Here is a 56,653-nt window from a genome sequence, read left to right as displayed (position 1 = left end):
GATTCCGGGATTTCCGCGATATTCGAAGTGTCTCATTCCTACTTCCCAAGTTCCCAGAGCGTCCACCGCTTAACGCCCTTTGCCTTTTTCGACGTGGGGTACATCACGAACAACGACCCTGCGAGTTTCGAAGTCGATAATGCTACACTGGCATCGACCGGTCTGGGTTTGGACGTTGAGTTCAAGCGGAACCTATTCCTGTCCGGATATGTCGGCGTCCCTTTGAGAGACGGCCCATTGACCGACTCTGGCGATCCTGGCGCGTATCTTGCCCTGACAACAAGTTGGTGAGGATGTTATGAAACTGAACCGAATTGCGTTGTTTGCGACAGCTTGTTTGATTGCAGAACTGGCCGCTACACAGGTTGTCGCCCGTGGAAATCACTACGGGTGGTGCCGTGGCGTCGGGAATCCGCACCAGTCGAGCCAAGGTTGCGGGCAGGCCGGTGGGCAAGGGGCAGGTCATCAAATTACCGGCCCTACTCAGCCAGTAGCAAATCAGTTGCCGCCCAAAGGAACGCAGCAAACGCCAAGCTCCGTTGCTGTTCCGGTCCTTGCACCGAGCGCAGTCCCGAACGCAATTCCCAATCAGGTTCCCATCGCGATACCCGTTCAGGTTCCGATAGCCACACCACCTCAGATTGCTGTTCCAAATCCAGTGCAACCGCAGGTGCCACAACCTATTGCAGGTCAGACCCCTGTGGTCACCCCTCCCCAAAATCCTGTGCCTACAACGGTCCAACCACAGGTGCCAACACCCATCACCGGGCAAACGCCGGTTGTCATTCCACCGCAAATTGCCGTTCCAACTCCCGTGCAACAGCAGGTGCCGCAACCTATCGCGGGCCAGACCCCTGTGGTCACTCCTCCCCAAGTTTCAACGCCAAATCTGGTTCCAACAGCAGTTCCCAATCAGGTTCCCGTTGCAGTTCCCGGCCGAGTTCCACAATTGACTCAAAAACCTACATCAACGCACGTCGCGGTCCCGGGACACCCAAAGCCGCAAGGCGTCGTGACAATCATGCGCCCAAAGCCGAGGCCTACAACCGGGACTGTCCAGCAACCCGGCACAACCCAAGTGACCCACCACCTAACCCACCAAAGCAATGCAAAGAAACACGATCACGTCGCAGCAACACCCGGACGACATGACCCGCATGACCTACCGAGGTTCCGCAATGCCGCGGCCAAGGAAAACTGGGAATGCGTTGCCAGCGGATATGGACAGCGCCGGTATGATGCCGGGCGCGGCGTATTGCTGAACAGCGGAGCGTTGCGGCACCTCGGAAACGTGGACGCCATGGCACGCGATGTACCAGCACGGCACCCAAAGCACTCGGGCTGTATTATTTCGGTTAAACGAAAACAGCGGTGAAACCCGAACCCGCTCGGTAAATTGTGTGGTGCGCTCACCAATCTCGCTCGTGGACTCTCAAGGGAGACAACAAAGTTGTTTTGCGAGGCTCGCAAAACGAACACATATATTTAATTTCACACCTGAACGGCCGAACAAGAATAGGCAGCTTTATGATGTTTATTAAGCACTTGCGGGGCGGTTGAATCAACTCACCGCTCAACCCGCTACTGACAAGGCCGATTGGCGTTTCTCCAATCACATTAGCGAACATGAAATCAGGTCAGGTCCGCGCGAAGCACTTCCCTTGCGGAGTGTGCCTCGCGCAGACAGTTTAGGTCGCGACGTGAGAAACGTCTTTGTCCGGTGAATAGATGTCGAGGATGTTCCAATGTCCGGTCGTTGGCGTCGGGTTGTTAATCATTGGCACATCCAGCACGGTTGGCTTGCCACTGGCGATTGCCGCTTCCAATGCAGGCAACAACTCGTCAGCAGCGCTGAGTCTGTGCCCTTCCGCGCCGTAGGCTCGCGCTATGTCGGCATAGCCCGGTCCGTTTGCGGGTGCGGCGGCTGATCCGGGGAACGTGGTTCCATAAGTCAGACCATAATGCGCCTTTTGCAGACCTGCTATGGTTCCGAAGGCATTGTTGTTCATGACCAGCCAGATAATGCCCAGATCGAGTTCGACGGCCGTTGCCAGCATCGACGGGTTTTGACCGAAGCCCCCATCGCCCACCAGACTGAGGACAATGCGATCAGGTGCTGCCAGTTTTGCGCCGATCGCACCCGGCGGGCCAAAACCCATCGTCGCGAACCCGCCCGGGGTCAGGATCGAGCCGGGGGTCAGAATATCGAATTGCTGTCCGACTCCGTTCTTGTTCCACCCAACGTCCGTGGTGATGATGGCATCCTCGGGCAGTGCCTTGCGGGTATCTGCCAGAATACGCTCGGGCATCATTGGAAAGGCCGATGAAGTCGCCATGTCCACGTTGCGCGCTTTGAAATCCGTTCGGAAGCCAGCGATCTTCTGTTCCAGCGCGGGGCGCTTGAAGACGTCCGGATACATCTCGCGGGCCACTCGGTTGAGGACGCGCAATGCGGCCTTGGCGTCCGCAACGACTCCGATCTCGGTGGGATAATTACGGCCGATTTCCTGCGGTTCGATGTCGATATGGATGACCTTCGATCCGGGAATGTTGAACGTGTAGCCGGGGTACCAGCTGGAACAATCGGCCTCTTTGAACCGGGTGCCCACGGCAAAGATGTAGTCCGCATTCAGGCAGGACTGGTTGACCAGTTCCGTACCCCAAAACCCGGTCATTCCAAGCACAAGCGGGTGGTCGTCTCGCAACGCGCCTTTACCCATCAGGGAATGCGCGACTGGAAGGCCCATATGTTCAACAAATTCTCGCAACTCCTCGCTGGCCTGTGCCAGAAGGATACCACCACCGACATAAGCGACTGGGTTTTCGGCTTTAGCCAACGCTTCGACAATCTCTCGCGCTGTCTCGTCGTCAATCGACGGTTTCTTGAGCGCGCGCGTGTTGTCGCGGATGCGGTCGAAACTATCCGAAGGGATCACCTCGGAGAAGATGTCCATCGGCACGTTGACCAGTACCGGCCCGGGCTGGCCGCTTTCAGCAAGATGAAACGCCTTTTCCAGAATTTCGGCCATCAGGTCTGCCCGATCTACCCGCCAGGCACGTTTGACGAAGGGGCGATAGATCTCCCACTGGGCAGCGTCCGCGTGCAGGTTCACCTCCTGATGCGGGTGTTTACCATAATAATGCGTAGGAATATCGCCCGCGATCACGACCATCGGGATACAGTCCAGCGCGGCATTTGCGACCCCGGTGGCGCAATTGGTCAGTCCCGGGGAGAGGTGGGACAGCACCACCGAGGCCTTGCCCGTCACACGGGCATATGCATCCGCCGCGTGGCTGGCGATTTGTTCGTGTCGTACTGTGACGAAATCGATGGGACTTTCCGCCAGCGCAGCCAGAACCGCAATGTTCGTGTGCCCGCACAGGCCGAAAACGTGCTTGACCTCACGGCGTTCGAGAAAGTCAACGATATGTTCGGCAACGGTTTTGCCGTCCAGTTTCGCTCCATCCATCACGCGACCTCCTGTCCGTAGAACTCACCGAACAGGTCCGGTTCCGAGGGGCGATCCTCAGGGATCGGACGACTGACCCAGGTGTAGTTCATCATGTGTTTCATGGTGACGTTTTCGTTGGTGATGTTGCCACCCCAGATGCCGCAGCCCAGGCTGCTGGTCATAGGCATGCCATTGGTCCAAGCACCCGCATTGGCCTTGGACTGAGGCTGCCGCACCATCATGCGGCTGACCGGAGCCAGACGCGCCAACCGGTCGATGTGGTCGTCATTGTGGCTGTAGATGCCGCAGGAATGGCCCTTGCCCCCGGTGTTGTAGATCTGGCCGACCGTTTCCAGCGCATCATCGAACGTTTCGAAGTGATAAAGCGCCATCAGCGTGGTCAGTTTTTCCTTGGAGAACTTGTGCTGCGGCCCGATTTGCCCCTGATTTTCAACCATAAGGAATTTGCGATCTTCGGAGATGCTAAAACCAGCGACCTTGGCCGTTTGCTGCGGCGGGCAGGCAATGGTCGGAAACGTGCGGTTACCCTTTTCATCCCACATGGCCGCTTCGAGCATGGCCTTCTCTTCATCCGAACAAAGGTAGCCGCCCTCGGCTTGAAGCGCCTTGACCATATCGTCGTAAACTGAGCGCTGGATGATGATGTTGCCATCGGCCGAACAACCCGAACCAAAGTCGGACGTCTTCGAAATCCGAGTGTTCTGCGCGGCGATGTCCAGATCGGCGGTTTCATCGATGACGATGGACGAATTGCCCGCGCCGACGCCATAGGCCGGGCGCCCGGAACTGTAAGCTGCTTTGACCATCGGCTTGCCACCCGTTGCCAGCGTCAGGTCGCAGATCTCCATCAGATGTTGCGTCAACGGGATCGACGGTTTGCGGATCGACTGGAACAGGTCCTCGGGGGCACCGGCAGCACGACAAGCTGCGCGCATAACCTCGACCATCTCAAAGGTGGTATGGGCGGTTCGCGGGTGCGGGCTGAAGATTACGGCATTCCGGGCGTTTGCGGCGGAAACACCGGTCACCGGTGGTGTCATTGCTGGGTTAGTCATTGGGATCAGGGAGGCGATCACACCGGCAGGTTTGGCATATTTCACCAGACCTTTTTCCTCATCCACCTCGACGATACCCGTCGAGGGTGTGCGCAAGACATCTCGCAGCACCATGTGAATCTTGAAACGCTTCGCAGGGCGTCCTTCGCGATCTCCGATACCGCTTTCGTCCACGCCTTGCTGGGCCAGGCGGGTGAATGTTTTCTCATTCCCTGCGTACCACGCAATGGCCTGAGACAGTCGGTCCAGCCTGTCCTGATCCCAATCCTCGATCTCGGTCATGGCAGCGCGGGCACGCGCCAGCATATCGGCCGCCATGTTACGGTCGTTTTCAGTGAGCTCTTTGCCCATGATGATCCTCTTGGTGTTTTGGAATTGCTGCATCGGGCATACGACGCTGAGATCGCGCCGCGCCGAATGTCCGCTTGGCGTGGCTGAGACAGCGACGCGCGTGTTCTTCATATCCCAACTCGGCAACGCGGCTTTGGTTGGGCAATTCGATGGAATAATCGACGGGCGGCATCCGTTCGATAATGCCGGTGAAATCGATCCATCCCTCACCGGGATATAGCCGCGCATCGCGGGCCAGTTGGATCATGCCCTCACGCGTATCGGCGATGCCGGGTAGACAATCAGAGATGTGCAGGAAGTGGAACAGGTCCGAGGGGACGTGCAAGAGCTCTCCCAGATCCACGCGGCTAAGGTGCAGGTAAAGCGTATCGACCAGAATACCGCCGTTGGGCTGATCGGAGGCACGCACGATATCTAGCGCCTCATCCAGAGTGCGCAAGCGAGAGAAGCTTGGGAATTCAAGGTCCACCGTCAAACCATAGGGTGCGGCCAACTCGCAGGTTTCGGAATAGACGTCGATCAGAAAATCACGATCATCGCGGGTGTTCGTCCACGCGCTCATGATCATGCGTTTGGCGCCCAGTTCTCCGCCGATCTCCAGCGAGCGCTCAAAACTACGCGGATCGACATCTTCGGTGATACGCGCAAGCTCGACATCGAGGACTTTCAAGCCGGTCGTAGAAAGAGCCGTTTTGGTGGCCTGCACCTGTGCCTTGTCGATCGGGGATTGAGTGAATTCACCGGGCACATGCATCGGAATGAAGCGGGGGCTGACGGCATCGTAACCGGCCCGCGCGGCGATATAGACCAACTCGGGCGGCGTAGCGCCAATCAGCGTCAGATGCGCCAAGGAATAGAGAGAGGGGCTTGCGCCAACCTCTTCGGGTTTCGCCATGAACGACAGCTCCACGTGTCTGCGAATCTCAAATTCATCACATGTTATAAAAAATATCTGATATTTTTTAAAATATCAACTTTAAATGCTGAGAAGGAAATGAAAACGCCCGGGCAACGACCCGGGCGTGTTTTGCACTCGTGTTGGCAAAGCCTTAAAGAGTGACCCAGCCCCCTCCGGACTGATGAGAGCGCACAGAGGCGTCAATGAATCGGACACCGTCTGCGCCTTGTTCGACACTGGGATAGGTCAGCCAATCGGCCGGAACAGTGACGCCATCCCGACGCGCGGCTACGGCCATGGCAAATTCCGTATAGAGGTTGGCCCAAGCTTCGATAATCCCCTCGGGGAAGCCGCGCGCGGTCCGGATCAGACGTTCTGCGCCGGGTCCGATACCATGCCCGTGACCTCGGCTGATGATACGATCCGGCTCACCGAACCGATTGAACTTCAGCCGTTCCGAATTCTCCAAATCCCACTCGAGACCTCCTTCGCTCCCGAATATCCGCAACCGCAACCCACCCCGATTTCCCGGGGCTAGGCGTGTCGCCATCAGGGTTCCCGGAACCTCGTTTTGGTAGCGGGTGAACATGAACACCGTGTCTTCCAAGGGCTTTGGCGCGCCGCAGACATGAAACTCGGCCCGTAGGTCGGTCAAAGGCAGGCCCGAGACAAGACTGGCGAGATGCGCGGCATGGGTGCCGATATCGCCGACACAACTGGTCGGGCCAGAAATCTTTGGGTCCAGCCGCCATTTGACATGCGGCGCATCGGCGACATCTTCGGGCGTCATCCAGTCTTGCAAGAACTCGACGTGGATTTGGTTAATTTTACCGATGCCGCTTTCCGCTACGATTTGTTTGGCCTGACGGATGACCGGAAAGCACGACATCGCATAGCCGACGGCAAAGATCTGTCCCGTGCGTGCGGCGATTTCCTCAAGCCCCTCGGCCTCGGCGACTTCGTTGGTCAGGGGCTTGTCGCACAGCACGTCAATGCCCGCCTCCAGAAACGCCTTCGCCGCGCCGAAATGAACGTGGTTCGGGGTCGTGATCATGACGGCATCTACGCCATCCGGCCGCGCCGCCTCGGTCCGCGCCATCTCCTCGAACGACGCATAGCATCTGTCTGACGGCAGGAACCACTCGGCCCCGCGCGCCATGCTACGAGCGGCATCTGAACTGAGAGCGCCTGCGGCGACCTCCCACCGGTCGGTCATCCGCGCTGCCGTTGCCTGCGTGACTGAAATACGTCCACCGCCAACAACGCCCAGACGCAAACGGCGAGACAAGCGGGGGAAAAGACCGTCAAAGTTCAGGTCTTCGGGTAAAAGTCTCTCAGCCATTCTGAACCTCCATTTCCGGGACCCGGACACCTTCCGGCAGCATTTCCACCGCCATGAAGATGCTGGGGGTAATCGTCTCGTATTGATGCCAGGGATAGTTGCCTTCAGCGTCATACATCGGCCTGTGCGTCGTGCCGGGGGCCATGAATTCTTCGAGGTAAAGGGTTTCAACATCCCGCTCACGGCATTGCTGCATCTTACCGAAGCCCACGATTTGCGTATGCACTTCGCGGAACCCCGGTACCGGGCAGAACGGATGATCCTTGTGCAATCCGACATTCAGCGGCACCGAGCCGGAATGGTACATGGTAAGTCCAACGTTACCCACGAAGACCTTTGGCGACATGTAGTGGCTGACACCGCGCAAACGCTCCTCTTGGCGGATATCAAAAGCAGATGGCCATGTCTCTTTCACCTGTGCGAACAACGCGTCGTCATCGGCATGGACGTCAAAACCGTGGACAATGACTGCGCGCTCCACACCTTTGAGAGAGCCATCTTGTACGATAACGGACGAAAGCGGCGCAACGGCCTGATCTTCGACCGAAAGGTCTCGCCCCCCAAGGTTAAGGACGATGGCGCGACCCTCGATAGAAATCCTGCGCTCGCCAGCGATGTGCTGGACGCGAAAGAATGGCTGAGCAAAGTCGAGTGTCTCAATCGGCATGAACCAATTCCTTTCTCTCATCATCAAGGAAATCGACCGGCAAAGGCTTCGGAGCCGCGCAACGGCTTTCTATCGTCTGATAGGCGCCAAATTTCGGTGCCCGTTCGATCGCGTCCATGACCTCGAAAACGTGGTAGGCAAGCGCTCCACTTGCACGGGGTTGGCGTCCTACTTGCGCCGCCAGAGCCAGATCCAAAAGACCGAGCCCGCGGCTATCTTCATTGAACCCGTGTTTGTTTTCCACAACCTGCCAGTCTTCGCGACCGGTTGGGCGCGGCTGATGAGACCAGCGCGAGGTCTCTCGCGTTTTCAGCCAGACATCGCCCTGAAAGATGTTGGCTCCATGAACCGGGTCAGGGTCAGGGATGCTGATGGTGCCGTTTTCACCATAGATCTCGAACCGCGGAGTTTCGCTGTCCCAGACGTCGAAGCTCATGGTCATCGACCCTATAGCTCCGGATGAGAATTGCAGCAGGCTTAGGGAATGCGTGTCGACTTCGACATCCATCCATTCGCCGTTGCGAGGGCCATTTTCGATCATCCTTTTGTCGAATGTGCGCCGAGCCATTCCCGCAACCCGGTCAATTTGCCCAAGGCAAAATATCATGGCGGTCAGATAATACGGCCCAAGGTCCAGCAAGGGCCCGCCCCCGGCCTGATAGTAGAAATCCGGGTTGGGATGATGGCGTTCCGTCCCGTGCGTTCCGACATGGGCAAAAACCCCTGTCGGTTTGCCAATGGCACCCTCGTCGATCAGGCGCCGAACGGTCTGCCAGCGACCGCCCAGAAATGTGTCGGGGGCGCAACCGACCAGTAATCCCTTTTCAGAGGCCATGTGCAGGATCGCCTTACCGTCCGTTCGGTTCATGACCAGCGGCTTTTCGGAATAGACGTGCTTGCCCGCCTCCAACGCACGCAAACTGATTTCCGCATGCGCCGCTGGAATTGTCAGATTCAGAACGCAGTCTATCGTCGGATCGTCAAACACCTCATCTGGCGTGCAAGCCCTGGCGACACCGTATTGATCCGCTTTGGCACGGCTTTCCAAAGGATCGAGGCTTGCGCAAGCCACGACCTCGACGTTTAAGAATTTGGATAGTGTCTTTAGATAGATATCGCTGATACGACCACAACCGATAAGGCCGACCCGGAAGGATTTCGATGTCTCACCTGTCATCATTCCTGTCTTCGTAGAGGGGTAAGTAATTTGGGGGCATCGGCCCCTTGTTCCGACCGCCTTGGCCCATCTGCTCCCAGGCGTGGGCGAGTATTCCGACCGAGCGGGACAGGCAGAACAACCCACGCGACAAAGGCGCAGGAAAGCCAAGCTCGCAGAAGATCACGGCAGTCGCGCCGTCGATATTCATGGCAATTGGCCGACCGCCGCGTTGACGACCGAGTTCGGCCTGAACCTCTTCTCCGATATCGGCAAACCGGCCAGAAACTGTGCCTTCGGCCGCCGCATCTCGAACAAGTTGCATCAATCGTGGTGCGCGTGGGTCGACGGGTTTGTGGAATCTGTGACCAAAGCCCGAGACGATCTTGCCGTAGGCCCCGCGCCAGCTGTCCAGACCGTCCTTCACTGCGTCATTCAACGATGCTCCGCAATCCATGCGAGCTGCGATATCATAGTACAGCTCTGCACACTGCTCTCCTGCCCCGCCGTGCACGTCGCCCAGCATGTTCACCGCAGTCGCCATCGCATTATTGAGACCTACCCCGCAGGTGGCAGCCATCCGCGCAGCCGCAATCGAGGGGGCTTGCGGGCCGTGATCCACGCCTGCGACCAAAGCCGCCTCGAACAGGCGCGCTTGCGCGTCGCTGGGCAGATCACCCCGCACCATCAGCCAGATCATCTGCGGGAATGATACGTTCCCGATCAGGTCCTCTATCGCGTTGCCACGAAATGCGATCTGTCCGGGTTTCATGTCGATGATCGAGGTGCGCCACCATTGGCGAACGGCGCGCTCATCGCTTGTCATCTGTGTGGTCATTACGTCTGCACCTCTTTCACCGCATGGGTTTTGCTTTGCGCGGCGAGGCGAATGGGTGCGTTACGCGCACCGTAACCGGCATAGCCCATGCGACGTTCAACTATTTCGAAGAAGAAGCCGTTGAAGATGGGGCGGCTGTAGATCTGAAAATACTCGGCACCCACCGCCCGGTCATAAAGTATGTTGCCCCGGCGCATTTGGTCGATCAGATCTTCATCCAACCCGAAAGTCGCTTGCAGATCGGCGTAGTAGTTTTCCGGAATGGACAGGCTGGGAAAGCCGGAATTGCGCAATTGCTCCGAGGTTTCAAAAATATCATCCGACTGGAAGGCAATGTGCTGAACACCAGCCCCAAAGCCATCTTCAAGGAATGATGCCGCCAGAGTTCGGCGCCCTACGGCCCCGTTCAGGTTCAGGCGCACTTCGCCTTCGGGACTTTCGATAGCCTGGCTTTGCACGACACCAGACGGGTCGGCGACGTTCACGATAGGGGATTTTGCCATCTCGAACGTCGAAATGTAGTAGAGCAGCCAGCTTTGCATCTCATCGTGACGCATCGTCTGCGCCAGATGGTCGATACGACGCAGACCGGCAGGTTGGGTGGCTTTGGTTTTCGCAACCGGCTCGAACTCAATGTCCCATACCCGATGCAGATCAGATTTCTCATCAATGAAATGGACAACATTGCCACCAACACCTCGGATGGCCGGGATGTCCAGTTCCCCGGTCCCCACCGGCTGTGAGAAATTCGGCGCGCCCAACGCGGTCGCCCGCTGAACCGTTTGATCCGCATCTTTGACACGCAACCCCATGTCGCAAACGGAGGGGCCGTGACCCAGGAACGCCGAATGTGCGAAGCCTTCCTTTTCGGTATTCACAACGATGTTTATCGCGCCCTGCCGCCACAGTTCGACGGACTTGGTGACGTGTTTTCTCTCCATTCGAAAACACATTGCTGACAACATATCTGCCAGTTGCGCGCCGCTTACCTCGTCGGCTGTAAATTCGACGAATTCAAAGCCTGACGCATAGACGCGTTCCGGCAGGTCCGGGATGCCGAATCCAGCTCCCGGCTCGGTCCGCGACACCTCATCCAAAAGGTTCACCAGCGACCTGTAGCTGTCTCGGGCCAGTGTGCGGCCGCCAGGTTGCGGCGCTGCTTCGTTGACGCGCGCGATGGACCAAGGCCCTTTGTATCCGGCGCGGGACAACACCCGCACAAAGCCTGCAAGGTTCAGCGATCCAAGACCGGGCAAAAGCCCGAAGTGCCGTTTGAGCCGACGTATATCCATCTCAAGTCGCGGTGCATCGGACAGTTGCACATGGAACAGCCGCTCTCCGGGAATGTCCCGAAGGCGGGCGGGTTTGGACCCGTCGGCAAGCGAGAAGAAGGAATTCAAAGCCAACCCCAGATGAGGGCTGCCGATGGCTTCGACCACGCCTAACGCCTGTTCATCCGAGTGAATAAGATCCGACCAAGGCAAACCCATATAGGCCAGACGCACCCCCATCTCTTTCGCGATCTGGGCCGCCTCGCCAAGATCTGCGATGACCTGATCTTCGGTCACAGCCGCATCGACCTCGAAGGCAGACCCAATGAGCAGCAATTCCGTTCCCAGCTCGCTCATCAGGTCGAGTTTGCGTTTCAGCCGATCAAAGGCACGCTCCCGTCCAGCGTCGGCCTGACCTTCAAGGTTATGGAAGGGTTGTAGCAGGCAAATCTTCAGGCCGAGGTCCGATGCAATCTCGCGAACTTGCGATGGCGGTCCGTCAAAAGCGGTCAAATCCGGTTCGTGTAATTCGACACCCCCGAACCCCGCGTCAGCGATGGCATGAAGTTTCTCCGCCAGGTCACCGGGGATCGACGTTGTCGAAACCGACAGGCACATTATCCCTGATATCCAAACATACGCGGCAACCACAGGACCAGATCCGGCATCAGCATCATGATCACCAAGGCGAAGATGAGAACCGCGAGGAAGGCCCAAATTTCCGAGATGATTTCGCGCAGCGGAATGTCCGTCACGGCGTTGATCACAAAGAGTAGAATACCATAGGGCGGTGTGATCAGACCGATCATCGAGTTCACGACGACCAGCACCCCGAAATGCACCAGATCAACCCCAAGCGCTTCGCAGGTTGGAATGAACAGCGGCACGATCACCAGAATGATCGTTGTTGCGTCTAGCACGCACCCCAGCGCGAGGATCAGCAGGTTAACCAGGATCAGGAACACAATCGGGCTGACATCCGAACCCTCCAACAGGGCCGAGATGGACTGCGGTATTTGCTCCTGAATGACGATGAAGTTCAGAATGAACGCGCCGCCAATGACCACCCCGACGGCGGCGGAGGAGCGCGCGCTGTCGACGAACACTTGATAAAGGCCACGGAAGGTCAGTGCGCGGTAGAACAGCGCGGCCAGTAGCAGGGCGTAAAATGCAGCCACGGCTGCAGCCTCGGTCGGCGTGGTGACACCACCATATATGCCGTACAGCAGGATTGCGGGCATCAGCAGTGCCGGGAACGCGTTGGCGGTTTTTGCCGGCAATTCACGCAGCGGAACAGGTTCTTCCAATGCAAAGTTCCGCTTTCCGGCCAGATAGTAGTTCATCGCCATGAGGACGACGCCCATGATCAGGCCCGGCAGAATCCCTGCCAGGAACAGCGACCCGATAGACGCCTTTGAGACCAGCGCATACAGAACCATTGGGATCGAGGGCGGAATGATCGGGCCGATGGTCGCCGACGCCGCGGTAATCGCAGCAGCATAACCTCGGCTGTAGCGGCCATCCTTGGTCATCATCTCAATGATGATCTTGCCGATCCCCGCAGCATCTGCGACGGCAGAGCCGGACATGCCGGAGAAAATCAACGACGCGACCACGTTGACGTGCCCGAGGCCGCCCTTGAACCGACCGACAGCAGCGACGCAGAAGTTCAGCAGGCGGTCCGTGATCGACCCCGCATTCATGATATTCGCGGCAACGATGAACAAAGGCACGGCAAGCAGGATCGTGCTTTTGTAAAAGCCTTGCAGGATCTTCTCGCCCGCGAGGGCGACGTCCAGTCCGGCCGTGCCCAGGTACACTAATGAGGCCAAAAGGATGGAATAGCCGATAGGTGTCCCGATGCCTGCCAGAAGAAAGAGAGCGAGCAGGCAGGAAAGAAGTTCAAAACTCATTTCTTAACTTCCTCGTCCTTTTCGACGTCGACACGGGGGTGGTCGTCAACCACGTTGTACCCAACGACCAGTTCCAGCTCTGTCTTTGGTGGGCCATTACGCAGGATGTCAAAGAACAGCCATCCATACCGCGCGGCCACGACCAGCATGAACACCGCATAAATTGAGAACACGGTGCGCAGCGGTATCTTTTCACCCGAGAACGGGTTGCGCACCGTCGAGGTTTTGCGAATTTTCATCCAGTCGATGTAGTCCCACGTCGGCAGGAAGCTGTAGAGCATCCCGACCACAATTGCTGCGGCCGCCAGCATCGCAAAGACCTGCCGCACGCGCATCGGTACCGAAAGATAGATGATGTCGAACTTCACGTGATCCCGTTCGCGCACGATGAAGGCACAACTAAAGAAGATCACCCAGACCCAGAGGATGCCAATCAGTTCAAGCGTCCAGCCAGCGGGGGTAAAGAAGTAGCGCAAGAGAATTTGCAATAGGAAGATCAGGAAGATTGCCGCCAGCATCCCGCCGGCAATCGCTTCGGTCAGTCGGGAGAACCCCTTGATAAAGGCTTTCATTATGGTTCTCCCTCCCTTGCCTTACTAGGCTCAGTTACCCAGAGCGTTGATTTGATCCAGAACGCCTTCGGGCCATGAGCCTGCGAACTCGCTATCCAGATACATAGACTGTACCTGATCGCGGAACGCCGCGAGATCGGGTTCGTAGATCTCCATGCCCTGCTCTTTCAGGAAGCTGACAAGATCCTCTTCTTTCTGAAGTTGCTTCTGACGGCCTGATTCAGCCGCTGCGTCCGCAGCTTCCTGAACCTTGGCTTGCTGTTCCGGTGTCAGCCCGTCCCAAACCTCTTTGCCGATGGCGATGTAGTTCAAGTCGACCAAGTGCGATGTCAGGACGATCTGATTGGTCACTTCATAAAACTTGGCATCGACCACGGTCGGCAGCGGGTTGTCCTGACCGTCAACGGCACCGGTCGACAGCGCTGTGTAGACCTCTGAGAACGCCATTGGTGTCGGGGCGGCACCCAGCGCTTTGCCAAGGAACTGCCACGCATCTGTGCCCGGCATCCGCAGGTTCACACCCTCCAGATCAGCCGGGGTGCTGACGGTCAGTTCATCCTTGGGTTGGCGCAGGTTCACCTGACGACGGCCCAGATACATGACCGACAGCAGTTTGACGCCCAGCTCTTCTTCGGCCTTTTGCTTGAAAGCATCCATCAAGGGATCGTTGAAGACGGCCACCTGATGCGCGGCGTCCTGATGGACATAGCCTGCGGTAAAGATCGAAAACTCGGGGAAGAACTGAGCCAGTTCCTGCGCCGAGGTGATCGACATTTCCAGGTTACCCCGGCTGATGGCGTCCAATTCGGTGCCTTGGGCGAAGATGGTTCCGTTATAGCTGGGTTCGTAGCTTGCGAAATCAGCGACCATGGGTGCGAAAACCTCGGCCATGGCGACCGAGCGCTGGTCGGTCTCGGAACCTGATGTTGCGAGGCGAAGTTGGACTTTGTCGTCCGCCAGCGCACCACTTGTTGCGCTAAACAGAACACCGGTTGCAACCAGGGCTGATACAGCAGCCCGGCGGGTAAGTTTGGTAATCACTTTGCTCCTCCCTGAGACATCATGATGCATTTTTCCGATTCTGAGCTTTGACCTATTTTGGACATTTTGCAAGATTTTTTACAAAATATCAGATATTTTTCATTACCTGCAATCTCTGTTGCTGCGTTTCCTGAAGATTTCTTATCCTGACAGTCTCGCCAGTCCTGCAGGAATTCTGAATAGCTTCAATAACTTGAAGCGTTCTGAAACCTTCCCATCCAGACACAATCGGCACTGCTTCGTGCCGGGCGACTTCAACAAAGTGCCTGAGTTGATTGACCAGAGGGTCAGACGCACCCTTCTTCAGCGCGGTTGATGAGATTGGCGTCCACCAATCCCTTTGCTCACTCTGGTAACTCCACAATCGAAGATCGGGAACGGACAACGAACCATGAGAGCCGCCTATCATGTAGCTACTCTCAGTGGTTGAAGGATAGATTGGATATTCCCGAGACGTCATCTCCCAGCTCCACGGAGCGACGATGCTATCGGACACACTTATGGTCCCTATCGCTCCGCTTTCGAACGTCAAAAGCGCCCCGGCAACATCTTCGTTGTCGTAACCCCGCTGCGATGAGGCCGACTGAGCCTGAACGGTCACAACTTCTCCGGCCAAATACCGCAGCAGATCCACATCGTGGACAAGATTGACAGAGATGGGCCCTGCACCGGGTTTCTTTCTCCAGGGCGCAGCATCAAAATACTCGTCTGGCTTATAGAACCAGCAATTCGCATGGACAGCGCGCACATCTCCAATCTTCCCATCGACAATGGCTTCCTTAGCCGACCGGATCAGAGGATTGTGTCTGCGATGATGTCCGACCATCAGTGGCACATTGGCCTGCTCCGCTGCTTGAACAAGCTCAAGTGCAGCGGTGGCTTCTACAGCGATCGGTTTTTCGACAAGAACAGGACACCCATGTCGAACACACGTGAGGCCTTGTTCAACATGAAGCGTGGTCGGGGTGGCAAGAACAGCTCCGTCCGGCGTCTGATGTGCAAACATATCCTCGAGGGTCTCGTAACATGCGACCGCATGCTCAGCGGCGTAAGCACGACCTTCATCGCTGGGGTCGACCACCGCGACGAGATCAACATGGCGCAACGCTCGGATAGCGTCCGCGTGGCGGCGTCCAACAAGACCAATGCCGACAATGGCAATGCGAAAGTTCTTAGACACTTTGCTTCCTTCCGGAGGGTCCGGACAATACCGAAACCGATGATTGAGATCGTGCTGCTTTGCCCAATTTGGCCACGACCGTATTGGGGTTTTTGCGATTCCGCAATAATGTATGATATTTTTATTTTTACCATACATCAGTTTGGATTGCTGATGTCTCTGAAAAATGTTAATTGAACGAGGAAACTGATAATATCGGGTGAAACGCATGGCGAAACAGCCGTCTACGATAGGTGCAAGCACCTATCAGCGCATCAAGCGGGACATCATCTTCGGGGAGCTGCAACCCGGCTCCAAACTGAAGCTGGACGCCTTGAAGGAACGCTACTCGGCAAGCCTTTCGACACTTCGTGAAACGCTGAACAGGCTCGCCAGCGACGGATTTGTCGAAGCTCCCGAGCAACGGGGTTTCCTGGTCACGCCGGTTTCACGAGAAGACCTGACCGAGATATCAGAGCTGCGTGTCCTGTTGGAATGCCACGCGTTGGAGTTGTCCATTGCGAACGGCGACACGGATTGGGAAGGCAACCTGGTTGCCGCACACCACAAACTGCACCTGATGGAACAGCAGCTTCTCAAGGGCGACGAGTCCGAGAAAGAAACCTGGAAACGATATGATTGGGAGTTTCATCAAGCGATGATCGCGGCCTGCAACTCCAAGAACCTTCTGTCTCTGCACTCGATCATCTACGACAAGTACCTGCGGTATCAGATGCTCGTACTAACCTATCGCGGCGAAGAGGCCGTCAAGGAGCACAAGGGCATGTTCGATGCTGCGCTAGCCAGAGACGCTGACACCGCCAAGAGGCTGTTGGAAGATCACATTCGAAATGGCCTCGAGCATACGTTGGAGGCTATGTGACATTCACAGCGACCGAGACCGCCAGAACACTCAACTTGGAACTGCACAGCCAGTTCCGACCTCTCTTGATTGAAATCGCCGCGTGGTTTTGAAAAACCCAGGTTATTCATAGTTTTCAATAACGGCACACAGTCAGTAGGGACGCGCATAACAATGCTTTCTTTCCGTTGATTTCATTCAGGAAATTCACGTGTGTTCGCCTATAATTTTGCGCGGTTTTTGCGCATAAGCTTGCACGATTTGCCCCTAACTCTGCACTGTTGAAGGAACTCGTTCAATTTCTGGTAATTGCCGTGCAAGCCAGTCAGTTAAAAGCGTTATCCCGCAATCAAAAGTGCACTTAAATCAGCATTGGCACCGAGATGGTCAGGCCCGCCCTTTCACCAAATTCCTATAAGCTGACGGCGACATTCCAGACCATTTTCGAAAGGCCCTCGAAAACGCAGTGGGGTCTGCGTAGCCAAGCCGCAGTGCGGTCTCACCAACGGACTTCCCTGCCGGACCCAGCAGTTTCTTTGCCTCTTCCAGTTTGACACCAGATATCACCTGAGAGGCTGATTGCCCGTAAGGGGCCAGCCGATTGTTCAATGTCTCCCGGTGGAAACCGCATAGACGTGCCAGTTCGTCTACTCCAAATCCCGGCTCGCCAAGATGAATCCGGATCAGGCCCTGAAGCCCGGCTAAGAAATCTTGAGGCGCATACTGGTCGGGGGTAGCGCCTGTCATATCTGACGGGTTTTCCAATGTTTCCGAGAGCAACTGATGGCTCAGCCAGGTTGAGGGAAACCGGATCGAAAAGCCCTGTGGACTGCACTTGATGGCTTGAACACCATGAAAATGCTTGGGCAGCACGTCAGGTTCGCTGACCCGTAAGATGATCTGGCTCGGGTCCCACCTAAAATCCAGAACCCGGTGCAGTAATGATATCCAGATGCTCGCCAGAAATGCGTCGGTCTGTCCGGGTGAGACCGAAATCGTGAATTTCCGCTTGGCACTGAAATAAGCGTGCTCTCCTTCCACAAGCAGCGATTGCGTGACCGCATTGGATTCTTTCGAGACGGCTTGAGTGTAGCGCGTAAAGAAGTCGCCCAGCGTCAACGCCTCGGCCAACATGTCACCAAGAGGCAGAAACCGAACAAGGTCAATTGATTGACCAACTTGCGCGCAGAAGTCCGGTGATGTTGCGTCAGCAGCGGCTTGATGGATTTTATAAATCGTCTCGTGTGGCAGGAAATTCTGGCGATCCATCACGTGGGATTCGCTCACGCCCAGAGGGTCTAGAACGAAAGCCGGTTCAACACCGGCGCCACGCAAAGCAGCTACAACGGGTGCAGCAACCGATGCCCGAACCAACGGCAAAGCCTTCTTTGTGTTTTGGTCAAATGCGTCCATGTCGCCCTCAAATATCATGAAGGTAACGACAGAAAGACAGCAAGCACACAAAAAGGTGCCAAAAGCTTGCAGAATGCCAAGTTAATTTGGCAAAGCCTGTCATGCTGTCAGGCAATATCCGGCAATCACTCTAAAATCACATTCGGAAATATACATCTGTGATTCGCATTTGGAGAACCTCGATGACGCCGAAATTCAAACACATGGTGGCCATGACAGCCTTTTCTGCAAGCCTGGCAATCGCGGGCCAAGGTTCTGCGCAGGAAGAAAAGTTTCCGATCCTCTTTACCAACGTCCACGTGTTTAACGGTGTCGATGAACAGCGAATTGAGAACGCAAACGTCCTGGTCGTGGACAACCTGATCGCAGAAGTATCAGCGGAACCGCTGGCCGTTGCCAATGCCCAGATTATTGACGGTGGAGGTCGAACGCTGATGCCGGGCTTGATCGATGCCCACGTGCATATGGCAATCACCGAGCCTGTCGCGGACCTGAGGGACAACTTCGACTGGATGTACTGGGGCGCGGTTTCCACAATTGAAGCTGAGAAAATGCTGCTGCGTGGTTTTACAACCGTTCGGGATGCGGGTGGCCCGGCAATTGGTCTGCAAAAAGCTATAGATCGCGGCAAGGCCGTGGGGCCAAGGATTTACGCATCAGGGCCGGTCATCTCGCAGACTTCCGGACATGGCGAGCATCGGGTCTATACCGAACCCCATCCGAACTTCATGGGGGCGCAGCCGTCTTTCTTCAACCAGCATGTCGAGTTCCTGGCCGATGGCGTCCCCGAGGTTTTGCGGGCAACGCGCGAAGCCCTGCGCATGGGCGCGGTGCAGATCAAGGTAATGGCAGGCGGTGGTGTGTCATCTTCAGTTGATCCGTTGCACACCGTTCAGGGATTGCCGGAAGAGTTGGAGGCATCGGTTCGCGCAGCCGCCGATTGGGGGACGTATGTGATGGTCCACGCCTATAACGACGACTCGATCCTGCGGTCACTGGAAGCGGGCGTCATCAGCATAGAACATGGGCAACTGATGACTGAAGTATCAGCGCAGGCCATCAAGGATTCTGGCGCCTGGATTGTCCCGTTTTATTCTCTGCTTGGGCTTGATGAGGAAGTTATCAAGAAGGCGCTTGGACCTGCGGCAGCACCCAAATTCCTTGATGTTCAGGCAGGTGCGCGCAATCAGATGAAACTGTTGAAAGAGTATGAGATCGAAAACGTCGCATTCTCGACCGATATCATCGGTGACCCGGTGGCTCTGGCCAAGCAGAATGACGAGTTCAAATACCGGCTGGAGGCGTGGACTTCACACGAAATCCTACAACAGGCCACGTCTAAATCGGCAGCACTTCTAGCACTGTCAGGAGAACTCAACCCCTACAAAGCTGGCCCGCTGGGCGTGATTCAACAGGGAGCTTATGCCGATCTGCTGCTTGTTGAAGGTAACCCGGTCGAAGATGCCGAGATCCTGGTCGACTACACCAACAATATCGACCTGATCATGAAAGATGGTGTGATCTACAAGAATACACTCGATTGAGTGTCGCGCTGGGTGAATTTACCTCGGCATCCCGCGCATCCCCAGCTTTACAAATGGGAGCCTATTAAAGTGAGAAATCGAGCCAAACTGACTTTTGCTCCAACGGTTCTCGCGTATTTCTTGGCTTTGCCGGTTCATTCGGAAGGCTCACGTATCGAATGGGCAGACTTGGTCGATGAAACCGCTCAGGATTATGAAGATCCTTTCGTCGAATTGACGGGCAAACAGCTTAACGCGCTTCGCAAATTGGTCCGGTTGCGTGCACAGCAAGAAAAAGGCGGGTCGACGCCAGAGCTGTTGGATCAGACTAAACTGGATATCGAGGCGACCGAAGCAAACCTTGCTGAGGAAGGCGTTGATGCGGACTGGCTGATTTCCCAACGCTGGGTTGTGATGGAAAGACGTGAGCAGGCGGGCACGGCCGCTAACCTTGATTATGATGGTGCAACCGTTTCATTGGGCGGATTTGTGATCCCGGCACCCCCGACGAAGATGGCTCCCAAATGGCATATATCGTGCCGGAACGTGGAATGTGCAGCCACGTACCGCCTCCGCCACCAAACCAGATGGTGCGTTTGCGCCTGAGTGATTCCTGGGCGCCATCGACCGTCTACGAACCCATCGTTGTAACTGGTCAAATCAGGATCGACCCGACGCAGAAGGAAATGCTGGTTGTTGACGGTCCTGTCCTCATGAAGGCTGGGTTTACCTTGGAGGTCGATGACGTTCAGACTTTTGGACCAACCAAGACTTCCGAAGAGGCTGCAACCAATAAGGCAAGTGTGCTGATGGGAAGGATCAAAGCAACTGGCGGGGCTATCAAAGGCGAATAGTGACACGGCCCAACTGACCTGCATATGGTTCAGAAGGGGCGTTCAGTTAGGAGGGCCGAATATCTGGTTGTGAGAGACTGAACGGCGAAAGCGGCGATAGGGGAGCGCATGAGGGTTTGGCTATTTAGGATAATTGGGCTTGTTGCACTTCTCGCATTCGCAGCAATTGCGTTTGTTTGGTTGTTGCTTGCTGCTCCGATGTTCTCGGACATGCGGCGCGACCTTGTGGAAAGAGTTCTTTCGGAACAAATTGGTCGTCCACTTCTAGTCAACGATGACGTAAGCGTCGCGCTTGGCCGCATTAGCCACATCTACGTCGGAGGGGTGGTCATCCCGAGCCTGACGATGCCGGAGTCACCCCTTGTAGAATTGAACCGGTTGGAATTGGAGTTGGATATTGTCGCTTTGACCAACGGACGTCTGCATTTTGACAATCTCGTCGTGGAAGCGCTCCAAGCAAATATTCTTACAGCCGAAAACGGCACCACAAGCTGGCGAAAAGACAGGCCAACACCCAAACCAGTGTCCGAGGAAACTGTATCAGCGGATGGTCCAAAAGACGTCGCGAGCGCTGATAATACCAATGAGAACGACACAGAAGGCAGCGGAATCCTGAACTTCCTGAGCGACAAGAACGTCAGTTTCAGGTCAATCGGGTTAAACATCGACGACAAGGTCTCGGGCTTCTCGTTTGTGTTTGACCTTCAGTCACTCGCGCTCGAACAAGTAGACAATGGGCAAAGATCAAAGGTCTCTGGTTTCGGCTCCGTCAACGGTCAGGGTTTCGAAATCGAAGGCGACTACCCTCACGGCGCGCCATTTACGACGCGGGCCAGTTTTGGAGAAATGACCGTGAGCTACGATGGTGAGCCCTTCTCGGCAGACGAAGGGGGTGGCTATCGAGCTGTATTGGAGATGGACACCGGAGAATTCGGTGATTTTCTAGATGTCATCGGGCTGGAGCGCGTTCTGGAAGGCAATGGTCAGTTGCAAGCAGAACTCGTGTCTCAGGACGCTCTGAAGATCGAGGCGTTTACAACCACAGTAAGCCTGGAAGATGGGCAGAAACTCGAAGCCGAAGGTTCAATAGATGACCTCTATACCGCTCAAGGTGTCGATCTGCTTTTCAACGCGCGGCTTCATCCCGAAGGACAGCCGCCGCCAGCAGCGAAAAGTATCCAGGAACTCAAATTCACTGGCTTTGAAATGCATATGGTCGGATCGCTGGCTTCCTTCGAATTCGAGAAGTTGCTGTTCCAAACCAATGCATTTGACCAGGGGCTGGACGTCATCGGCCCAGCCTCAATCGAAAGCATTCGCCGCATGCCAGACGGCCGGCTCGCCATGCTGGGCATAGCGCTGCAAGCCGGTCCAACTGAAGAACCTGTCCTGAAAGCCGAAGGTGAAATCCTCGATCTGCTTCAGCTTCAGGACGTAACATTCGATGGTGTGCTGAACGGACCCGCCAAGTTGATTTTGCCTAACCTAGATGAAGACTATGTTGACCAATTCGGCGGCATCAAAGCCGATTTCAACATATCCAATGCGGGCGGGCCGGTTTCACTCAACAGGTTTAACGCGACTGCTTACGACACCGTTCTCTGGGCGCTTGATCTCGCACTATCTGTCAACGAGCTCAAAGGGCTTGCCGGTCTCGATTTCGACGTGAAATTGGACGTCGACGACAGCGCCGAGTTTCTAACCGCAGTGAATCTGCAACCTGTCGAGATCGGATCACTGGCTATCGATGCTGAAACCTCCAAACAGGGCGAGGACTTTGATGCCGCAATCCAGTTCGAAGCAGGGTCCTCGCATCTTCTTGCGGCTTTGGACGCAAATTTCCCCGAGGGCGCTACTGTTGTTCGGGGCAACATCACGAGCGAAGGGCTCGATCTGAACGACCTTAAGAACCTGGCTGCCGTGTTGGACCAACTGAAAAGCTTGGTCGGCGAGACCACGAAGGAACCTGAAGCCGAAGTTCAACCTTTGGTTTTACCGAAGGAGACAGACGTCCAGCCCTTGGTATTGCCAAAGGAAAAAGGGAAACCTGCCGATCTTCTGGATGTGCAGCGCGTGCTGCGAGAAGCTGACGTTGAGGTACAGATCGAATTCAAAGAGATTGTGGGCCAGCAAGGAGTAACGTCTGTTTCAAGTCAATTGTCTGCCAAAGACGGAACTGTGGATTTCGGACCTCTTCAGATGGCTTATGGCGGTGGAAACTTCAGCTTGCGGGCGGTCATGGATCTGATTGACTCTCCTGATTGGCTTTCATTGTCGGGATCGACCTCGGGATGGGAATTCGGCGAAATCTTGGATGAGCTGGGAATCGGAATTGATGCCTATGGACGTTTGAGCGGTGAGTTCAACGTTTCTGGCAGTACCGCCTCGGGCAAGGCCTTCATCAATTCCATGCGCGGCAACGCGTCTTTGTCGATGTCGCAGGGCTACATCAGTACCAGTTTGCTGGAGTTAGCCGGGCTGGGCATTTTCCCCTGGCTGTTTTCAGAGGAGTTCAGACAAGGCTACACCGACATCACTTGCGTGGTTGCCCCGGTTGATATCCAAGCCGGGCGGGTCAATTCAAACTCCATCGTCATCGAAACAGGATCGGTTCAATTGGTTGCAAGAGGGCAAGTGGATTGGCTGAACGATACGATAGCAATAAGAGCGGAGCCGCGGCGCGTTGGCAAACCCCTATCCCGAAGCGCTTGGCCTTTTGATGTGACGGGCCCGCTTTCGTCACCAAAGTTTAAGCTGGATGTGGGCGGGTCGAGAAACAAGGCCCCTGAAGGCGCTGATGCTATGCCTGCCGACAGGCAACCCTGTGTGCCGGACATCAATCAATTGCAATAATACTTAATTCTTCAGTGGTTCCGGCTGTTCGGCCTGACACGTCAGGACGGCCTCAATTGCTTTGGCAGACCCGCTGAGGTCGAGTTCCACCTCGGCCCCACTTTCACCTATAATCGTAACGCTTTGGCGTTTTCCAAACTCGGTTACAAAAGCCGGGTTGTCGAAAAAGGCGTAACCACCGGGCACGCCATTCTTGAAGACACCCACCGCTTCGCCTTCGAATCTCGCATCACCAAAATCGAACTGTACGACCCCGGTCGCCCCGTCCTCGATTTGAACCCAGGCCGGATTAAAAGCAGCAAAAAAGCCGCCGGCCTGATTGGGTGCTGCGCCGATTTCAACGGTCATGTCATTTTCAAAGGGCTTCCACGCGAGACAGCCGTTGCCCTTTTCGGGATCAATCAGGATTGTCCAGTCCCCGGATTCACCCCACCGCTCCATCCCGGCGGCCCACACCGCGCCGGTGGAGATCAATGCCATTGCTGTCAGCGCCAACTTGCTCATTCAAAGCCCCGCATAGTCTGTAGGTGCGCGCATAACGCTGCATTCCTTTCATTGATTTTATTCAGAAAATCTGGGCGTCTTCGCCCATAATTTTGCACAGCATTTGCGCATAAGTTTGCACGATTTACCCAAAAGTTTGCACGGTTCACTATACGCGCTCAATTTTCGATTGTCGCAGCGTGGCTCGGTCAACTTGAACGCACTAAATCTCAACCATAAGTGCATTAGCCGTGGAAGAATTCGATCCAAAACCGAACAGCACAACTCAATTGCGAGGTTAGGCGCATTTCGACGGTTTCCTTGTCGGCCTCCTGACAATTCGTCGTGGTTGATGCCACAAAATAGAAGATCGGCCCCGCCCAGTAGGAAAGGCCGTCCAAGTTCGCCTAATCGGCGACAATCTCTACACCGAAGGGCTTCGCGTTTTCGCAAATAACTTCCCAGACAGTCTCGGCCCATGTGACAGGGACATAGATTTCGAACGCATTTTGCCCCATGCATTGGGTGAGCACGCCCACCTGATGGATACCGGTTTGCAAAAACCGCCCTTCAGAAAACGCAGCCTCTGTCACGTCAATCGCTATCAGTTGCGAAAGAACGTCACGAGCCTGAGTCCCCGATAGCAAAATCGCCGTCCGAGCGTGTGAAAGATCAAGCGTTGCAAGATCAGCGGACATGTGGCCAGACAAATCCCCGGCATTTTCGATGAGGATTTTGTCGGGCGCAATTCGCCATGCGGTCCTGCCTTTCGCTTTCCGCGCAAGGGAGTAACTTCCAAGTCCGCCCAGACCAAGATCCGAAAGGATCTCGATGGCCGCCGCTTCAAAATCCCCCCACCCAGCGACCTGCCAGAGATCACGCACAGGACGTTCGCCCAGCGTAATGCCGGTCTCGCCCTGTGCGCCGAAGCGGCCAGCTTGAAGCTTGGTGTTGAGGGGGGAACAAAGCTCAAGCATTTTGCCGCTCTCCTTTTGGGTCATAGAAATGGTGCGACACTACCTTTGCAGTCAGTGTCTCATTGCCGACGAAGTTCACCACGCGGACAGTTTCACCTTTCCGGGATGAGCCGTTTTTCAACAGGGCAAGGGCGATGTTCTTTCCCAGAGCGGGCGAGTAGGTGGTGGAAGAAACCCACCCATCGCCATGCCCCTTTGTCTCCCCCGTCTCCGGAAAGAGAATGGAACCGGATTTAGCACCTGTAGCACCGTCGATTTCTAGACCAACCAGGGTTGGACGTTCCGGATCTTCCAAGACTGGCCGCTTCCGCAAGATTGAACCAACAAAGGGTTTCTTGGAGGAGGCAAACGCCTCGAGGCCGAGATCCTTCATCGTTGTCCGGCCTTCAAGTTCCGGCCCGGCAACGTGTCCTTTTTCGATCCTGAGCGCGCTCATGGATTCCGTGCCGTAAGGCTTGATCCGATACTTCTGACCTTGTTCGTGAAGAGTTTCCCAAACTGCGCGCGCATAACCCGACGGGATATACACCTCATAAGCCAGCTCTCCAGAGTACGACATCCGATGAATACGTACCTCAACGCCATCAAGCTTGGCATAAGTAAAGTGATTGTTGGGCAGAGCTTCACGGCTCAGATCAGCACCCTTGAAGACATTCGACAACAAATCACGGGATTTCGGACCTGCCACAGCGATTGCTGCCCATTGATCCGTTACTGTGGTCACATGGACTTTCAGGTCTCTCCAGGCGGTTTGTAGAAGATGTTCAGAGAAAGCCAGAACCTTTGCGGCATTCGCCGTCGTGGTCGACATGAAGTAATCATGTTCACCCAAACGCGCGGTGGCCCCGTCGTCCATGACGAAACCGTCTTCACGCAACATCACACCATACCGCAAGCGTCCGACCTGCAACGTTTTCCAACCGTTGACATACATCCGGTTCAAGAATTCGGCTGCGTCGGGGCCTTGAACGGCGATTTTTCCGAGGGTCGAGACATCAACCATGCCAACATTCTCGCGCACATGAGTTGCTTCGCTAATATAGGCCTCGTCGAGACCTTCGCCTGCCTCCGCGTAGTACCAAGGCCGCATCCAGGCCCCGGCTTCGGTCATCTTGGCGCCATTCTCGACATGCCAGTGGTGTATTGGCGAAAGCCGCGTTGGTTGGAAATGCTTTCCATGTTCGTGGCCAACCAAAGAGGCCATTGAGATTGGCGTGAATGGGGGTCGGAAGGTCGTTGTTCCGACTTCCGGTATTTTCATACCCCGAAGCTCTGACATACGCGCCAGCGCATTGACGTTAGAAAGCTTGCCCTGGTCGGTCGCCATCCCCGTCGTTGTGTACCGTTTCAGGTGTTCAACCGATACATAGCCTTCGAGGTGGGCCTGATCGATGTCGCTGATTTTGACGTCATGCTGGAAGTCGACAAAGGCTTTGCCCTGACATTTTCCATTGGCGCCGACTACTGCCCAGATCGGTTCGATGCCCCTTTGCCAGTAAGCGCCAGTCAAGAAGTGATCAGGGCACGCACCGCATTCTTTTGCGTGGCCTGTGGCCTGTGCAGCTTTTACGCCCTGATCAAATCCCTGCTCGATTGTCTCGGACAATGAGGTTGCAGCCATCGCCGTGCCTGCTGCCTGCATTTGTGGTTCTCTTCCGAAACCGGAACAAAACATGCAGCCTCTTCATTGTAGACCGGCTTGCCGAAGATATGACTCCAGAGGTGAACCGCCGGAGACCATCCGCCCGATGTTGCGATCAGATCTGCTGGTATGGTTTTCGGCGCACCCGATGCCTGCCCCGATGCATCAATTGGAACTACAACTGCGGACGCAACGCGCGACTTTCCACGTGCCTCCAAAACCGCGCGGCCAATCAAAATTGAAACCCCCGCGTCGGTTGCCTCTTGGGTCAGGCTGGAGGGCACAGAAGTCCGCATTTCGGCGAGAGTTTCGGTTGCGCCAGCCCGCGCCAACTCCGCAGCAGTTTCGTATGCACTGTCATTATTCGTGCAGACGACAACGTACTCTCCGGGCAAAATGGCGAACCGGTTTAGGTAGGTTCTGGCGGCATTGGCCAGCATCACACCAGGTTTATCATTGCCGCCAAAAACCAGTGGACGTTCGATAGCGCCGGTTGCCAGAATCGAGCGCTCGGCGTGCACCATCCAATAGCGTTGACGAACTTGATGGTTTTCGGGGGCCTTCAGGTGATCCGAAACCCGCTCGACCAGGCCATAGACATCCCCGTCATAAGCGCCAAAAGCGGTCGTTCGCGTGAGAATTCGGACGTTTTCCATGGATTGAAGCTCTGTTAAGACAGATTCCACCCACGCCTCTTCTTCCCCGCCGACCGGTTCACTCAGAACCGCGCCACCCAGCTCAAAGTCTTGTTCCGCGAGGATGACCTTTGCTCCAGATCTACCAGCTGCCAAAGCTGCGGACAGGCCAGCGACACCGCCGCCAATCACCAATACGTCACAGAATGCGTTGCGTTTTTCGTAGTGATCGGGATCTTCGAGATAGGTGCCACGGCCCATTCCGGCCGCTTTCCGGATGAACGTCTCGCACATCATCCAGAACTTGGTGCTGTTTTTGAACGGGCCAATGAAGGTTTTATAGTAAAAGCCAGCACTCAAAAATGGCGAGAAGAGGCCGTTGAGCCTCCCCAACTGAACTGGTCCACCGTTATGTTTAGGAAACGGAGGACCACGAATGGCAAACAAGAGACCGAAGCCCGAAGAGATTGTCTCGAAGTTACGGCAGGTTGAAGTTTTGATGGGGCAAGGCATGTCCCGACTTGATGCGATCAGGCAGATCGGCGTTGTTGAGCAAACCTATTACCGCTGGCGGAAGAAGTACGGTGGAATGGGTGTTGATCAATTGAAGGAACTGAAACGGCTTCTGAAAGATATGCTCGACCGAAGTCCGCACTGCTCAGGACGTAAGAATGTTGATCTGCGTCTTTGTCTGCAAGCCGCCCGTGCAGGTAGGTTATGCCTTCAACAGCACCTCCAAACGCAAGATCAGGGAAAGCAGGAGCCGCAAAAGTCGGAGAATCACCACCTAGTTCGAACAAAAGATCGAAATTGGTGGTGACGATCTGTGGTTCACCGTTTGGACTTGTTGAGATACGTTTTATGACGTCGTGGTGATGGCCGACTTGATCATTTCCCGATGAAGCTTGAAGGCGTTCAGCTACAAGGGCATTCACTTCGCCTCGTCCGTACTCCAGATGGAGCAGATTGAAAATTTGATCCAGCGGCATGTTTATTCCAGTCGGATCATCAATCCAAGGTTGGAACGCCCGCATGATTTCTGAATCTTTAGGTGGGTCAAAGTAGTCAATGACATATTGCGTCAATCCGATGAAACTCGGCATTCCGGATGGAAGTGAAACGCCAGCACCGCAGAGAAACACAACTCTACCTGCATCACAGCGTTCGAGCAGAACGTCAGGAATAATTGGACCGTTTGCATGAAATCTCATTAGTCACCAATCCGCGTTCGGGTCATCCAACCAACGTCAGCCAAGCCACCTTTTGAGAACTCCTGAAACTGCCTAAGTTCCCATTTCTCGATGATTGTTGAGTTAATGTGCTTCACGAGGTTCTTGATTTGAACGTTTCTGGGTTTGCTCCTTGTATTGGCAACACGTCGCATCAGTTCTTCTTGAACGCTGCGCCACCAAAGTCCCTCTTTGTCCAAGAGCGCAGGGCGGTGTTCGTATCTGTCCTTCAGGCTACCCACCACGAGCCGTTCTTCTTGGCGTGACAATTTGAACCAAGTATCAACGAAGGCTCCGGCATCGATGGTCGCAAGAATAGGAATGTCCAAGTAACGTTGTTCTGACGGGTGATTTGTTACCTTCAGGTTTCCAATGAACTGTATCCAGTCATCCGTCAGAAAACCCAAAAGCTCCTTACCTGCATCATCCCTTAACCAAGCTTGATGCCATTCTTCGACTTTTTCGACCAGATAATTAAGGACCTCCTTGAATTCAGCACCTTCACGCCCGATGAACCCAAGCCCATCATACGAATCCAATTGGTTACCAAACCTTTCAACGACGCCTCGACAACGCTCGTACGTTAAAGCGGGGATGAACTGCCCATCGATGTAAGATTTCATTGTTTTGACCGTTTTGGGTACGGTTTGGTCAATTAGCTGATATTCTGCCAGCATTAGAGAAACGCCGACCACGTGAAGGAACTCACCGACTTCAACATAGCCACCGCATCCCAAATTAGATTGCATATCTTCGACATCAGACCAGAACCCTGGCTCTGATCCATCAGAGAAGTCCCATTCATAGAAGTGCCAAAGCCTCTTCCAAGACGGCCAGGAACCAACACCAGCAACTTCATCCGCTTGGGCTAGTTCTGCATTCAATCTAGCCGCATCTACGACCCCAGAGGTAAGAATCGCAATCCACTGCTGAACAGTGATGACGGTTCTTATTCCGTTATGCTGCTCGTATTTGTTGAAGATACGTTTTTTGGGGGGTTGGCTCTTTGTCTTTATCAAATGAGAACTCATAGACATGGCGAACTTCATCTTTGCCCTCGTCATATTGCCCCAACAAATCCAAGGGTGTTAGAGACGCTGATTCATCAGCGAGATCGAGTTTGAACTCTATGAAGAAGATAAAGAACTGAACGATAAGATTCCGAACTAACTCGTCGTTCTTACGATAGTCTTCGTTCATACGCTCAAGTACAGTAGCCAACTGCCAAACGAACTGACGCAAAGCTCGAAGGTTGTGGAAACCAGACTTGTTGTAGAGTTCACGGATGTCCTGTTCATAATATTCAAGCAGCCCACGAACGTCGGACTGTCCGATTTCCCCGACGAACGACGCTAATGCGCTGTCGGGGTCGCTTTCCAAAAAAAATGAATGCCCGACTATCTTTTCTCTAAATGCAATAAAGTGATCATCTTTCAAACCATCTGTATTCGCTAAAAGAATTACACGAGTATCACCATGCTCTACGAATCGATTCACAACGCCCAATAGTTCCGACATGGGGATTTGGCAGCGTTCTAAATCATCCAGAACCAAAAGTGCTCCGTCCATGTTCGTCGATGATTGTTCCAGTTGCGAAGTCACCGCATCAACGATTTTGTTCAGGTTTGCTGTACCCCCAAAAATGCCTCCTGATCCAAGTGTAAGTGCACCGCTGAAGATAGATCCAGCAAGGCCCGCCCCCTTGTGTAGTGTTTTCGTGAGAGAACCGGCACTTGCATAAAAGAGGTTGGTCTCCAATGACTGGACGTCGGGGATACCAAACACCGAAAGGTAGATGGGTTTGCGGTCTGTGAACGACTCTTCTTCTAACAACTGCAATACAAAATGAGTTTTCCCGCAGCCCCAACGCCCTTCGACCAAAACCGCAAAGTGGGGTTTCGATTCAGTGTTTGCCCAATTTCCAAGAAATTTCTTTACCTCGGCCCTATCAATGCCCATTCGCAAAATACTCGCCACTAAATTGAATGAACAGTTTATGGCAGGTGCAGACGGTCACGTCGATCCTTGTTCACCAGACGTAACCCCAAACAATCGTTTTTGACCTGCACGCTGTGCTCAGCAATGAATCAGAGTACTAGCTGTGACAAGAACTCCCCGGCAAATCGTTGACAAGTTTGCAGTTATTTTGCGCAAACCAGTAGGTAGCTTGAGCAGACACTTCAATGACTGCTTTCCTGAAGCTGCGCGGTAGCTTGATACGCCTGAACGTACGGCGGCTCCGGGCCGGTCAGGTTAGGCAGGCGAAACTTTGAACGGAGACTTTGCGAAGTCTGCTTTCTGCGCGTCGCAGACCTTCGCGAGAATCCAAGCAAAAAGGCCGCATGGAACCCAAGGTTCCTTAGGGAGGCCCTTTGCGGGATTGAGCAACGCAAAGGACCATAACAGCAACGACTACGCCAAAAACTGATTGAATTCACCGCTAGGGCAGACAATCGCGCAGCGCAAAACTATGGGCAAACTACGCAAACTTATGGGGTGCGCGAAGTGTTATGCGCAAACCTACATAGTTGTAGGGGCGCGCATAACGCTGCATTCCTATCATTGATTCTGTTCAGAAAATCTGGGTGTCGTCGCCCATAATTTTGCGCAGCATTTGCGCATAACTTTGCACGATTCGCCCATAAGTTTGCGCGGTTCACCATACACGCTCAATTGGTGATTGTCGTAGCGTGAATCTATCAGCTTAAACTCACCGAAACTCAATCTAAAGTGCATTCTTATTGGGGCAAATCAATCCTTAGTCGAGTCGACTTTGTAGTCGCTGAGCTGGTAATTTAGCAACCATATCTCTACCTGTTGCAAAGTCATAAGCCTCCGGACTTGGCCCATCTTTTCTCAACCGAAGAAGTCTTTCCTTTCCTTCAATCAGGCTCGGAATATGTCCGGCCTGGATCGGCCAGATAACATAGCTTGGCTCATCAAAATGCTCAAACCACTCCATCCGTCGGTCAAGAAACTGACCGTGGATAGTCCTGTGAACAAAATGCTCCAAGTCTGCAAAGCTCTGCCAAGTCGATAGCGTCGCCAGTGCGACGTGTGGCCGACCAAACAATGCACCCGTGTCGTTCTCCGGGAGATCGTAGCCCTCTCCTTGAAGGCGCCAGATAAAACCTTCGGATCGATCTGCGACAGCGTTCAGACGATCCGAGTTGTCCTCGAACCCTGCAATACGGGGATCGCCTGGAGGGTGTAGCAAGTACCCCATGTTCATTTGTGCAATATGTTTCACAAAACAACTCCACCGCTAAAATTGGCTTCAACAGTCACCAGCAGCTCTTACTATGTCCAGTGATTTTAATCTGTGGCCTACAAACCGACACGCAGAAACAACGCCGACGCTGTTCGCTCAATGCATCCTCTGCGGTTTGTTCGTTTGTCAAACAGCGGCCCAAAACGAACCTTTTCAACCAGTCTTTGCAATTTTCGATAAGCGGGCAAAACGTGTGTTCGCTGCGGCTGAGCGAATGTCTGCATTGGCTGATGGAATCTATTTCGATTCAGTTATTCGAAACATCAACTTGCTTCTGTCCGAAAGGCGCTGCTTAGGACAGTTTGACTAACTGTCTAAGTCCAACGCCTTCATCAATTCGAAGACTTGGCTACGCATCCAAGCCGCCATCGGGGCGTTGTCGGAACGCTTGTGCCAGATGCCGATGATCAACGCTGGTTCAATGTGCATCGGAGGTTCGAACACCTTCAGTTCGAATGTCTTGGCCACTTTCCTTGCGAGCTGAGCGGGTACAAGCGCGATGAGGTCGCTTTCGCTAACCGCGCGGCAAACGCCACTGAAGACGGGCACTGTCATAGCAACTTGTCGCTGCTTTCCGACGCGGTTTAGGGCAGCATCGCCCATCGCGGCCAAGTTCCCTTCGGGGGAGAACAAGACATGGTGGAGCGCACAGAACGTATCCATGTGCATTTGTGTCCCTTCCTGAAGCCCCTCAAGCTTTGGATTTCCCTTGCGAGCTATCACGTGGAACGGCGAATGGAAAAGCGGCTCCCGATTGACCCAGTCCGGCAGGAGCAAATCCGGGATCAGCGCAATGTCAGCGTTGCGTCGCTCAAGACTGGCCACATAGTCATTCGGAACCAGATCAACCAGCTGCGCTCGTAGATTGGGCGCTGACTTTTGCAGGCGATCACCCAAAGGTGGCATCAGGAGTTCCGCGAAAAAATCGCTGGCGGCGATCCGGAAAGTGCCTTCAGCGGTTAGCGGATCAAAGGTAGCTGGCGGAGCTAGCAAAGCCTCAAGACGTTCGAGTTCTTCGCGCAAACCGGATTCAATCCTCGCTGCATAATCAGTCGCAACCAAACGGTTTCCCTGCCGGACAAAAAGGGGGTCGTCCAAGGCATGACGAAGACGTGACAATGCACCAGAGACTGCGGATTGCGACATGGCGAGCTTGTCGGCCGCCTTGACGGTTGAGCCTTCGCTAAAGAGGGCGTCCAGCACGCGCAAAAGGTTGAGGTCCAGTGTAGCGAAATTCACCTAGCCGATATCCTATATTAGATATTGCGGTTTGCCTGATAGGTTGGCCTTCGGATAGGATTCTGTCAACGGAAGCGCTTTCGTTTCAATCCAATGCAAATGGAGAGAAGCGATGAAGGACCTGGCCCAAATCGACGGAGCCATCGAATGGCTCGGCGTAAAATACAAAACCATCCTCGGCTCAGAACAGACGGGTGGCACTATGTCTATTGTGGACAGCTGGTCCCCTGCGGGTAGCGGCCCTCCACGCCACGTGCATCAAAACGAAGACGAAACCTTCGTAGTTCTCACCGGAACATGCAGGTTCTGGCTAGAAGGCGAGGAGTTCACCGCCGGGGCCGGCGAAAGCGTATTCATCCCACGAGGCAAGGAACATACCTTCAAGGTGACAGACGACGAACCTTGCCGCCATCTCGTGATCCTGACGCCCGGCGGATTCGAAGGCTTCTTTGCCGACATGGCAGCCGGTCAGTGCCGTATTCCCGAGGACATGCCTACTATCGAAGAGAGCGCCAAGCGGCACAACATGACCTTCACTGGCCCACCATTGGATTGATACCATGACTGGGAAACACATCGTCTATCATATCCCCGTCTGTCCCTTCTCGCAGCGACTGGAAATCCTACTGGCGCTGCGCGGACTGACGGATGCCGTGGAATTTCGTGTAGTAGACATCACCAAGCCGCGCGATCCCGAATTGCTAGCCAAGACCCGAGGTACGACAGCCTTGCCCGTGCTGGAAACCAGCGACGGCCGCATATTAAAAGAAAGCCTCGTGATCCTGCGCTATCTTGATGAGGCGCTGCCAGGGGCACCATTGCGCCGCAGTGATCCTGCCGAGCACGCCATTGAGTCGATGCTGATCGCCCGCGAAGGACCCTTTACAATGGCAGGCTATCTCTTTGTCATGAATCAGGATCAGGCGCGCCGAGATGAGCATTTGAATAAACTCCTCGCGCTCTATCGAGACCTTGATGATTTCTTAGCTCATCATAATCCGACTGGCCCATTCCTGTTCGAGAACTTCGGTTTGGCAGAGGCTGTTTTTACCCCGATGTTCAAGCGGTTTTGGTTCCTTGACTACTACGAAGGGTTCAAACTACCCGTTGGCAAAGATTATGACCGGGTACGAGTGTGGCGTGATGCATGCATGGCGCATCCAGAAACAGCGCAGGTGACCGAAGAAGAGATCGTCAAGCTTTACTACGACTACGCGCTCGGGGCCGGAAACGGTGCCCTGCCTAACGGTCGCAGCGTTTCAAGTTTCACCTTCGAACCGCCTTGGCAATCGAGACCCATGCCCCCAAGGGAAAAGTATGCAGCGACAGCTACCGACAAAGAGCTAGGCCTTGTCGCCTGACCATGGAGCAAATAGTCAACACCGGACATTTGTGCGCTGTGCGGCATCGAACAAATTGGACTCGTGTTGCCGTTCTCCGCAGCAAGTATGATTGGCTGATCGCAGCACTGAAGGATCTTTCAAAACTGGAAATAACACCTCAGCTACCGTGGCTCGCTGCGACCGATTTTATGCTAAAGTAAGCAGGCACCATTTGGAGATTATTAGCTCGGAGCAACGGAGATGGAACGCAAATTAGCGGCCATTCTGGCCACCGATATAGTCGGTTTCGCAGGATTGGTATCACGCGATGAAAGCGGAACATTAGCTAAGTTGGTTCGACTAGAACGTGAAATCATCGGCATGCAGGTGGAAGCAAACCGGGGTCGTGTTTTTAAGTCTACTGGCGATGGGTTTTTGGCTGAGTTCTCGAGTGTCTTTGAAGCGGTCAATTGTGCAATCAATATTCAAAGAGCGTGTGCGCGCGAAGCACGCCAATCTAACAGTGACGACCCACTCATTTTACGAGTCGGAGTTTCGCTCGGTGATGTCGTTGTACACGGCGACGATATTCTCGGAGACGGCGTAAATACTGCCGCACGGCTTGAGGCAATAGCGGAACCAGGTGGAATCGCGGTTTCAGGAGAAGTAATGGCGCAAATAGCGGGCAAGATAGATCTTCCGCTGGCGGATTGCGGTCACAAAAGACTCAAGAGCACTGATACTCCAATACATGTCTACATGACCGTTTCAGAACCCGGAGAGGAAGGGGGTTTTCTGGATTTTGATGAAGATGAATTGGCCAAAACCTTAGTGACAGGTGGCTGCATCTGTGGGTTGGTCCGGTATGAAATAAACGCACCCGCCATAAGCACAGGGTATTGCCATTGTAGTTGTTGCAGAAAATTTTCTGGTTCAGCAGTTAATGCATGGGCGGCCTTTCCCGCTTCTGCTGTTCGATTTCTCACCGAGGAACCTCGATACTTCGCAACTACGCCGATAGCAAATCGTGGCTTTTGTGCCAGATGCGGGGCAAGTCTAACTTATAAGCTCGTGAAGCCACGAGAAACGGCCTATCTGGTCCTGCATACTTCGAGCCTCGACCAACCAGAAAACTTTGCTCCTTCGGTCCACTCTGGAATAGAAAGCAAAATGCCATGGTTTGATATTTTGGATGACTTACCTCGCACAAGGTCTTCGGACTCTAGAGTTTTGCAAGAAGCATGGTCAAGTGTCGGTCTACCAGACCCTGAAACTTGGGGACCTTTGGCTAAGCCGCCTGTAGTGTTTTAGTGATCGAGCGATTTCTGCTTTATCCGCAAAGAGAACATTCCTAGCGTTTGAGAAAATGACAACATCGAGCCCAATGCGGGCGCCCATAAGACGTTAGCGAGGCTGCACAGCGACCGACCGCTCGGAGTCCAGATCGGTCGGTCGCCTTTTCTAGATTTCCAGTGTCCCCGGCTCATGATCTACTGATCGGCTTGATGTCCATTGAAGCCATGTCGCGGCGGTCAACAGTTCTAATATGCGACAGCACCTCCATCTCGAAACTTTCCTTGAAGGTAAAGGGCCCCAAATGGCCGGCACCTTTCAGAACCTTTAGCTCAGCAAGCTTACCTTGGGTTGCCAGAATTTCTGCGATGCGCTTCGTGTGCGCATGAGTCTCCGATCCGAGCATGATCGTAGAGGGAATTCCTTCATGAAAAATATTTTCTGGATCAGGTTCATTCAGAAGCGCATCGAAATCGCTTGGGGCTTTGTGAACCCAATTAATCATAGCGCACCTGCGTTCACGGCTCAGGGCTTGCCAAGAGCCAAGTCCTCCCCAAAAATCAGTAAAAACCTGTGCGCTAAACTCTTCGCATCCCTCTTCTATGCCAGTTCGTATTGCGTTTGTGAGGCTTACAATCTCGGAATACAATGAACCGTCAGCCGCGTTTCCGGCTTTCAGTAGGCTGAACAAAGTTGGTTCATAGAGACAAAGTGATCGAACAAGGTCGGGTCGAGCTCTGGCAATGTGCAACGCCAGCGCTCCTCCATACGAGTGTCCAATCAAGTGAGCGGGTCTGCCAAGCTTCTCAATCTCAGTGATGATCGAAGCAGCTTCGTGTTCCAATGTGAACGGCCCGTCGGGGATTTTATGACCCCGAGACAGGGTTCCAATTAGGTCGGGCGCTATTGTTTTGGTTTCATCGCTCATCCGGGCAAACAGAGTGCGCCACTGGCTTCCGTCAGCACCGGAACAATGTAGCCCCACGCAGGGAGCGGGCGAAATTTGGGACCGGGACGGCGAAGCGTGTAGTGATGCGTCAAATTGTTTATTCATGTGATGACCTCCAATCTGAATTTCACAATGGTGTCACTCATCTGTCCTTCAACCTATCGGACACATGTCCCGGCTAGACTCAAAACGACGGGAAATTGTTGGGACATTTGCCCCAAATTGACTAAAAAAGGACATGCGAACCGTTAGATACACTTCCTCAAGCGATGGTACGTCGCTGGCGTGGAGCAAATCCGGAAACGGCCTGCCCATGGTAAAGGCGGCTAATTGGCTTACGCATCTCAGTTATGATCTCGACAGTCCAATTTGGTCTCACTGGATCGAAATGTTAGAAAGTCAATTCACCCTTGTTCGATATGATGAGCGAGGCTGCGGATTATCTGACAAGCGAGTTGAGAATCTGAGTATTGATTACTGGGTTGATGATCTCGAAGCTGTAATCGACGCCGCTGAAATAAATGAACCATTCTATCTTCTGGGTGTTTCTCAGGGCGCTGCGACTTCTATCGCGTATTCGCTGAGGCATCCCGGCAGAGTCGCCGGGATGATACTCGTTGGAGGCTATGCAAGGGGCAGCAACCACCGCGGATCGGTTGCCGCCAAAAACTACAAGACTGTTATCGATGTATTTCGCCTGGGTTGGGAGAATGACAACCCAGCGTTTCAAGATGTATTTACATCAAGATTTCTTCCTGGTGCGCCGTCCGAACAACGCTCTTGGTTTACAGAACTTTGCCAAAAGACCGTTTTGCCTGAGACAGGGGCCGACCTGCTTATGGCGCGCGCTGACGTTAATGTTGAAAGTCTATTGCCAAAGGTTTCAGTTCCAACACTGGTGATCCATTCAAGGAACGATCAGGTTATTCCGTTTGAAGAAGGACAACGTCTCGCTCAGAATATTCCCGGAGCGACAATGTCTGCTTTAGAGGGAAAAAATCACATTATCCAACGCGATGAATCTGCCTGGCGCGCTTTTTCCAAGAGCTTGCTTGAATTTACATTTTCCGGTCAAACGACGGACTTTGACGATTTGACAAAGCGCGAGCAGGACGTGCTGAGACTCATCTGCCAAGCAATGAGTGGTAAAGAAATTGCTAGAAGTCTTCAAATGAGTGAAAAAACCGTTCGAAACCACACAAGTAAAATCTACGCAAAACTCGAACTGCAAAACAGACAGCATGCAATTCGCACGTATGGGCATCTGTTCTGATTAGAGCATGAAACTGCAAACCTATTAATCTGATCTAACGTGGCAATGGTAGCTTTGTCCGCAGAGCAATCGTTCACGCCGAGCGCCGCGAAGGTTCGATTGCCGCTCGCCGCTATTCACTTCAACGACTGTTCGCAGACCAAATTGGGCATTCTTCCAGCGGCAAAAAATATGTTTCCACATGTTGCATGCTTGCTATGACTTGCCGCTGGTCTACAACTGGTGTCGTCAATCAGGAATGCCTGCGGCTGCCAGCATTTTATAGTAGGCGTCATAGATTTCTGGTTTTGCGACAGAGATACGAGCGCGCATATGCCGGAACATTGAAACGCTAAAATCGGGTTCCCGCGACATGTGAATACGTGCGAGTTCTCTAGCTCGGCTCTCATTGCCGAGAGCCATTTCCGCCACAAGTTCGTTCAGGCGAAAGACGGTCACAGTGTTATGAAATGCACGCATTTTTTGGGCGGTTTCTCTTAGATCGCGCCAGTTCCCTTCCGCGATTTGCGACAGGCTGATACCCATGTGGACACGGTAGTTTAGTGGGTCATTCGGGTTAAGTCGGAGCGCCTCCCTGGCATGTGCCTGTGCCGTTTGTGCTTGGCCCATCAGGCCATGCAGTACGCAACTTGATCCCCAGGCTGAAACGCAATTTGGGCTTCTCTCGACGACTTGATCCACAAGTGACAAACCGTACTCTGTATCCTCCGACAGAAACGCGAGTACGTAACCGGCATATGCTTGCGCCTCTAGGTCAAGATGTGATGCCGCCAGAGCCTCATGTGCCAGCTGAATTGCGTAATCAAATCGGGCCTCGTTTGGACGCGTATCCGGGTTCCATAGCAAAGTGCGGATCCAGCCTCGAAGAGCGCTTGCCAATGGGTACTCACTTGAGAGTGAAAGAGCTTTTGACAAATGGTCGTCTGCTTCAGTGAAATTGAACCTGTAGATCAAGGACTGCGCACGTAGGAAGTGATCATAGGCTCCAAGGGTGTCAGGGCGCTTGTGAGCAGCACGGTCTATTTCAGCTTGTCTGATACCTGGCGCAATCGAAGCAACGACAGCCTCGGTAATCTGGTCCTGAAGCTCGAAAACATCATCGAGCTTGCCATCGTATCGATCCGCCCAAACATGAGACCCGGTTTCCGCATCAATCAGCTGACCCGTGACACGCAACCGGTCACCAGCGCCGCGAACGGACCCTTCCAATATATAGCGGACACCAAGCTCTCGGCCGATACGACGCACATCAACCGAAAGCCCTTTGTAAGAAAAAGAAGAGTTTCGGGCGACCACGAATATCCAGGGCACTCTGGATAAGCTGGTGATGATGTCTTCGGTAATACCTTCCGCAAAGTAATCCTGTTCAGCGTCAGGCGACAGATTGTCAAAAGCCAACACCGCCACTGAAGGCCTGTCAGGACGGGATTGAGTTAACGGGGATTCAGTAGCAAATGCTGTTTGTACCAAGTAAGCAGTTACAGGGCGTGTGATATTCTTCAGATATTGCGGCCCCAATTCGGTGAACGATACATCCACCTTACCCACAAGATCTTCGTAAACCCGACCTGAAACGATGATCCCTCCGGGAGGAGCAAGACTTTCCAGCCGGGCCGCGATGTTGACGCCGTCACCAAGAACATCACCGTCGTCATCAAAAACATCGCCCGCATGAATTCCCATACGGAATTGCATTTCCGGACTTTGCCCGCGCGCCCCGTTCCGCTCAGCCATCTGACGTTGCATCGTTTCCGCACATGCCAGCGCATCTACAACCGAGGAAAACTCTGCAAGAAAACCGTCACCAGTTCTTTTGAATAGGCGTCCGCCATTCAGGCCGACATGCGGCTCCAGCGCCCTAAAGTGGCCCCTATATGTGTGCAATGCGGCTTCCTCGTTAGCACTAACAAGCGCGCTATAGCCAACAACATCAGCCACGAGTATGGCAGCCAAGTACCGCTCCAAACAAAATCCTCCCGCGTATCCATTGTGAAGGAGTGTCAAAGGGATATTAGGGGTTTCGCGCATAAATCGCGATCATTATTCAATGAACATCAGTAACCGAATAACGACACGCAAGCTTTTTGCTTTTGGGTAAATTAGGCAGAAGCGGACCTCGAAAACCGAACTTTGTAATTTCGACTTTGCACCGCAGCACAGACACTGGAGCAAGGTGCCGCGTATGACTGCCTTGAGGGCAAAACGAGCTTCTAGCCGCGAATGCAAGGTTTTGGCTTGGCACTTTGAAAAGCCTTCATGCTCGGGTGCCATCAAAATTCTAGGTTCGGTGCCGTATGCTTGCTATCGTTTCAGTAAGGGTCCATTGGCGGAAATCAGAATGACAATACGGGCGTCTTCAAGAAAGGCATTCGAGTACAGAACACGTCTCACCGACAATCGGATTTGGGACATGTTCGCGCTGCGCCAAGGAGATGTGATTGTTGCAACACCGCCTAAGTGCGGAACAACATGGACACAGGCCCTTGTGCTGTCGCTCTTGTTTGAAAAGCCTGGTATGGACAAGGTCATGGATGATCTGTCGGTTTGGCTCGACCCTGCGTTTCGAGATCAACTCCCTATAGTTCGAATGTTCGAAGCTCAAAACCACAGAAGATGCATCAAGACCCATACGCCTTTTGACGGCATTCCTTTCGATCCAGATTGCACCTACATCGCGGTGTACAGACACCCAATCGACGCACATTTTTCGATGCGCCGACATGTGGCAAACCTGAAGGAAGACCTGATCCAAGACAGGTTCCCGGATGAGCCGACAGCTTCATTCGCACTTTTTGTTGGTGAGACCGTTCGAGAGGAGATGGCCGATGGGATCACCCTTGAGGCCATCGTTCATCACTTCAAGTCCTTCAAGTCAAACATCCAACATCCCAACATACACATTTTCCACTACGCCGATATGCGGCGCGATTTACTCTCTCATACCAGAAAGCTAGCTTCCGTACTCGGCCTCAAAATTGACGATGAAATGTTGGCCGCAATTGCGGAAAGTATGCAATTCGAGAACATGCAAGCTAATGCGCGCGCGAGTGCCAAAGAAAAAACACAACGGTCCACAACCTTCAAAGACCCGTCAGCCTTCTTCGATAGCGCAAGCAGTCGCAAGTGGGAGGGCAAGCTTTCAGACGAAGACCTTCGCGCCTTTCACAAACGTCTTGCAGAGTTGCTTCCGGCAGACGATGCGCGATGGCTTCAGTCTGGCGGAGAGCTTACTGCTTAGGACGTTGCTCGCTGAATAAATTAAGATAGCCGCTCTGGGGTCGTCTCGGCCATCTGGGATTTTTTCCGGATGACCCGTAACCTCGATGAGCGGTCATTCATGGCCAGCGACCGCGGCCAGGGTTTGCGCTTACCAACAACGGCCGTTCGCCGCGGTTTCGTCCGATGTCTCAGATGCGGACAAAGCTGACTATGTCTTTATGGCCGCCCCGGCATGGCCTACACTTACAGGACCTCAGAAATCGAGATTTCGAGAAAGGTTATGCCATGACACGCTTCAATAGAAACTGGACGTGCGAAGGTCATATTTTTCGAAGCAGTTTTCTTGCTATCGACGCGACGGTTTTGGCATGAAAGATACGATCAGCCCCTCTTCGGAACTCGCCGCTATAGTGGCACGATGGATCAACGCCTACGGTCGGGGCGATGGGGAGACGGTGGCACATCTATTTTCTGACGACGCTGCCCTGTCATACTTTGGCTCAGCACACGGCGAGGCTTGGAAAGGCGATGCGCTGCGTCGCGGTATGGAGCAATACATCGGTGAGGTTCCACGGTTCAAGTGGCACCCAAAAGACCTGAGAGGATTTGAATGCGGATCACTCGGTTGGGTCGAATGGGAAGCAAGCATTGAGGGTATTGAAACAGGACAGATCGCGCACCTGCGTTCTACGGTCATTCTGAAACTCGACAAAGGATCCTGGAAGATTGTGCACGTTCACAATTCCCTACCGGTCAACAACGTAGAGGGATTTGGGTATGAGGCCAGAGGCTTTGAGGAACTGCTTGATGCCGCCCTCTCTACACCCCACGAACTCGGCCAAAGTGGTATAGCGACCATCATGTTCACCGATATCGCGGACAGCACAAAAATCGCTGAGGCTATAGGCGATACGCTTTGGAGCGACGCCCTTGGAAGACATCTGCAACTTGTCGAAACGCAGATCGTCGGGAGTGGTGGACGTACGGTGAAATCACTGGGAGATGGGGTGATGTCGTCTTTTGATTCTGCAAGGGCAGCATTGCTGGCAGCTCAGAATATTCAACAGGCGAACGCGGCGGAAACTAACGAGCCAAAGTTGCGGGTTCGCATCGGCTTGCATACCGGCGAAGTGATAACTTCTGATGCTGATCACTTCGGGACCGTTGTCAACAAAGCAGCACGTATAGCCGCTCTCACTGCGCCAAGTGATATCCGCGTCTCGGATGCCACACGGATCATGGTGGGCGGATCACAGGATTTTCAGTTTGCCGAGCAAATGACTGTTCCGCTTAAAGGTCTCGAAGGAGAGCATACAATTTTCAGACTCAACTGGCTTGAGACAACTTGAGACCGTAAGCATGAAAACAGAAATCCCAATGCAACGAATAATGTACTCGAGTGAAGTCCCAATCTAGACACCCAAAGCTTATGTTAACATGCAATTTGATAGCCTAATCGGGAAGCCGGGTTGCAAAGCGGAGCGGCGCCAACATGACTTCTGAAAGCAAAATAACTTATCTTTCTGACGAAGACTTGGAAGGTTTAGGTATCCAACCTTCGGAAGTTGCCGACGCGATTGAATCTGCGCTGATAGCCAAGGCAAGTAAGCAGCTTCATACGTCCCCCAAGACAGCCATTTTGCCCGGGGATGGACGGTACGCAATGTCGACCTTGGCAGTAGGAGATGATGGGTTCATCGTGACCAAACAGGTAACGGTGTGTCCAAATAATTCGGACAAGGGGCTCCCTGCGATTAACGGTGCAATCATGGTTATGGACGGGCAAACCGGAGTTCTCCGAGCCGTTTTAGGGGCAAATTGGGTAACGGCTGTCAGAACAGCGGCGATGTCAGTTGTTGCGGCGCGTCGACTTGCGGATCCTACTGCTGAGACAATGGCTTTTGTTGGTGCCGGCGTGCAAGCTCGCTCCCATTTGGTTGCGTTTTCCGAGGTTTTCCCCTTGAAAAGCATTCGTGTGTTCGGACGTGGCAAAGCGAATGTCGACAAGCTTTGTCGCCGGGCTCGGGACATGGGCCTCGAGGCCCAAACAGCCGCCAATGCCAAGGACGCCTTGCGTGATGCCGATCTGGTAGTGACATCAATAACTTTGGACTATTCCACCGAACCTTTTCTGGATGCCCGATGGCTAAAGCCGACTGCCTTCGCCGCCATTACAGATGCCTGCATTCCGTGGCTTCCAGAGGGTATGACGGCTTTCAAAACTGTTATTGTTGACGACCGAAAACAGGAATCTGAAAGCGACAAACCAATGCTGCCATATCAGCGAGTAACAGGGGACTTGACGGAAATTGTCTCGGGAGCAGTCGATACCACTTTAAGCGAGAAACCGGCTGCATTCGCTTTCAGAGGGATTTCTTTGGGAGATTACGCCACAGCGGTACTCGCAGTTCGTCGGGCCGCCGAGGTACGAGCTCGGCAAAAGTAGGAATCTTTCGGCTTTCGGCTCAGCGCTGCCATTTTCTGCGATGAGCATGATTGACCGCTCGCAGCCCAAACCGGACATTCAAAACTAGTCTTTGCAGTTCCTGCTTCGGGCTATAGGCCATCAGAGATTAATGGGAGGTGTCGTCACACTGGTTAGCGTCGCCGTTGCAAACAGGATCAGAACAACAGCCAACATCTCCATTGAAATCGACCACCGGAGAGCAATTTCCGCGCCACGCTGCTCAGCCCTGAGAGCCGGAACAAATCTCAGCTTGTTCAGCGCCGCGAGGCCAAGGAGGGCAGAAACGATCACGACCTTGATCAAAAGCCCCAATCCATATGCCGTCCCAAACAAGGCTGCTACGGAGCCCGAAAGCAACCATGCGAGTGCCGCGCCTACTACAAGCAGGGCGGCAACTCCATAAGCAGCGACACTGCCAAAGTGGTGCAGTAGATCGGCCCCTGTGGGAGTGAGAGCTGCTTTGCGCAAGGGCAGGAGAGCACCGACCCAAAACGCGGCAGCCATCAGATGAAGAACCAGCAAGACCGCGAGAACCGCTCTAGGCTCTCCGAGCGAGTGCCCAACCTGGGCAAATGAAATCGCAATGGCGAGGCAACCCACCAAAGCGATCCACTGCCCGACGCGCGGGAGCAGAATTGCCAATATCGCGAGTTCACCCATTCCTCGCCAAATCGCGGCTGTGCCAAGTGGACTGTCCCAAACAAAACCAAGCATCATTGGGTCCGTCGCGCCCTCTAACCCCATTCCGGATATCCGCGCCGCTCTGACACCGAAACGCAAAGCCAGAACGGCGAGACCGAGAAGCGCAGCTCCAACCGCGAGGTGCCGCGCAAGGTGTAAAACAGACTCTTCAGCGCGCTTGGAAAAGAGAACGATGAACAGGACGCTGCCCATCGCCAACAGCGCCGCGCCGTAGCCAAGTGCTTTCGCCAAAATGGCCAAGACAACAACACCGTCAATGGGGGCCAGTCCAGTCATTTAGCGACTGTGAAAGAGAAGCTGCCCTGCATCGGGTGACCGTCGGAAGCCATACCGCGCCAGTCGAAGCGGTAGCTTCCGGGTGCAAGCTCTTCCAACGGCACAGCCCGGAATTCTGTAGCAGGGTCCATACCCGTTTCGCGGTCAATTTCGACGTCGCCATCTGGTGAGGTCAGCGTGACCGAGATGATGCGCATCGGATCATCGAACCGCATGGTAAGCTCCGGCACGTCCGTGACAGTCGCGCCGTCAGCCGGCGTCGTTTCTTCGGACTTGGAATGCGCGGCTGCAAGTATTGGAGCCATTGCTACGACCAAGCCGATAAGAGTTTGTTTGATCATCGGAGTTTTCCTCTATTCGGATTGGGCATTCAGCTCGTCGTGGTACTCACGAAGGTCATTGGGCCAGGTTGACTTGATATAAGAAAGGACCGCTATGATTTCGTCATCGCTGAGCACACCTTCATAGACCGGCATATCGGTTGGGGGCGCATTTTCCATCAGTCCGGCCAGGCCAAATTTGGTCAAGGTGAAGAGCGCTTCATCATCGTGGTGCCACGTATGCCCTGTGGCGTCATGCGGCGGTGCTGGCAGCAAACCATCCTCGCCGCGTTTCCGCCAGTTTGGCTGCCCTTCAAGGTTCTCACCGTGGCAGGCAGCACATTGGTCCGCGTAAATATCTTGGCCAATGGCGACAACTTCCGCGTCATCAGGTGTCAAAAGACCGACTGCTTCAGAGGCTTGGGCCAGAACGAACGCTACTGTGAAACCGGCGAGCGCAAGCCCACCGGTAACCAAGAGTGTTGTGCGCCCTACCATCAGGTGTCGAACGGCTGAGCTGTGCCCGCGCGGTAGTATACCGTTCCGGTCCCTGCCTGTCCCCCAAATGCAACGACTTCGTAGCGGGCGGAAGGATCGTCGCCCATACCAGGAGAGCCCATTGGCATGCCAGGAACAGCTAGCCCTGTGATGTCAGGCCGATCCTTCAACACGGTTTCCAGTGCTTCGAACGGCACATGGCCTTCAAAGACATAACCATCGGCTTCAACGGTGTGACAGGATGCGAGGTTCAACGGGATACCCCGCGCTGACTTCTGTGCCTCGGGGTCGGTCAGTTCCTCAACGGTTACGGCGTAGCCACGTGCGCGAGCCAAGTCGGCCCATGCGTGACAACATCCGCAACCTGGTGAGCTGAGCACGTGCATTGGGGTGCCTGCACGGACGGGAAGAGCGGTCGCGATGAGAGCAGTTGCAGACAGTGTGGTGAAGTGACGACGTGTGATCATGTCTGTCGGTCCTTTGATGTGAAATTTGAACGGATGGCGGGCGAGAGCCCGTAGCCATTCAGGCTTTCGGAGGACCGGTGGGGACACCTAGTGCGAGGCCCGAAAAATCGGCTCTAGCGTGCGTCATACCACCCACTGAGATCACCATTGGAGCAATCGGCGAAATCCCCGCCGTGGCGACAAGATCACCAAAACAGGATGCTGAACCCATGCCGCTAGTGGCGTCGCAACAATCCGCAGCAGCTTTATCGGCATCAGTCAACGGATCATCGCCCGCCATGTGAGCATGATGACCAAAATGATCCGATCCATGGGTCAAGCCATGCTTCACGGAAGCTGCGGATGCGCCAGAGAACGCAACAACAAGAAGTATCGACAGGACCAAGCGAAACATACCAAATACCTACTGGCGGTATGAGGTTTTGACAAGTTACGAGGATGGGTCGACGCAAACGATCCTAGTTGCACCCATTATGGGTGCGCCACGTCTCTGGATCATGTCCGCCCGGAACAGTGGAACATGGATCATCTGTATATCCGCGCAAGGCTGAATACTGGCTGACTTGCGCATCAGTCAGCAACGGTAAGATCAGCAGGTAGGCGTTTAGCCCAAGGTGTTGCCGGTGATGAAGGTGTACGAACTTTCTACCAGATCGATGACGACATCCAGCTCTTCTGGTGTGGTCGGAGTATAGATCATGACAAAACCGCTCCACCCAGGACGTTGCTTGGCCCAAGGGTGAGCTACGGCCCAGCCAGCCTCAATTGCCCGTCGCGCCATTGCCGGATGCAGCGACGCGTGCAAGCTCCCATCAGGATGCATATGCGCAAACTCAAACCCACCCACGATAGAGTTCGGTTGAGACAGCAGCATGTCTGGATCAAGCTGAAAACCAATCGCGCCAGGTAGCGATATGCGTGTCGGGCCAAGTGTGACCCCTGGGAGTTGCGCAACACGCTCCAGCAATAGCTTGGCCAAGTCGGTATCAATTTCGACACCAATCTGAGTATGCGGTACGCCGCTTGTCGTTTCAGGACGGGGTGAGGTGCGCTCCGGCAAGGGGCGCTCTTGTGCGGATGCCAACGGGCACGTCAATGCCACCGCCGTTGCAGCAACCGCCAATGCTCTCAGGATTTCATTCATCATGTTGACCATCCGCCAAAATCAAGTAATGAGCGTTCAGCGCAGTATCGGTGCCCTTGCACACATCATTCAGCCTTTAACGCTTCGATATTGATCAAGAGCTCTATCTCGTCGCTCACCGCTGGCGCAAATGCCCCAAGTCCGAATTCAGACCGCACGATGGTCGCGGTGGCTACCAGGCCCAGGGTCGGCGTGCCCTCTTTTGGGCCAAACGGGTATGGAGCTGACTTGTTAAGCGTTGTTTCCAAAACAACGGGTTTGGTGATGCCATTCATGGTCAGGTCGCCAGAAATATTCGCGGAATTGTCCCCGGTCACTTCAATGCTGGTTGAGGCGAAAGTGACCACGTCATCGTCACTCGCGCTAAAAAAGTCATCGGACATGAAGTGTTGCAAACGGGCATCCCAGCCCGTGATCATGGATTTTACAGGCATAGACACTGTGACAGATGACGCAGACGGATCATCTTCATTGAACTCAATCTCACCGCTAAACCCTGAGAACATTCCAAACGTTTCTGAGAATCCGATGTGGTCGTAGCTGAACAGTACCTGGCTGTGCCCGGGGTCCAGCTCGTACGTACCACTCTCGGACAATGCGGTTGTCGCGCCCATCGATAAGAGTACCGCTAGCGGGGTTGCTGCCACTTTGAACATTGATACGCTCCCATTTTGACAAGACGTGTTCGCGGAATTGAGTATTGAGCTTTAGTTTTTGGCTGGCAATACTTTTAGAACAAAATGTTCTACTATGCAACAATATGTTCTATAGGAGGGGTGATTGAAAGAAGATCCTAGGCTGATCGCCACACGGCAGGCCGCGCTTGATGCGGCGCAAAGGATACTGATGGATGAGGGCGTGCTGCACGTAACTCATGGTGCAGTTTCGAAGGCAACTGGCATTTCGCGCAGTACACTTTACAGGCACTGGCCAGATGCGCGTTGTCTGCGTGATGCTGCGTTCAGGCGCATCGCAACACCGCCAAACATACCGCCCAAAACCGATGGCCCGCTACGATCTGACCTGCGCTGGTTACTCGGTGTACTGATGGGAGCCTTGAATGACACACCGTGGGGCCAAATCGCGCCTCAGGTGGTCGCTGCTGCGTCCACCGACGAAGAAGCAAGGTTAGTGATAACGGAATTCATGAAAGACAGGTTCGCAAGCGTTGAAGCAGTATTTGCAGCCGCAATCGGCCGCGGTGAGATCACCGCCGACGTTCCGGTTGACCAACTCATAGAACTAGCAGTCGCTGCACCTTATTTTCGCAAGCTCATACGTCACGAGGCCCTGGACGAAGATTGGTTGGATCGACATGTCGATCTGCTTTGCAGTATAGCGGAAACCAATTCGGGGCAGTGACCATCGCCTGACTTTGCAATCAAAGCGACCAGCAACAGGCGCGAGATTTCGGCAGAACAGCAAATTGTGATCAAATGCGTGTCCAGCCCGTTCCTAATAGCGGTTGCCCCAAAAGGTCTAGGCAAACGTTTGCTATGATCGTTCGTCGAGGTTTGCAAAGTCAGCTTTCTGCGCTTTCGAGACATTCGTGCACGTCGCAGCATTGGTGACTTTGGGCTCGTTGTCGCCTTTCGTTACTTTTCACATTAATGACAGGTGGCAGCCCAAAGCGGACCTTCAAAACCGAGTTTGCAATGTCCGAGAGGCGAACAAGTCCGTTCATTCGCATTTACCGCTGCAATACCCGCAACCGGCCCGGCCGGGCATTTTCGGCTAAAAGTCCATTCGAACAAACCTTAAAGCAGTTTGTTAATTGGGTTTTGAGACAAATACGCTGGTTTCAGGGTTCAGATCATCATTCGGGTCTGTCAGAATACCAGCCGGGAAAGACACCGAGATAGGTCGATCCTTTGTATCAAGGCAGAGCATGTGGTTATTGTCCCCGTCACCCAGATCGGCAAGCGCGGCGGGCGTAACTGTGCGTTGAGATCCTTCTTCGGCCTCTACGATGATACTGTACAGATCACGTTCCACATCGCCAGGTTCCTTGCCGTTCGCCAGCGTAACGCCACCCGCCCAAGTTACCCGAATGGCCTGTACGATGTTTTCACTTGGACAAAGGCTTCCTCTAGTTCGGCGTGGCCCCAAGTTTCCGACCAAAGTCCAATCCTCGACAACCTCGGCAAGGATCATTGACGGCCCGTCTTCCAGCGGAGTCACGGCGACAGTGGCACCGCGAAAATCAAGTGTTCCAACGATGGAATGAAGGTGTCCAATAACTTCGACTGCAACCGGTGGATCCTCGGAAACGTTCCCAAAATCCCCGATGAGAAGCACAGTGCGCAATTCACCGGGATCGGTAGCAGGCAACGCTGACGCGCAATGCATTGTTCCGATCTGGCCTGACTTTGTTACGACTCTGAAGTCGCCAGCCTGCAACGTTTCCAAATCTACCTCGGTTGTAAAGATGACAGGCATCCCGTCTTTGCTCCTAGAACCTCTGCAAATGAGATTTGCTACACGAGGCAACGCCTCGAGCCCGTGGAACGCGGAAAGCAACTCGGCATCTTGTCCTCCTGCTGAATTCGGCAATCCGAGGTTTGGGGTTGTATCTTCAAGTTCTCGACTTGAAACGTCTTGCGCGCGCGCAGCCGCTCCCGACAAGACAAACGCAGTGGCAAGTGCAAGCAATCTGATCGCTTGACTCCATTTCCTAAACTGCTTCAGCAATTAGGTTTTTCTCCATTTTTGGTCCGCGGTGCTGCGGGCTTTCGAGCTGTTACGTGTTGGAGTTTTACAAACACACGCAAACAAGTTTGGTCTAACTTGCTGCTATGCGGTCGCCAACAACGCATCGGAAAGCTCGTATTCCGAAAGGGCCCCTGGTGCACCTATTGCAACAAGCCTTGTTTCGGGTTTTCGGTGGCCCCATGCGCCATCCCTTGCGATGTCCATGCGTTTTCCGACGACCTGTACAAGAATGCGATGATCTGGATCCTCCTCGCTAAAAACAAAGCCCTTGAGGCGATAAACGTCGCCAGGAAGCTTTCGAATTGCACTCCGAAGAGAAGACAAGCTTATCGGGCTTTCAGCTTTCATCATAGTTGTTGAGAAGCTTTCCGAGTGATCAGAATGGTGGCAACCACAATCCGGTCCATGCTCGTGATGATCGGGTATTTCTGTTTCGAGCTGTTCGGCGGCAAAGCGGCCAACAGAAAGAAGAATATCCAGTGGGACATCCGCATTGACAGCTTCGACAAGACGATACCGACGGAAGCGAGACCCGAGCCAATCGTGCACCCTTTGAACAGCCGCCCTGTCGACGAGGTCGACCTTGTTCAAAATAACCATGTCCGAGAACGCGATTTGACGGAGCTTCAGTTCCATTTGTTCCGGCGCAGAAAAGAGCTGTTCAGCATCGACCAGGCACATAAGGCTGTCCAAGCGGATCATGTCCCGAAACTTCTGATCGGTGAATGTCATTGCAATTGATGACGGGTCCGACACTCCGCTTGCTTCAAGGACGATGTATTCCGGTTTCTCGGGCCGGGCGAGAACGGCTTCTACCGTTTCGATCAGGTCATCTCGGATCGAGCAGCAAACGCAGCCATTTGCCAAACTCATCACATCATCCTCGAGACCGACCACCAAGTCGGCGTCAACATTTATTGATCCAAAGTCATTCACCAGAACCGCAACCCGCAACCCGTGATTGCCTGTCAGGATGCGGTTCAAAAGTGTTGTCTTACCGGCTCCGAGAAAGCCGGTAAGAATCGTTACGGGGATTGCAGATGACGACCCAAACTCGATCATGTCGTTACTCCGCCTTCTTCTTGCGGTTTGGGATGACGTCATCGACCTTGATTACGAAATCACTGGGCCACTCTGGATCGGGGGCTCGGAATACGTCAGCTGGATAGTATTCCTTGGGATCAATCTCCATATCGCGGTATTTCTGGTCTTGCTGTTCGGCACGTGACGACCGTGGTGCTGGCGGCTTGATTTCATCCGGCAATGTGATCTTGCCTTCTGCTTCCATTTTGCCCAATTCGCGGAATGGGGCGACCGAGCCGGATTTTCCAGGAAGCGTCGCCTTGCGATACCAGATTGCATCTTTGGTGACATTGACGACGGCGACATCCAAACCCCAAGCGAACAGCCCATCATAGTGGGCACGGATCCCCGCCAGCATTTCGGCATCGATGTCCTCGTCTTGCGTATAGTGGGTTACCATTGCAAGCCGTGGGCGTGCCTCAGCCATCATCTTACCGACCGCATAGTGCGATGTATGATGCGTATCGATTGTATAGTTGAACAGCTCTTGCGGCAGACCGTACTTGTAGGTCATCAACTGACCGATATCCTGTCCGGACATTTCGGTCACAAACACATCGACGCCTTTTCCGTATTCAAGACTCAGTTCATCGGGGCGGCCGTCGCCGGTCCAAACAAAACTCAGTCCGTTCCAATCCAGCCGATACCCGACTGCACCGTCTTTGGCGTGGCTACGAGGCCAGGACCGAACAGTCACACCATCTTCATCATAGACGATGCCGCCTTCTTGACGGAAATCGAATTCGTTAACTTCGATCTCGTAGCCGTCCCCAATCGGGAACACATCGAAGGCCTCGAGATGCCATTTGAGCATCTGCTGCATGCCTTTCACCATTCCGGCAGTACCAAGCTCGGGTGTCCGACCAGAAGGGCCGTGAATGCGCAGCGGCGTGTATCCACCAGACCAAGCCCGGAACGGGTAGATGTAAGGGATGTCTGCATAGTGGTCGACATGCAGGTGTGTGATGAAGATGTCGTTGATCAACTGCCCCGGAACCTGCATCCCGATAATGTTGCGGACGCAGCCCGAGCCGAAGTCGAAGAAGAAACGCTTTCCGTTACCCAGTTCGACCATGATACAGGTGCCAGCCTGATCTTCGCGGGGCGGAAATGGGGTGGAACCACAGAACGATATCCGCATTTCGTCGGGCCCGAGGTCCTCGGATAGCGGGAAATAATTCGCGTTCGAGCCCGTCATGTATTTGGTAGGACGGAAATACTCTGGCAGAGTGATGCCCCCGGCAGGCCGACCGCCGTAAGGGTTCTTTAGACTTTCGCCTAATGGCCCATCACCGGGGTGCGCCTGTGCAGCTCCTGAACCGTAACTAACGGCACCGGTTGCGACCGCACCTGCTGCCAGTCCCTGCATAACGTGTCGCCGGGAAGGGTTTTCAATTTCGTCAGATTTCTGTATCTGTTCGTTCTTAAGTTCTTTGCCGTTGTCTTCTTTTGTCATGACTGTGCCCTTAGTTGGAAATGCTACGAAGGTTGCGCTTCACCATCCGGCGAAGCTCGTTCACGAGTTCGGATCTGATGTGGGCCCATTCCGCGCGCTCTGAGGCTGTGATCGATACATCATCTAGCAACTCGGAAGCTTTCTTCAGGTCTTCGACAACCTCTTTGAGCAACGCATCCGTTTCGATACGCCCTGACAGCGCATCGGACAGTTCTGGAATCTCTTCTTTCAGGTCCACCGCCACTGGATAAATCCCGGCTCCCACTATCTATTCTCACATCGAGATGAGTGTGGTTGACCGCGCACGCCAAGTGAGTCACCGTGAGTTGGGGGTGAGTTTGCCTTGAACAAAGCTAATGAATTGCCGATAGATCAACATGTTGAGCAGCCATCGCCGGATCTTGTCCGGGAAGCTCTCGAGCGCGTTGTATCGAGCGACGAGTTTCAAGCTTCGCCCCGTCTCCAACAATTTCTTACATACGTAGTCGAGGAAGCTATCGCGGGTCGTGGTCCCCAGATCCGAGGCAAAGCTATTGCCGTAGAGGTCTATGGGCGGCGTATTGATGGCAGTGGCGGCCAAAACCTCGTTCGCGTCGAAGCAAGGCGACTGCGTCGGCTGTTGCGCGAGTTTTACGAAGATCAATGGGACGGCGAGGGTGTTCGCATTTTTGTTGATCCCGGCGGATACAAGCCGCGGTTTTCGCAAGGAAGAAACACAGGAAGCAACGACTCAACCGCTAAGGACAGCGATGTGATTGGCGAGAATCGACGTCTGGTACAACTGGTGCCAATTGGGCTGGGTTGCCTAGTGTTGATTGCGGTGACAGGCTTGTGGTTCACGCTGGATAACAAGGCGGTTTTGCCCACAACTCCATCCATCGAACAGGCTGAGCGAACTGCTCTTGGTGAGCAATCTTTGACAAGGCTTCAGGCGGCTAATCTTGCGGATCAAGCCCGAGGGATGTTTTTTCCTGTTTTTGATATCAAGCGCCAGCAAATAGCACTGGGAATGTTTCAGCATACCGCAGAGCTCGACCCCGCACTCTCCGACGGTTATGCCGGATCGGCACAGGTCCTTGCGACTTTGGCCATGCTGTCCCCTGACAAGGCGCAAAGAGATGACCTTTTTAGCCAAGCTTCCGAGATGTCAGAAAGAGCGCTTGATCTATCTCCCACCGATGCGTGGGCAAACGGTGCAAATGGTTGGGTACTGGCCACCCAAAACAAACCGGTCGAGGCTGTGAAATATGCAAGACTGTCGGTCGAGCTTGCGCCGAATGATGGTCATATTCTGGATCTTGTTGGCATCACCGCTATCATGGCGAACGCTCCGGATCTTGCGGCTGAGGTTAGCAATCCAGAAAGACTAAGGTCAGGATCGGGCCGCTTTGGCGCACGAAATATTTGGGGTGTATCGCAACTGATGCTCGGGAACTACGAGAAGGTTGTCGAGGCTTTTAAAGGAGCGCCCGCAGCCGGTGCGCCTGTAAGTGCTCCTTCTCTCCTGTTCCAAGCCGTTGCGCAGGATCAGTTGGGACATACCGAAGAAGCTCAGCGACTTATCACCGAAATGCGCAAAACGTGGCCGGAGTTTCCATCTGAGTTTCTCGCCGGCAGGATCTTCCACAATAATGACGCAACGCGGCAAGCGATACTTGATACTCTGATCAGATACTGATGAAACGCGTCGCATGGTTGGGTAGAGTATTATGCAAAGTTAGCCAATTGCCCGAAAGCGTCAGATACAGAGGGGAATGGGAATGTCGGAAGAAGGCCCCAATGAGACTACCGAAGAATTCGAGAAACGCTGCGAGGTAGACGCCATCACGGTGGCCTTTCTCCTACTCAAAGCAGCTCAATTCGCCTCAGAGGATGGGTTAACGCGGAAAAGCATGAGCGCGGATGAGTGGAACAAACTCGCCCCAAAGCAGGTCTAACAAGGGTTAGTTCCGGCTGTTTTCTGAAAGGCGCGCGATAGGCCGCAGTCAGCCCAAAGCGGTCCTTCATCGCCGAGCTTTGCAAGCTCCCAGACACATAATATGGCTGTCTTTTGTAGCGACATCGGGCGTGTCCGGATGCGCTACTTTCTTACTATACAATGTGTTGCTGCAAACGTTTGCATTTGAACAGGTCATGATAACAAAGTGTACAGCACCCGTAATTCCTTCGGATGCTGTGGAGGTTTATACGCTATCGCGCCAATTCATAGCGTTTCATCGACATTGAGGTTGCGTCGATCATACTCATGAACTTCTCGGCTGCTTGGGCGGAAGCAAAACTGTCCATCGACGCTTGCGCGGCCTCCGCGCTTTCCCAGTTCACCACGACAGCCCATTTGCCGTCCGCGAAGGCCGCTTGGCGTGAGATGAAGCCGGGCTGCTGGCTGACATGCTCTTCTTCGATGGCCTTATCGACCGGTTCGAATTCTTGTGCCGTGACACCTTCTGCGAGGTTCATAGTCGCGATCTCAATTACACCAGCATCTTGTGCCATGGCCGTACTTCCCAGCATCATCATGAGAGTGATCAGAAACGTTTTCATGTTGCCGCCCGATCAGAACTTACCGTTTTCATGGGCCATCTCGGATGGGATATCCGCGATCACATCCCAGTGTTCGACGATCTTGCCATCCTCAACGCGGAACAGATCATAGAACGCGGTCGGTACACCGCCCAATGTGCCCTCGGATGCGGTGAAGACAAAATTACCCTCGGCCACAACCATGTGCACATCGGTATAGATCATCTGGATGCCCTGATCCGCCATCGCCATCAAAGCGGCGCCCAAACCGTCCAGACCATCAGCGATCTGGCTGTTGTGCTGAATGTAGGTTTCGGTGGACAGGAAGTCGGTGATCCGATCAGTTTCACCACCTTTCAGGATGGTTTCAACGAAATCCGTGACCAGTGTTTTGTTCTCTTCTGTCCTGTCCAGATCAGTGATGTCGGTCGGGCCATCGGTTTGCGTGTGACCGGAAGGGTTTGGCGGGGCGAGCGGAGTCAGATTGTCCCAATGCTCTGCAACCTTTTCATCTTCCACGCGGAAGACGTCGAAGCCAACCAACGTATCTGCGCCAAAAGCCTGCGCATTGTTGTAGGTCGTGTGCAAAACAACCATGTCCCCTTCGGCGATCACGCGGTGAATGTTCACTTCGATCCCACTGTCCTTCAAGCCTGGAATGAAGCCAAGTATGGGGGCTGCACCTGTCGGCACGGCGGGGTTGTGCTGGATGTAGTCCGGCGCCAGCAGTTGCTGCGCTGCGGATGGGTCGAAATTGATAAAAATGGCTGCAACAGCCTCCAGTACGAGTTCTTTGGGGGTCATTGATTTTCTCCTTGTTTTGAAGCGGTGGTGATAGGAATTCACGCGGCGCGGGCTTGCGTCGCGGTGATTTCGAATTCAGTTCCCCACGGGTCGATCAGGCGACCAGGGTTTAGGCTTTCAGATTCCGCCAGAAGCTCGACACTCGCGAGGCCTGTGCTCCATTCTGTGCGCTTCTTTGCCCCTTTGGATTGCCATTCGTTGACTGCAAGGTGATGGTGGTAGCCGCCTGACCCGAACCAACGCGCCGAGGGCAGTTGGAACGTCTGCACCATTCCAAAGGCCTGAGTAACAAATCGCGCGGCCTCATCCACGTCGCCAACACGCAGATGGACATGTCCGATGACAGTGCCGCCAGGCGCGCCGTGCCACGGCGTGGCATTTTGCTTCAGCGAGTTCAGGTCAAGCGGTTGCGTTGTCATTTGCACTTGGTCGCCGCTGTGCTTCCAGATCTCGCGCGGCAGGTCTCGGTAGATTTCGATGCCATTCCCCTCCGGATCACTTAAATAGAGAGCTTCGCTAACGCCGTGATGTGATGCGCCATCAAGCCGGAGCTCGCGTTCCTCGGCATGAATCAACCAAGCGGCGAGATCATGCTGGGTTGGCAGCAAGAACGCCGTATGAAATAGTCCGGCCTCGCGCGGGAAAGGCCTGGCATTGCGGTCCTGGCGAAGCTCGATCAGTGACCCAGCGTCGGTCCCCAGACAGGCGGTTTCGCCGTTGCGTTTGATCAGTCCAAGGCCAATCACGTCTTCATAAAACGCGGCCATGCCATCAAGGTCGCGTACAGTCAGGGCAACCTGACCAATCGAGATAGGTGCATGTGAACTTGCCATATTCTTGTCTCCAGCGTTTGAGCTTGAGAAGAACTTAGGTGTGGCTTTTGTTCGTTGAAATGGCGATAATTGAGAGTATGTATCGCCACTCTGGAGATAAATGATTGGACCGGGTTGATGGAATGCGAAGCTTTGTGGCTGTCGTGGAAACCGGTTCCTTCGCTGCCGCTGGGCAGCGCTTGGGGATTTCGAACAAATTGGTGAGCAAGCGTGTCGCCGGGCTCGAAAACCTGCTTGGCATGACGCTCCTTCACCGTAACACGCGCTCAATGTCTCTGTCTCACGAAGGAGAAAAGTACCTGGAAGGGGCGCGACGTGTTCTTGCCGAGCTTGAACAGCTGGAAGCCGAATTCGATACTTCAGGTGGTTTGAAAGGTGTAATTCGCGTTGCGGCACCCCTCACCTATGGCGACACCGCGGTGGCGGTAGCCGCAACTCGTTTTGTTGAAAAACATCCGAGTGAGCAGCCTCATCTGACTGGTCCAATTTGATTGTTAGTGCATCGTCGGCCTGTAATCCATTGGGATGATGGTTTCAGGTGCTGGCGGGCGATAGCCCAATGCACTGTGGGGCCGCTTTGTGTTGTAGTGTCTCCTCC

Annotated in this window: 56 protein-coding genes and 1 pseudogene (1 of these 57 cut by a window edge); 19 read left to right on the top strand and 38 right to left on the bottom strand. The window is 54.1% G+C overall.

Going from position 1 to position 56,653, the window contains the following annotated elements:
• Positions 1–291 carry the 3' end of a ShlB/FhaC/HecB family hemolysin secretion/activation protein gene (locus ACR0MS_RS18665; protein ID WP_480577183.1) on the top strand. 1,128 nt of this gene lie to the left of the window's left edge, so only the last 291 of its 1,419 coding nucleotides appear in the window; its start codon lies off the left edge, out of view; its stop codon occupies positions 289–291.
• Positions 292–1,078: 787 nt separating this feature from the next.
• Complete coding sequence (locus tag ACR0MS_RS18660; RefSeq protein WP_480577180.1) at positions 1,079–1,375, top strand: hypothetical protein; 297 nt, start codon at positions 1,079–1,081, stop codon at positions 1,373–1,375.
• Between the two features lie 313 nt (positions 1,376–1,688).
• On the opposite strand, the gene ACR0MS_RS18655 is transcribed toward ACR0MS_RS18660, so the two are convergent.
• The 12 genes from ACR0MS_RS18655 to ACR0MS_RS18600 form a co-directional block, all read right to left on the bottom strand.
• The gene (locus tag ACR0MS_RS18655; protein ID WP_480577177.1) at positions 1,689–3,470 is read right to left on the bottom strand and encodes a thiamine pyrophosphate-binding protein; all 1,782 of its coding nucleotides are present in this window, start codon (positions 3,468–3,470) and stop codon (positions 1,689–1,691) included.
• Positions 3,470–4,879: an aldehyde dehydrogenase family protein gene (locus ACR0MS_RS18650; RefSeq protein ID WP_480577174.1), complete on the bottom strand. Its 1,410-nt coding sequence runs from the start codon at positions 4,877–4,879 to the stop codon at positions 3,470–3,472. Before ACR0MS_RS18650 ends, ACR0MS_RS18655 begins: the two co-directional genes overlap by 1 nt.
• The gene (locus tag ACR0MS_RS18645; protein WP_480577171.1) at positions 4,860–5,774 is read right to left on the bottom strand and encodes a sugar phosphate isomerase/epimerase family protein; all 915 of its coding nucleotides are present in this window, start codon (positions 5,772–5,774) and stop codon (positions 4,860–4,862) included. Before ACR0MS_RS18645 ends, ACR0MS_RS18650 begins: the two co-directional genes overlap by 20 nt.
• A gap of 154 nt (positions 5,775–5,928) precedes the next feature.
• Positions 5,929–7,119: a Gfo/Idh/MocA family protein gene (locus tag ACR0MS_RS18640; RefSeq protein WP_480577168.1), complete on the bottom strand. Its 1,191-nt coding sequence runs from the start codon at positions 7,117–7,119 to the stop codon at positions 5,929–5,931.
• The gene (locus ACR0MS_RS18635; RefSeq protein ID WP_480577166.1) at positions 7,112–7,786 is read right to left on the bottom strand and encodes a hypothetical protein; all 675 of its coding nucleotides are present in this window, start codon (positions 7,784–7,786) and stop codon (positions 7,112–7,114) included. Before ACR0MS_RS18635 ends, ACR0MS_RS18640 begins: the two co-directional genes overlap by 8 nt.
• Positions 7,776–8,966 carry a Gfo/Idh/MocA family protein gene (locus ACR0MS_RS18630; RefSeq protein ID WP_480686341.1) on the bottom strand — a complete coding sequence of 397 codons (1,191 nt, stop codon included), beginning with the start codon at positions 8,964–8,966 and terminating at the stop codon, positions 7,776–7,778. The genes ACR0MS_RS18635 and ACR0MS_RS18630 overlap by 11 nt, the downstream gene beginning before the upstream one ends.
• Complete coding sequence (locus ACR0MS_RS18625) at positions 8,953–9,768, bottom strand: citryl-CoA lyase (RefSeq protein ID WP_480577253.1); 816 nt, start codon at positions 9,766–9,768, stop codon at positions 8,953–8,955. The genes ACR0MS_RS18630 and ACR0MS_RS18625 overlap by 14 nt, the downstream gene beginning before the upstream one ends.
• 11 nt (positions 9,769–9,779) lie before the next feature.
• Entirely contained in the window at positions 9,780–11,669 is a 1,890-nt protein-coding gene (locus ACR0MS_RS18620; RefSeq protein ID WP_480577161.1) for a bifunctional sugar phosphate isomerase/epimerase/4-hydroxyphenylpyruvate dioxygenase family protein, read from the bottom strand.
• Complete coding sequence (locus ACR0MS_RS18615; protein WP_480577158.1) at positions 11,669–12,964, bottom strand: TRAP transporter large permease; 1,296 nt, start codon at positions 12,962–12,964, stop codon at positions 11,669–11,671. Before ACR0MS_RS18615 ends, ACR0MS_RS18620 begins: the two co-directional genes overlap by 1 nt.
• The gene (locus ACR0MS_RS18610; protein ID WP_480577156.1) at positions 12,961–13,536 is read right to left on the bottom strand and encodes a TRAP transporter small permease; all 576 of its coding nucleotides are present in this window, start codon (positions 13,534–13,536) and stop codon (positions 12,961–12,963) included. Before ACR0MS_RS18610 ends, ACR0MS_RS18615 begins: the two co-directional genes overlap by 4 nt.
• Positions 13,537–13,566: 30 nt before the next feature.
• A complete protein-coding gene (locus tag ACR0MS_RS18605) occupies positions 13,567–14,577 on the bottom strand; it encodes a sialic acid TRAP transporter substrate-binding protein SiaP (protein WP_480577153.1) in 1,011 nt (336 codons plus the stop codon).
• A gap of 88 nt (positions 14,578–14,665) precedes the next feature.
• A complete protein-coding gene (locus tag ACR0MS_RS18600; protein ID WP_480577150.1) occupies positions 14,666–15,967 on the bottom strand; it encodes a Gfo/Idh/MocA family protein in 1,302 nt (433 codons plus the stop codon).
• Between ACR0MS_RS18600 and ACR0MS_RS18595 the strand changes: the two genes are divergently transcribed.
• A complete protein-coding gene (locus ACR0MS_RS18595; protein WP_480577146.1) occupies positions 15,966–16,619 on the top strand; it encodes a GntR family transcriptional regulator in 654 nt (217 codons plus the stop codon). The genes ACR0MS_RS18600 and ACR0MS_RS18595 overlap by 2 nt on opposite strands.
• 366 nt (positions 16,620–16,985) lie before the next feature.
• Here ACR0MS_RS18595 and ACR0MS_RS18590 read toward each other — a convergent pair whose 3' ends face one another.
• A complete protein-coding gene (locus ACR0MS_RS18590) occupies positions 16,986–18,011 on the bottom strand; it encodes a helix-turn-helix domain-containing protein (RefSeq protein WP_480577143.1) in 1,026 nt (341 codons plus the stop codon).
• 182 nt (positions 18,012–18,193) lie between these two features.
• Between ACR0MS_RS18590 and ACR0MS_RS18585 the strand changes: the two genes are divergently transcribed.
• The 4 genes from ACR0MS_RS18585 to ACR0MS_RS18570 all read left to right on the top strand — a co-directional run bounded on the left by ACR0MS_RS18585 (position 18,194) and on the right by ACR0MS_RS18570 (position 23,241).
• Positions 18,194–19,555 (top strand): metal-dependent hydrolase family protein, encoded by a 1,362-nt coding sequence (locus ACR0MS_RS18585; protein WP_480577140.1) that lies wholly within the window; start codon positions 18,194–18,196, stop codon positions 19,553–19,555.
• Positions 19,556–20,140: a hypothetical protein gene (locus ACR0MS_RS18580; RefSeq protein WP_480577256.1), complete on the top strand. Its 585-nt coding sequence runs from the start codon at positions 19,556–19,558 to the stop codon at positions 20,138–20,140.
• The gene (locus ACR0MS_RS18575) at positions 20,059–20,388 is read left to right on the top strand and encodes a DUF3299 domain-containing protein (protein ID WP_480577137.1); all 330 of its coding nucleotides are present in this window, start codon (positions 20,059–20,061) and stop codon (positions 20,386–20,388) included. Before ACR0MS_RS18580 ends, ACR0MS_RS18575 begins: the two co-directional genes overlap by 82 nt.
• Before the next feature lie 108 nt (positions 20,389–20,496).
• Positions 20,497–23,241, top strand: coding sequence for an AsmA family protein (locus ACR0MS_RS18570; RefSeq protein ID WP_480577133.1), 2,745 nt, complete (start codon positions 20,497–20,499; stop codon positions 23,239–23,241).
• Between the two features lie 3 nt (positions 23,242–23,244).
• Here ACR0MS_RS18570 and ACR0MS_RS18565 read toward each other — a convergent pair whose 3' ends face one another.
• From ACR0MS_RS18565 to ACR0MS_RS18550, 4 genes are all read right to left on the bottom strand, one after another.
• Positions 23,245–23,745 (bottom strand): hypothetical protein, encoded by a 501-nt coding sequence (locus ACR0MS_RS18565; protein WP_480577131.1) that lies wholly within the window; start codon positions 23,743–23,745, stop codon positions 23,245–23,247.
• A 386-nt stretch (positions 23,746–24,131) separates the two neighbouring features.
• A complete protein-coding gene (locus tag ACR0MS_RS18560) occupies positions 24,132–24,701 on the bottom strand; it encodes a sarcosine oxidase subunit gamma (protein WP_480577128.1) in 570 nt (189 codons plus the stop codon).
• Complete coding sequence (locus ACR0MS_RS18555) at positions 24,694–26,343, bottom strand: glycine cleavage T C-terminal barrel domain-containing protein (RefSeq protein ID WP_480577125.1); 1,650 nt, start codon at positions 26,341–26,343, stop codon at positions 24,694–24,696. The genes ACR0MS_RS18560 and ACR0MS_RS18555 overlap by 8 nt, the downstream gene beginning before the upstream one ends.
• Positions 26,268–27,239, bottom strand: a complete 972-nt coding sequence (locus ACR0MS_RS18550) for an FAD-dependent oxidoreductase (protein ID WP_480577122.1) — start codon at positions 27,237–27,239, stop codon at positions 26,268–26,270. Before ACR0MS_RS18550 ends, ACR0MS_RS18555 begins: the two co-directional genes overlap by 76 nt.
• A gap of 175 nt (positions 27,240–27,414) precedes the next feature.
• On the opposite strand from ACR0MS_RS18550, the pseudogene ACR0MS_RS18545 reads away from it, so the two are divergent.
• Positions 27,415–27,625: pseudogene (locus ACR0MS_RS18545) on the top strand (transposase); the annotation flags it as partial.
• A 563-nt stretch (positions 27,626–28,188) separates the two neighbouring features.
• On the opposite strand, the gene ACR0MS_RS18540 reads toward ACR0MS_RS18545, so the two are convergent.
• From ACR0MS_RS18540 to ACR0MS_RS18525, 4 genes are all read right to left on the bottom strand, one after another.
• Positions 28,189–29,256, bottom strand: coding sequence for a hypothetical protein (locus ACR0MS_RS18540; RefSeq protein WP_480577119.1), 1,068 nt, complete (start codon positions 29,254–29,256; stop codon positions 28,189–28,191).
• Positions 29,165–30,166 carry a P-loop NTPase fold protein gene (locus ACR0MS_RS18535; protein WP_480577117.1) on the bottom strand — a complete coding sequence of 334 codons (1,002 nt, stop codon included), beginning with the start codon at positions 30,164–30,166 and terminating at the stop codon, positions 29,165–29,167. Before ACR0MS_RS18535 ends, ACR0MS_RS18540 begins: the two co-directional genes overlap by 92 nt.
• 799 nt (positions 30,167–30,965) lie before the next feature.
• Entirely contained in the window at positions 30,966–31,457 is a 492-nt protein-coding gene (locus tag ACR0MS_RS18530; protein WP_480577114.1) for a DUF3291 domain-containing protein, read from the bottom strand.
• Between the two features lie 327 nt (positions 31,458–31,784).
• The gene (locus tag ACR0MS_RS18525) at positions 31,785–32,717 is read right to left on the bottom strand and encodes a LysR family transcriptional regulator (RefSeq protein WP_170803331.1); all 933 of its coding nucleotides are present in this window, start codon (positions 32,715–32,717) and stop codon (positions 31,785–31,787) included.
• A gap of 112 nt (positions 32,718–32,829) precedes the next feature.
• Here ACR0MS_RS18525 and ACR0MS_RS18520 point away from each other — a divergent pair, with 112 nt between their 5' ends.
• From ACR0MS_RS18520 to ACR0MS_RS18510, 3 genes are all read left to right on the top strand, one after another.
• Entirely contained in the window at positions 32,830–33,273 is a 444-nt protein-coding gene (locus ACR0MS_RS18520; RefSeq protein WP_480577110.1) for a cupin domain-containing protein, read from the top strand.
• Between the two features lie 4 nt (positions 33,274–33,277).
• Positions 33,278–34,078 (top strand): glutathione S-transferase family protein, encoded by an 801-nt coding sequence (locus tag ACR0MS_RS18515; protein WP_170618369.1) that lies wholly within the window; start codon positions 33,278–33,280, stop codon positions 34,076–34,078.
• A gap of 222 nt (positions 34,079–34,300) precedes the next feature.
• A complete protein-coding gene (locus ACR0MS_RS18510) occupies positions 34,301–35,350 on the top strand; it encodes a GFA family protein (protein ID WP_170458412.1) in 1,050 nt (349 codons plus the stop codon).
• A gap of 172 nt (positions 35,351–35,522) precedes the next feature.
• Here ACR0MS_RS18510 and ACR0MS_RS18505 read toward each other — a convergent pair whose 3' ends face one another.
• The gene (locus ACR0MS_RS18505; protein WP_170458410.1) at positions 35,523–36,386 is read right to left on the bottom strand and encodes an alpha/beta hydrolase; all 864 of its coding nucleotides are present in this window, start codon (positions 36,384–36,386) and stop codon (positions 35,523–35,525) included.
• 208 nt (positions 36,387–36,594) lie between these two features.
• Here ACR0MS_RS18505 and ACR0MS_RS18500 point away from each other — a divergent pair, with 208 nt between their 5' ends.
• Positions 36,595–37,554 (top strand): alpha/beta fold hydrolase, encoded by a 960-nt coding sequence (locus ACR0MS_RS18500; RefSeq protein WP_480577106.1) that lies wholly within the window; start codon positions 36,595–36,597, stop codon positions 37,552–37,554.
• Positions 37,555–37,782: 228 nt separating this feature from the next.
• On the opposite strand, the gene ACR0MS_RS18495 is transcribed toward ACR0MS_RS18500, so the two are convergent.
• Positions 37,783–39,507, bottom strand: a complete 1,725-nt coding sequence (locus tag ACR0MS_RS18495; RefSeq protein WP_171126712.1) for an adenylate/guanylate cyclase domain-containing protein — start codon at positions 39,505–39,507, stop codon at positions 37,783–37,785.
• A 457-nt stretch (positions 39,508–39,964) separates the two neighbouring features.
• On the opposite strand from ACR0MS_RS18495, the gene ACR0MS_RS18490 reads away from it, so the two are divergent.
• From ACR0MS_RS18490 to ACR0MS_RS18480, 3 genes are all read left to right on the top strand, one after another.
• On the top strand, positions 39,965–40,792 hold the full coding sequence (locus ACR0MS_RS18490; RefSeq protein ID WP_480577102.1) for a sulfotransferase domain-containing protein: 828 nt from the start codon (positions 39,965–39,967) through the stop codon (positions 40,790–40,792).
• 349 nt (positions 40,793–41,141) lie between these two features.
• Complete coding sequence (locus ACR0MS_RS18485; protein WP_480577099.1) at positions 41,142–42,122, top strand: nuclear transport factor 2 family protein; 981 nt, start codon at positions 41,142–41,144, stop codon at positions 42,120–42,122.
• A gap of 143 nt (positions 42,123–42,265) precedes the next feature.
• Positions 42,266–43,219, top strand: coding sequence for an ornithine cyclodeaminase family protein (locus ACR0MS_RS18480; protein ID WP_480577096.1), 954 nt, complete (start codon positions 42,266–42,268; stop codon positions 43,217–43,219).
• Between the two features lie 120 nt (positions 43,220–43,339).
• Here the strand turns inward: ACR0MS_RS18480 and ACR0MS_RS18475 are convergent, their stop codons facing one another.
• From ACR0MS_RS18475 to ACR0MS_RS18445, 7 genes are all read right to left on the bottom strand, one after another.
• The gene (locus tag ACR0MS_RS18475; RefSeq protein WP_480577093.1) at positions 43,340–44,182 is read right to left on the bottom strand and encodes a copper resistance D family protein; all 843 of its coding nucleotides are present in this window, start codon (positions 44,180–44,182) and stop codon (positions 43,340–43,342) included.
• Positions 44,183–44,214: 32 nt separating this feature from the next.
• Positions 44,215–44,559 (bottom strand): copper resistance CopC family protein, encoded by a 345-nt coding sequence (locus tag ACR0MS_RS18470; protein ID WP_260023800.1) that lies wholly within the window; start codon positions 44,557–44,559, stop codon positions 44,215–44,217.
• 12 nt (positions 44,560–44,571) lie between these two features.
• Complete coding sequence (locus tag ACR0MS_RS18465; protein ID WP_480577089.1) at positions 44,572–45,036, bottom strand: c-type cytochrome; 465 nt, start codon at positions 45,034–45,036, stop codon at positions 44,572–44,574.
• Positions 45,036–45,371, bottom strand: coding sequence for a DUF411 domain-containing protein (locus tag ACR0MS_RS18460; protein WP_480577086.1), 336 nt, complete (start codon positions 45,369–45,371; stop codon positions 45,036–45,038). The genes ACR0MS_RS18465 and ACR0MS_RS18460 overlap by 1 nt, the downstream gene beginning before the upstream one ends.
• 190 nt (positions 45,372–45,561) lie before the next feature.
• The gene (locus tag ACR0MS_RS18455; RefSeq protein WP_480577083.1) at positions 45,562–45,897 is read right to left on the bottom strand and encodes a hypothetical protein; all 336 of its coding nucleotides are present in this window, start codon (positions 45,895–45,897) and stop codon (positions 45,562–45,564) included.
• A gap of 210 nt (positions 45,898–46,107) precedes the next feature.
• Positions 46,108–46,650, bottom strand: a complete 543-nt coding sequence (locus ACR0MS_RS18450; protein WP_480577080.1) for a luciferase domain-containing protein — start codon at positions 46,648–46,650, stop codon at positions 46,108–46,110.
• Between the two features lie 62 nt (positions 46,651–46,712).
• Complete coding sequence (locus tag ACR0MS_RS18445) at positions 46,713–47,303, bottom strand: YceI family protein (RefSeq protein ID WP_480577077.1); 591 nt, start codon at positions 47,301–47,303, stop codon at positions 46,713–46,715.
• A gap of 124 nt (positions 47,304–47,427) precedes the next feature.
• Here ACR0MS_RS18445 and ACR0MS_RS18440 point away from each other — a divergent pair, with 124 nt between their 5' ends.
• Entirely contained in the window at positions 47,428–48,009 is a 582-nt protein-coding gene (locus ACR0MS_RS18440) for a TetR/AcrR family transcriptional regulator C-terminal ligand-binding domain-containing protein (protein ID WP_480577074.1), read from the top strand.
• A 408-nt stretch (positions 48,010–48,417) separates the two neighbouring features.
• Here the strand turns inward: ACR0MS_RS18440 and ACR0MS_RS18435 are convergent, their stop codons facing one another.
• The 4 genes from ACR0MS_RS18435 to ACR0MS_RS18420 all read right to left on the bottom strand — a co-directional run bounded on the left by ACR0MS_RS18435 (position 48,418) and on the right by ACR0MS_RS18420 (position 52,142).
• A complete protein-coding gene (locus ACR0MS_RS18435; RefSeq protein WP_480577071.1) occupies positions 48,418–49,086 on the bottom strand; it encodes a hypothetical protein in 669 nt (222 codons plus the stop codon).
• Positions 49,087–49,440: 354 nt separating this feature from the next.
• Complete coding sequence (locus ACR0MS_RS18430) at positions 49,441–50,421, bottom strand: CobW family GTP-binding protein (protein WP_480577068.1); 981 nt, start codon at positions 50,419–50,421, stop codon at positions 49,441–49,443.
• Positions 50,422–50,425: 4 nt separating this feature from the next.
• Positions 50,426–51,898 (bottom strand): guanitoxin biosynthesis MBL fold metallo-hydrolase GntH, encoded by a 1,473-nt coding sequence (gene gntH, locus ACR0MS_RS18425; protein WP_480577065.1) that lies wholly within the window; start codon positions 51,896–51,898, stop codon positions 50,426–50,428.
• A 10-nt stretch (positions 51,899–51,908) separates the two neighbouring features.
• A complete protein-coding gene (locus ACR0MS_RS18420) occupies positions 51,909–52,142 on the bottom strand; it encodes a hypothetical protein (protein WP_170790544.1) in 234 nt (77 codons plus the stop codon).
• 99 nt (positions 52,143–52,241) lie between these two features.
• Between ACR0MS_RS18420 and ACR0MS_RS18415 the strand changes: the two genes are divergently transcribed.
• Complete coding sequence (locus ACR0MS_RS18415; RefSeq protein ID WP_480577061.1) at positions 52,242–53,576, top strand: tetratricopeptide repeat protein; 1,335 nt, start codon at positions 52,242–52,244, stop codon at positions 53,574–53,576.
• An 82-nt stretch (positions 53,577–53,658) separates the two neighbouring features.
• Positions 53,659–53,835 (top strand): hypothetical protein, encoded by a 177-nt coding sequence (locus ACR0MS_RS18410; RefSeq protein ID WP_480577058.1) that lies wholly within the window; start codon positions 53,659–53,661, stop codon positions 53,833–53,835.
• A 253-nt stretch (positions 53,836–54,088) separates the two neighbouring features.
• On the opposite strand, the gene ACR0MS_RS18405 is transcribed toward ACR0MS_RS18410, so the two are convergent.
• Genes ACR0MS_RS18405 through ACR0MS_RS18395 form a run of 3 tightly spaced genes read right to left on the bottom strand, consistent with a single transcriptional unit; the run spans position 54,089 to position 56,055 of the window.
• A complete protein-coding gene (locus ACR0MS_RS18405) occupies positions 54,089–54,439 on the bottom strand; it encodes an antibiotic biosynthesis monooxygenase family protein (protein WP_170452351.1) in 351 nt (116 codons plus the stop codon).
• A gap of 12 nt (positions 54,440–54,451) precedes the next feature.
• Positions 54,452–55,222, bottom strand: coding sequence for a nuclear transport factor 2 family protein (locus tag ACR0MS_RS18400; RefSeq protein ID WP_170452353.1), 771 nt, complete (start codon positions 55,220–55,222; stop codon positions 54,452–54,454).
• A 38-nt stretch (positions 55,223–55,260) separates the two neighbouring features.
• Entirely contained in the window at positions 55,261–56,055 is a 795-nt protein-coding gene (locus ACR0MS_RS18395; RefSeq protein WP_170452355.1) for a VOC family protein, read from the bottom strand.
• A 104-nt stretch (positions 56,056–56,159) separates the two neighbouring features.
• Here ACR0MS_RS18395 and ACR0MS_RS18390 point away from each other — a divergent pair, with 104 nt between their 5' ends.
• Complete coding sequence (locus ACR0MS_RS18390) at positions 56,160–56,546, top strand: LysR family transcriptional regulator (RefSeq protein WP_480577053.1); 387 nt, start codon at positions 56,160–56,162, stop codon at positions 56,544–56,546.
• Between the two features lie 3 nt (positions 56,547–56,549).
• Here ACR0MS_RS18390 and ACR0MS_RS18385 read toward each other — a convergent pair.
• Positions 56,550–56,653 (bottom strand): integrase core domain-containing protein (locus ACR0MS_RS18385; protein WP_480579022.1); only part of this gene is annotated, 104 nt, incomplete at its 5' end.

It is taken from the genome of Ruegeria sp. CJ2 (genome assembly GCF_056536745.1).
Note: the sequence above shows the minus strand (reverse complement) of the source record. Positions and strands in the feature narration are given on the sequence as shown.

Excerpts from the sequence above, each read along its gene's own strand:
- ACR0MS_RS18435 (WP_480577071.1), bottom strand. The coding sequence starts at position 49,086 with ATGCCTGTCATCTTTACAACCGAGGTAGATTTGGAAACGTTGCAGGCT.
- ACR0MS_RS18655 (WP_480577177.1), bottom strand. The coding sequence starts at position 3,470 with ATGGATGGAGCGAAACTGGACGGCAAAACCGTTGCCGAACATATCGTT.
- ACR0MS_RS18500 (WP_480577106.1), top strand. The coding sequence starts at position 36,595 with ATGGTAAAGGCGGCTAATTGGCTTACGCATCTCAGTTATGATCTCGAC.
- ACR0MS_RS18625 (WP_480577253.1), bottom strand. The coding sequence starts at position 9,768 with ATGACAAGCGATGAGCGCGCCGTTCGCCAATGGTGGCGCACCTCGATC.
- ACR0MS_RS18585 (WP_480577140.1), top strand. The coding sequence starts at position 18,194 with ATGACGCCGAAATTCAAACACATGGTGGCCATGACAGCCTTTTCTGCA.
- ACR0MS_RS18640 (WP_480577168.1), bottom strand. The coding sequence starts at position 7,119 with ATGGCTGAGAGACTTTTACCCGAAGACCTGAACTTTGACGGTCTTTTC.
- ACR0MS_RS18650 (WP_480577174.1), bottom strand. The coding sequence starts at position 4,879 with ATGGGCAAAGAGCTCACTGAAAACGACCGTAACATGGCGGCCGATATG.
- ACR0MS_RS18445 (WP_480577077.1), bottom strand. The coding sequence starts at position 47,303 with ATGTTCAAAGTGGCAGCAACCCCGCTAGCGGTACTCTTATCGATGGGC.
- ACR0MS_RS18575 (WP_480577137.1), top strand. The coding sequence starts at position 20,059 with ATGGCATATATCGTGCCGGAACGTGGAATGTGCAGCCACGTACCGCCT.
- ACR0MS_RS18540 (WP_480577119.1), bottom strand. The coding sequence starts at position 29,256 with ATGAAGTTCGCCATGTCTATGAGTTCTCATTTGATAAAGACAAAGAGC.
- ACR0MS_RS18485 (WP_480577099.1), top strand. The coding sequence starts at position 41,142 with ATGAAAGATACGATCAGCCCCTCTTCGGAACTCGCCGCTATAGTGGCA.
- ACR0MS_RS18565 (WP_480577131.1), bottom strand. The coding sequence starts at position 23,745 with ATGAGCAAGTTGGCGCTGACAGCAATGGCATTGATCTCCACCGGCGCG.
- ACR0MS_RS18600 (WP_480577150.1), bottom strand. The coding sequence starts at position 15,967 with ATGCGTTTCACCCGATATTATCAGTTTCCTCGTTCAATTAACATTTTT.
- ACR0MS_RS18635 (WP_480577166.1), bottom strand. The coding sequence starts at position 7,786 with ATGCCGATTGAGACACTCGACTTTGCTCAGCCATTCTTTCGCGTCCAG.
- gntH (WP_480577065.1), bottom strand. The coding sequence starts at position 51,898 with ATGACAAAAGAAGACAACGGCAAAGAACTTAAGAACGAACAGATACAG.
- ACR0MS_RS18410 (WP_480577058.1), top strand. The coding sequence starts at position 53,659 with ATGTCGGAAGAAGGCCCCAATGAGACTACCGAAGAATTCGAGAAACGC.
- ACR0MS_RS18520 (WP_480577110.1), top strand. The coding sequence starts at position 32,830 with ATGAAGGACCTGGCCCAAATCGACGGAGCCATCGAATGGCTCGGCGTA.
- ACR0MS_RS18590 (WP_480577143.1), bottom strand. The coding sequence starts at position 18,011 with ATGGACGCATTTGACCAAAACACAAAGAAGGCTTTGCCGTTGGTTCGG.
- ACR0MS_RS18450 (WP_480577080.1), bottom strand. The coding sequence starts at position 46,650 with ATGATGAATGAAATCCTGAGAGCATTGGCGGTTGCTGCAACGGCGGTG.
- ACR0MS_RS18395 (WP_170452355.1), bottom strand. The coding sequence starts at position 56,055 with ATGGCAAGTTCACATGCACCTATCTCGATTGGTCAGGTTGCCCTGACT.
- ACR0MS_RS18470 (WP_260023800.1), bottom strand. The coding sequence starts at position 44,559 with ATGATCAAACAAACTCTTATCGGCTTGGTCGTAGCAATGGCTCCAATA.
- ACR0MS_RS18455 (WP_480577083.1), bottom strand. The coding sequence starts at position 45,897 with ATGTTTCGCTTGGTCCTGTCGATACTTCTTGTTGTTGCGTTCTCTGGC.
- ACR0MS_RS18560 (WP_480577128.1), bottom strand. The coding sequence starts at position 24,701 with ATGCTTGAGCTTTGTTCCCCCCTCAACACCAAGCTTCAAGCTGGCCGC.
- ACR0MS_RS18515 (WP_170618369.1), top strand. The coding sequence starts at position 33,278 with ATGACTGGGAAACACATCGTCTATCATATCCCCGTCTGTCCCTTCTCG.
- ACR0MS_RS18620 (WP_480577161.1), bottom strand. The coding sequence starts at position 11,669 with ATGTGCCTGTCGGTTTCGACAACGTCGATCCCCGGTGACCTGGCGGAG.
- ACR0MS_RS18610 (WP_480577156.1), bottom strand. The coding sequence starts at position 13,536 with ATGAAAGCCTTTATCAAGGGGTTCTCCCGACTGACCGAAGCGATTGCC.
- ACR0MS_RS18430 (WP_480577068.1), bottom strand. The coding sequence starts at position 50,421 with ATGATCGAGTTTGGGTCGTCATCTGCAATCCCCGTAACGATTCTTACC.
- ACR0MS_RS18645 (WP_480577171.1), bottom strand. The coding sequence starts at position 5,774 with ATGGCGAAACCCGAAGAGGTTGGCGCAAGCCCCTCTCTCTATTCCTTG.
- ACR0MS_RS18465 (WP_480577089.1), bottom strand. The coding sequence starts at position 45,036 with ATGGTAGGGCGCACAACACTCTTGGTTACCGGTGGGCTTGCGCTCGCC.
- ACR0MS_RS18595 (WP_480577146.1), top strand. The coding sequence starts at position 15,966 with ATGGCGAAACAGCCGTCTACGATAGGTGCAAGCACCTATCAGCGCATC.
- ACR0MS_RS18615 (WP_480577158.1), bottom strand. The coding sequence starts at position 12,964 with ATGAGTTTTGAACTTCTTTCCTGCCTGCTCGCTCTCTTTCTTCTGGCA.
- ACR0MS_RS18400 (WP_170452353.1), bottom strand. The coding sequence starts at position 55,222 with ATGACCCCCAAAGAACTCGTACTGGAGGCTGTTGCAGCCATTTTTATC.
- ACR0MS_RS18490 (WP_480577102.1), top strand. The coding sequence starts at position 39,965 with ATGTTCGCGCTGCGCCAAGGAGATGTGATTGTTGCAACACCGCCTAAG.
- ACR0MS_RS18550 (WP_480577122.1), bottom strand. The coding sequence starts at position 27,239 with ATGGGCCGTGGCACCTATCTCGAAGATCCCGATCACTACGAAAAACGC.
- ACR0MS_RS18570 (WP_480577133.1), top strand. The coding sequence starts at position 20,497 with ATGAGGGTTTGGCTATTTAGGATAATTGGGCTTGTTGCACTTCTCGCA.
- ACR0MS_RS18505 (WP_170458410.1), bottom strand. The coding sequence starts at position 36,386 with ATGAATAAACAATTTGACGCATCACTACACGCTTCGCCGTCCCGGTCC.
- ACR0MS_RS18405 (WP_170452351.1), bottom strand. The coding sequence starts at position 54,439 with ATGAAAACGTTTCTGATCACTCTCATGATGATGCTGGGAAGTACGGCC.
- ACR0MS_RS18480 (WP_480577096.1), top strand. The coding sequence starts at position 42,266 with ATGACTTCTGAAAGCAAAATAACTTATCTTTCTGACGAAGACTTGGAA.
- ACR0MS_RS18555 (WP_480577125.1), bottom strand. The coding sequence starts at position 26,343 with ATGCAGGCAGCAGGCACGGCGATGGCTGCAACCTCATTGTCCGAGACA.
- ACR0MS_RS18535 (WP_480577117.1), bottom strand. The coding sequence starts at position 30,166 with ATGGGCATTGATAGGGCCGAGGTAAAGAAATTTCTTGGAAATTGGGCA.
- ACR0MS_RS18630 (WP_480686341.1), bottom strand. The coding sequence starts at position 8,966 with ATGATGACAGGTGAGACATCGAAATCCTTCCGGGTCGGCCTTATCGGT.
- ACR0MS_RS18510 (WP_170458412.1), top strand. The coding sequence starts at position 34,301 with ATGGAACGCAAATTAGCGGCCATTCTGGCCACCGATATAGTCGGTTTC.